Origin of the sequence: Nitratireductor sp. PBL-C9 (assembly GCF_050877045.1) — a bacterium.
Classification (GTDB): Bacteria; Pseudomonadota; Alphaproteobacteria; order Rhizobiales; family Rhizobiaceae; genus Nitratireductor; species Nitratireductor aquimarinus.
The window spans coordinates 56,460-114,130 of sequence record NZ_JBPAXW010000007.1 but is presented as its reverse complement, the minus strand read 5'-3'; the positions used below and the strand labels follow the sequence as shown (position 1 = coordinate 114,130).

At 63.1% G+C, this 57,671-nt stretch carries 50 protein-coding genes (2 of these 50 cut by a window edge); 28 read left to right on the top strand and 22 right to left on the bottom strand.

The genetic code is table 11. The features are described from left to right. The 6 genes from ACRTG1_RS15630 to ACRTG1_RS15605 all read right to left on the bottom strand — a co-directional run. Positions 1-133, bottom strand: partial view of a carbohydrate kinase family protein gene (locus ACRTG1_RS15630; RefSeq protein ID WP_432516540.1) — the start only. The gene continues 770 nt to the left of window position 1, outside the view; 133 of the gene's 903 nt are visible here — the first part of the coding sequence; its start codon is at positions 131-133; its stop codon lies beyond the left edge, outside the window. Next, positions 130-1,188 (bottom strand): ABC transporter ATP-binding protein, encoded by a 1,059-nt coding sequence (locus ACRTG1_RS15625; protein ID WP_113155079.1) that lies wholly within the window; start codon positions 1,186-1,188, stop codon positions 130-132. The genes ACRTG1_RS15630 and ACRTG1_RS15625 overlap by 4 nt, the downstream gene beginning before the upstream one ends. 4 nt (positions 1,189-1,192) lie before the next feature. After that, complete coding sequence (gene argH, locus ACRTG1_RS15620; RefSeq protein ID WP_432516539.1) at positions 1,193-2,680, bottom strand: argininosuccinate lyase; 1,488 nt, start codon at positions 2,678-2,680, stop codon at positions 1,193-1,195. A gap of 7 nt (positions 2,681-2,687) precedes the next feature. Beyond that, positions 2,688-3,491 carry a carbohydrate ABC transporter permease gene (locus tag ACRTG1_RS15615; protein WP_371685977.1) on the bottom strand — a complete coding sequence of 268 codons (804 nt, stop codon included), beginning with the start codon at positions 3,489-3,491 and terminating at the stop codon, positions 2,688-2,690. 79 nt (positions 3,492-3,570) lie between these two features. Beyond that, on the bottom strand, positions 3,571-4,464 hold the full coding sequence (locus tag ACRTG1_RS15610) for a carbohydrate ABC transporter permease (RefSeq protein ID WP_113155082.1): 894 nt from the start codon (positions 4,462-4,464) through the stop codon (positions 3,571-3,573). Positions 4,465-4,624: 160 nt separating this feature from the next. Further along, the gene (locus tag ACRTG1_RS15605; protein WP_432516538.1) at positions 4,625-5,884 is read right to left on the bottom strand and encodes an extracellular solute-binding protein; all 1,260 of its coding nucleotides are present in this window, start codon (positions 5,882-5,884) and stop codon (positions 4,625-4,627) included. 152 nt (positions 5,885-6,036) lie between these two features. Here ACRTG1_RS15605 and ACRTG1_RS15600 point away from each other — a divergent pair, with 152 nt between their 5' ends. Genes ACRTG1_RS15600 through ACRTG1_RS15590 form a run of 3 tightly spaced genes read left to right on the top strand, consistent with a single transcriptional unit; the run spans position 6,037 to position 10,495 of the window. Next, the gene (locus tag ACRTG1_RS15600) at positions 6,037-7,236 is read left to right on the top strand and encodes an ROK family transcriptional regulator (protein WP_113155083.1); all 1,200 of its coding nucleotides are present in this window, start codon (positions 6,037-6,039) and stop codon (positions 7,234-7,236) included. 20 nt (positions 7,237-7,256) lie between these two features. Continuing rightward, entirely contained in the window at positions 7,257-9,611 is a 2,355-nt protein-coding gene (locus ACRTG1_RS15595; protein WP_432516537.1) for a PIG-L family deacetylase, read from the top strand. Then, positions 9,608-10,495, top strand: a complete 888-nt coding sequence (locus tag ACRTG1_RS15590) for a DMT family transporter (protein ID WP_206547638.1) — start codon at positions 9,608-9,610, stop codon at positions 10,493-10,495. The genes ACRTG1_RS15595 and ACRTG1_RS15590 overlap by 4 nt, the downstream gene beginning before the upstream one ends. Before the next feature lie 16 nt (positions 10,496-10,511). Here the strand turns inward: ACRTG1_RS15590 and ACRTG1_RS15585 are convergent, their stop codons facing one another. The 3 genes from ACRTG1_RS15585 to ACRTG1_RS15575 all read right to left on the bottom strand — a co-directional run bounded on the left by ACRTG1_RS15585 (position 10,512) and on the right by ACRTG1_RS15575 (position 13,553). After that, entirely contained in the window at positions 10,512-12,047 is a 1,536-nt protein-coding gene (locus tag ACRTG1_RS15585; protein WP_206545396.1) for a tripartite tricarboxylate transporter permease, read from the bottom strand. A gap of 16 nt (positions 12,048-12,063) precedes the next feature. Continuing rightward, entirely contained in the window at positions 12,064-12,495 is a 432-nt protein-coding gene (locus ACRTG1_RS15580; protein WP_113155087.1) for a tripartite tricarboxylate transporter TctB family protein, read from the bottom strand. 83 nt (positions 12,496-12,578) lie between these two features. Continuing rightward, the gene (locus ACRTG1_RS15575) at positions 12,579-13,553 is read right to left on the bottom strand and encodes a Bug family tripartite tricarboxylate transporter substrate binding protein (RefSeq protein ID WP_206552652.1); all 975 of its coding nucleotides are present in this window, start codon (positions 13,551-13,553) and stop codon (positions 12,579-12,581) included. Between the two features lie 171 nt (positions 13,554-13,724). Between ACRTG1_RS15575 and ACRTG1_RS15570 the strand changes: the two genes are divergently transcribed. From ACRTG1_RS15570 to ACRTG1_RS15515, 12 genes are all read left to right on the top strand, one after another. Then, entirely contained in the window at positions 13,725-14,402 is a 678-nt protein-coding gene (locus ACRTG1_RS15570) for a response regulator transcription factor (protein ID WP_113155089.1), read from the top strand. Then, entirely contained in the window at positions 14,402-15,811 is a 1,410-nt protein-coding gene (locus tag ACRTG1_RS15565) for a sensor histidine kinase (protein WP_206552651.1), read from the top strand. Before ACRTG1_RS15570 ends, ACRTG1_RS15565 begins: the two co-directional genes overlap by 1 nt. Then, positions 15,808-16,890, top strand: coding sequence for an ABC transporter substrate-binding protein (locus ACRTG1_RS15560; protein WP_206547636.1), 1,083 nt, complete (start codon positions 15,808-15,810; stop codon positions 16,888-16,890). Before ACRTG1_RS15565 ends, ACRTG1_RS15560 begins: the two co-directional genes overlap by 4 nt. Before the next feature lie 73 nt (positions 16,891-16,963). Further along, the gene (locus ACRTG1_RS15555; protein ID WP_206545394.1) at positions 16,964-18,364 is read left to right on the top strand and encodes a sigma-54-dependent transcriptional regulator; all 1,401 of its coding nucleotides are present in this window, start codon (positions 16,964-16,966) and stop codon (positions 18,362-18,364) included. Next, entirely contained in the window at positions 18,357-20,375 is a 2,019-nt protein-coding gene (locus ACRTG1_RS15550; protein WP_432516536.1) for a sensor histidine kinase, read from the top strand. The genes ACRTG1_RS15555 and ACRTG1_RS15550 overlap by 8 nt, the downstream gene beginning before the upstream one ends. Before the next feature lie 282 nt (positions 20,376-20,657). Further along, positions 20,658-22,310 carry an OFA family MFS transporter gene (locus ACRTG1_RS15545; RefSeq protein WP_206545392.1) on the top strand — a complete coding sequence of 551 codons (1,653 nt, stop codon included), beginning with the start codon at positions 20,658-20,660 and terminating at the stop codon, positions 22,308-22,310. A gap of 330 nt (positions 22,311-22,640) precedes the next feature. Beyond that, positions 22,641-23,606, top strand: a complete 966-nt coding sequence (locus ACRTG1_RS15540) for an isoaspartyl peptidase/L-asparaginase family protein (RefSeq protein ID WP_206547633.1) — start codon at positions 22,641-22,643, stop codon at positions 23,604-23,606. 96 nt (positions 23,607-23,702) lie between these two features. Next, positions 23,703-24,929, top strand: a complete 1,227-nt coding sequence (locus ACRTG1_RS15535) for an NAD(P)/FAD-dependent oxidoreductase (protein ID WP_206547728.1) — start codon at positions 23,703-23,705, stop codon at positions 24,927-24,929. Positions 24,930-25,087: 158 nt separating this feature from the next. Continuing rightward, entirely contained in the window at positions 25,088-25,960 is an 873-nt protein-coding gene (locus ACRTG1_RS15530; protein ID WP_432516535.1) for a hypothetical protein, read from the top strand. Positions 25,961-25,974: 14 nt separating this feature from the next. Beyond that, positions 25,975-27,954 carry a vWA domain-containing protein gene (locus tag ACRTG1_RS15525; protein ID WP_432516534.1) on the top strand — a complete coding sequence of 660 codons (1,980 nt, stop codon included), beginning with the start codon at positions 25,975-25,977 and terminating at the stop codon, positions 27,952-27,954. Then, on the top strand, positions 27,951-28,844 hold the full coding sequence (locus ACRTG1_RS15520) for a hypothetical protein (protein ID WP_432516533.1): 894 nt from the start codon (positions 27,951-27,953) through the stop codon (positions 28,842-28,844). Before ACRTG1_RS15525 ends, ACRTG1_RS15520 begins: the two co-directional genes overlap by 4 nt. Positions 28,845-28,955: 111 nt before the next feature. After that, positions 28,956-29,369, top strand: coding sequence for a hypothetical protein (locus ACRTG1_RS15515; RefSeq protein WP_432516532.1), 414 nt, complete (start codon positions 28,956-28,958; stop codon positions 29,367-29,369). 15 nt (positions 29,370-29,384) lie between these two features. Here ACRTG1_RS15515 and ACRTG1_RS15510 read toward each other — a convergent pair whose 3' ends face one another. From ACRTG1_RS15510 to ACRTG1_RS15500, 3 genes are all read right to left on the bottom strand, one after another. Next, the gene (locus ACRTG1_RS15510) at positions 29,385-31,205 is read right to left on the bottom strand and encodes a serine aminopeptidase domain-containing protein (protein ID WP_432516531.1); all 1,821 of its coding nucleotides are present in this window, start codon (positions 31,203-31,205) and stop codon (positions 29,385-29,387) included. Between the two features lie 190 nt (positions 31,206-31,395). Then, a complete protein-coding gene (locus tag ACRTG1_RS15505; RefSeq protein ID WP_432516530.1) occupies positions 31,396-32,421 on the bottom strand; it encodes a hypothetical protein in 1,026 nt (341 codons plus the stop codon). After that, positions 32,418-32,993: a LemA family protein gene (locus tag ACRTG1_RS15500; RefSeq protein ID WP_162742308.1), complete on the bottom strand. Its 576-nt coding sequence runs from the start codon at positions 32,991-32,993 to the stop codon at positions 32,418-32,420. The genes ACRTG1_RS15505 and ACRTG1_RS15500 overlap by 4 nt, the downstream gene beginning before the upstream one ends. Before the next feature lie 221 nt (positions 32,994-33,214). Between ACRTG1_RS15500 and ACRTG1_RS15495 the strand changes: the two genes are divergently transcribed. The 3 genes from ACRTG1_RS15495 (at position 33,215) to ACRTG1_RS15485 (ending at position 36,576) form a co-directional block, all read left to right on the top strand. Next, the gene (locus ACRTG1_RS15495) at positions 33,215-34,510 is read left to right on the top strand and encodes a sodium:solute symporter family transporter (RefSeq protein WP_432516529.1); all 1,296 of its coding nucleotides are present in this window, start codon (positions 33,215-33,217) and stop codon (positions 34,508-34,510) included. A gap of 159 nt (positions 34,511-34,669) precedes the next feature. Continuing rightward, on the top strand, positions 34,670-35,662 hold the full coding sequence (gene dusA / locus ACRTG1_RS15490; RefSeq protein WP_432516528.1) for a tRNA dihydrouridine(20/20a) synthase DusA: 993 nt from the start codon (positions 34,670-34,672) through the stop codon (positions 35,660-35,662). Between the two features lie 92 nt (positions 35,663-35,754). Then, positions 35,755-36,576, top strand: coding sequence for a sulfite exporter TauE/SafE family protein (locus ACRTG1_RS15485; RefSeq protein ID WP_432516527.1), 822 nt, complete (start codon positions 35,755-35,757; stop codon positions 36,574-36,576). Positions 36,577-36,626: 50 nt separating this feature from the next. Here the strand turns inward: ACRTG1_RS15485 and ACRTG1_RS15480 are convergent, their stop codons facing one another. From ACRTG1_RS15480 to topA, 4 genes are all read right to left on the bottom strand, one after another. Further along, positions 36,627-37,367 carry an NUDIX hydrolase gene (locus tag ACRTG1_RS15480; RefSeq protein WP_206545509.1) on the bottom strand — a complete coding sequence of 247 codons (741 nt, stop codon included), beginning with the start codon at positions 37,365-37,367 and terminating at the stop codon, positions 36,627-36,629. A 67-nt stretch (positions 37,368-37,434) separates the two neighbouring features. Then, positions 37,435-37,896, bottom strand: coding sequence for a DUF983 domain-containing protein (locus tag ACRTG1_RS15475; RefSeq protein ID WP_432516526.1), 462 nt, complete (start codon positions 37,894-37,896; stop codon positions 37,435-37,437). Next, the gene (gene rnr / locus ACRTG1_RS15470) at positions 37,896-40,238 is read right to left on the bottom strand and encodes a ribonuclease R (protein WP_432516525.1); all 2,343 of its coding nucleotides are present in this window, start codon (positions 40,236-40,238) and stop codon (positions 37,896-37,898) included. Before rnr ends, ACRTG1_RS15475 begins: the two co-directional genes overlap by 1 nt. A gap of 4 nt (positions 40,239-40,242) precedes the next feature. Next, a complete protein-coding gene (gene topA, locus ACRTG1_RS15465) occupies positions 40,243-42,864 on the bottom strand; it encodes a type I DNA topoisomerase (RefSeq protein ID WP_206552635.1) in 2,622 nt (873 codons plus the stop codon). 311 nt (positions 42,865-43,175) lie between these two features. Here topA and ACRTG1_RS15460 point away from each other — a divergent pair, with 311 nt between their 5' ends. Continuing rightward, entirely contained in the window at positions 43,176-43,406 is a 231-nt protein-coding gene (locus ACRTG1_RS15460) for a hypothetical protein (RefSeq protein WP_317561239.1), read from the top strand. On the opposite strand, the gene dprA is transcribed toward ACRTG1_RS15460, so the two are convergent. The 4 genes from dprA to ACRTG1_RS15440 are packed head-to-tail and all read right to left on the bottom strand — an operon-like array spanning position 43,368 to position 47,388. Continuing rightward, positions 43,368-44,501 (bottom strand): DNA-processing protein DprA, encoded by a 1,134-nt coding sequence (gene dprA / locus ACRTG1_RS15455; RefSeq protein ID WP_432516524.1) that lies wholly within the window; start codon positions 44,499-44,501, stop codon positions 43,368-43,370. The genes ACRTG1_RS15460 and dprA overlap by 39 nt on opposite strands. Further along, a complete protein-coding gene (plsY, locus tag ACRTG1_RS15450; protein WP_113155112.1) occupies positions 44,498-45,112 on the bottom strand; it encodes a glycerol-3-phosphate 1-O-acyltransferase PlsY in 615 nt (204 codons plus the stop codon). The genes dprA and plsY overlap by 4 nt, the downstream gene beginning before the upstream one ends. A gap of 30 nt (positions 45,113-45,142) precedes the next feature. Then, positions 45,143-46,429, bottom strand: a complete 1,287-nt coding sequence (locus ACRTG1_RS15445; protein WP_432516523.1) for a dihydroorotase — start codon at positions 46,427-46,429, stop codon at positions 45,143-45,145. Continuing rightward, the gene (locus tag ACRTG1_RS15440; RefSeq protein ID WP_113155114.1) at positions 46,426-47,388 is read right to left on the bottom strand and encodes an aspartate carbamoyltransferase catalytic subunit; all 963 of its coding nucleotides are present in this window, start codon (positions 47,386-47,388) and stop codon (positions 46,426-46,428) included. The genes ACRTG1_RS15445 and ACRTG1_RS15440 overlap by 4 nt, the downstream gene beginning before the upstream one ends. 237 nt (positions 47,389-47,625) lie before the next feature. On the opposite strand from ACRTG1_RS15440, the gene ACRTG1_RS15435 reads away from it, so the two are divergent. Next, complete coding sequence (locus ACRTG1_RS15435) at positions 47,626-49,239, top strand: acyl-CoA dehydrogenase family protein (protein ID WP_204360903.1); 1,614 nt, start codon at positions 47,626-47,628, stop codon at positions 49,237-49,239. Here ACRTG1_RS15435 and ACRTG1_RS15430 read toward each other — a convergent pair. After that, positions 49,221-50,159, bottom strand: a complete 939-nt coding sequence (locus ACRTG1_RS15430; RefSeq protein WP_206545364.1) for an AEC family transporter — start codon at positions 50,157-50,159, stop codon at positions 49,221-49,223. The genes ACRTG1_RS15435 and ACRTG1_RS15430 overlap by 19 nt on opposite strands. Before the next feature lie 165 nt (positions 50,160-50,324). On the opposite strand from ACRTG1_RS15430, the gene ACRTG1_RS15425 reads away from it, so the two are divergent. Further along, complete coding sequence (locus ACRTG1_RS15425) at positions 50,325-50,909, top strand: hypothetical protein (RefSeq protein ID WP_432516522.1); 585 nt, start codon at positions 50,325-50,327, stop codon at positions 50,907-50,909. Further along, a complete protein-coding gene (locus ACRTG1_RS15420; RefSeq protein WP_113155118.1) occupies positions 50,909-51,241 on the top strand; it encodes a DUF6105 family protein in 333 nt (110 codons plus the stop codon). Before ACRTG1_RS15425 ends, ACRTG1_RS15420 begins: the two co-directional genes overlap by 1 nt. Here the strand turns inward: ACRTG1_RS15420 and ruvX are convergent. Then, positions 51,187-51,672: a Holliday junction resolvase RuvX gene (ruvX, locus tag ACRTG1_RS15415; RefSeq protein ID WP_113155119.1), complete on the bottom strand. Its 486-nt coding sequence runs from the start codon at positions 51,670-51,672 to the stop codon at positions 51,187-51,189. The genes ACRTG1_RS15420 and ruvX overlap by 55 nt on opposite strands. 222 nt (positions 51,673-51,894) lie before the next feature. Between ruvX and ACRTG1_RS15410 the strand changes: the two genes are divergently transcribed. From ACRTG1_RS15410 to ACRTG1_RS15385, 6 genes are all read left to right on the top strand, one after another. Continuing rightward, on the top strand, positions 51,895-52,602 hold the full coding sequence (locus ACRTG1_RS15410) for a metal-dependent hydrolase (protein ID WP_432516521.1): 708 nt from the start codon (positions 51,895-51,897) through the stop codon (positions 52,600-52,602). Positions 52,603-52,768: 166 nt separating this feature from the next. Then, a complete protein-coding gene (gatC, locus tag ACRTG1_RS15405; protein WP_432516520.1) occupies positions 52,769-53,056 on the top strand; it encodes an Asp-tRNA(Asn)/Glu-tRNA(Gln) amidotransferase subunit GatC in 288 nt (95 codons plus the stop codon). Between the two features lie 73 nt (positions 53,057-53,129). After that, a complete protein-coding gene (gene gatA / locus ACRTG1_RS15400) occupies positions 53,130-54,611 on the top strand; it encodes an Asp-tRNA(Asn)/Glu-tRNA(Gln) amidotransferase subunit GatA (RefSeq protein ID WP_432516519.1) in 1,482 nt (493 codons plus the stop codon). A 41-nt stretch (positions 54,612-54,652) separates the two neighbouring features. Next, positions 54,653-55,462, top strand: coding sequence for a YdcF family protein (locus ACRTG1_RS15395; RefSeq protein WP_432516518.1), 810 nt, complete (start codon positions 54,653-54,655; stop codon positions 55,460-55,462). Positions 55,463-56,051: 589 nt separating this feature from the next. After that, the gene (locus ACRTG1_RS15390; RefSeq protein ID WP_206993434.1) at positions 56,052-57,452 is read left to right on the top strand and encodes an L-serine ammonia-lyase; all 1,401 of its coding nucleotides are present in this window, start codon (positions 56,052-56,054) and stop codon (positions 57,450-57,452) included. Between the two features lie 71 nt (positions 57,453-57,523). Further along, positions 57,524-57,671: the start of a DUF1489 family protein gene (locus tag ACRTG1_RS15385; protein ID WP_432516517.1), read on the top strand. Its footprint extends 287 nt past the window's final position; only the first 148 of its 435 coding nucleotides appear in the window; it begins with the start codon at positions 57,524-57,526; its stop codon lies beyond the right edge, outside the window.

Genomic DNA, 57,671 nt, shown 5'->3' with positions numbered 1-57,671 from the left:
CGGGCTTGATCGACAGGCCGCCGGCGAACACCTCTTCGCCGAGTGTCGGCATCTTCGGCAGTTCGGTGAAGATAAGGTCGCAGTAAAGTCGGCCCACACTCAAAACGCGGCCCGAGCGTTTGGCTCGCGTCACGGCAGGGCCTCCCCGGATTTCGCGTCGAAGAGATGCATCTCGCCGGCGCTTGCCGTCAGGTTGACAGTCTCGCCGGGCTTCGGCGGCTCGCGACCGGACGCCTTGGCGATCACTTCGTAGCCATTCACGCCGACATAGACCAGCGTGTCCGCGCCAAGCGGCTCGACGATGTTGACCTTGCCGGAGAAGAGGCCCTTGTCGCCGGTCACGACCAGATCGTCCGGACGCACGCCGACCACCACGTCAGCGCCTTCGGTGGCCTTGCGGTGGGGCAGTTCGATGCCGAGACCGTCGCCGAGCTTCACGCCATTGCCGTTCCAGGTGCCCGGCAGCATGTTCATGGAGGGCGCGCCGATGAACTGGGCGACAAAGGTGTTTGCGGGCTTGTGGTAGACCTCCAGCGGTGTGCCGACCTGCTGGATATAGCCGTCCTTCATGATCACGATACGGTCAGCCATGGTCATGGCTTCAACCTGGTCGTGGGTCACGAAAATAATCGTGTTTCCAACGCGTTGATGCAGCTTCTTGATCTCAAGTCGCATCTGCGTGCGCAATTGCGCATCAAGGTTGGAGAGCGGTTCGTCAAACAGGAAGACGGCAGGATCGCGCACCATGGCGCGGCCAATGGCGACGCGCTGCCGCTGACCACCGGAGAGCTGGTTGGGGCGGCGCTCGAGAAGGTCGGTCATGCCGAGAATGGCGGCAACCTCGTCAATGCGCCTGTCCTTGTCCTCTTTCGAGAGTTTGGAGGTGCGCAGGCCGAAACCGATATTCTTGCGCACGGACATGTGCGGATAGATGGCGTAGTTCTGGAACACCATCGCGATATCGCGGTCCTTGGGCTCCAGATTGTTGACCAGGCGGTCGCCAATGTGGATCTCGCCGCCGGTAACCTCTTCGAGGCCGGCGATCATGCGCAGCGTCGTGGATTTGCCGCAGCCCGAAGGGCCGACGAAGACGACGAATTCGCCATCCGCCACATCGAGGTCGATGCCGTGCAGCACCTCGACCTTGCCATAGGTTTTGACGAGTTTGCGAAGGTTGAGTGTGGCCAAGGGTCTACTCCTGCAAGAGTGCGCCAAAGGCGGCGTCGAGCGCGGCCCCGGCATTGGCAGCGCGGGCAAGGGCCGCGGCCTGTTGTTCTGAAAGGCTGGCAAGCGTGGCGCGGTAGGTTTCAAGCGCCTCGTTCATGGCTTTGGGCGCGGGACCGCCGAAACGTTCGCGCACCGTCACGAAATGACGCGCGCTGACGGCTTCGCCATAGGCTGCGCGGTCGAGCGTGCTGTCGCGGCCGGTCAGGCCCGTAAAGGCTTCGGAGAACGCCTCGAAGCCTTCGCCGAGCGGCTTGCCGGCGGCAATGACGGCGCGGGCCGTGGCGGCTGCGATCTCATGCGCCTGCCGGAAGGACAGGTTCTCGCGGCGCACCAGCGTATCGGCGAGTTCCGTCACGGTGATGCAGGCGGCGTCGATGTTTCTGGCCACGCGCTCGCCATCGATGGAAACGGCGCTGATCAGGGCTGCCAGAAGGTCGAGCACGCGCGCGCCGCTGTGGAAAGCCGCATAGCCGGCCACCTGAACCTCGCCCTCACTGTCATTCATGTCGGTGAACGGCGTGTTGTGCATCGTGTTGACGACCGCATCGGCCCGACCGCAGGTCATGGAAGCGAGGTGGCGCAGGTGCTCGATGGGCACCGGATTGCGCTTCTGCGGCATGATCGAGGAGATCTGCACGAGGCTGCCGGGCACATGGAGCTGTCCCACCTCGAAGGCCGACCAGAACTGCATGTCCTGGATCAGGCGACCAAGATGCAGGAAGGTGAGCTTCATCGCGCTGTAGAGGCCGGTGACATAGTCGACCGAGGCGATGCAGCCATAGGAATTGCGCAGCGGCTCGGAGAAGCCCAGCAGATCGGCCATGCGGGCGCGATCAATGGGGAAGCCGCTGGTGGTGATTGCGGCTGCGCCCATCGGGCAATGGTCGATATTGGCGCGGGCCGCCTGAAGGCGCTCGATGTCGCGCAGAAGCACTTCGACGGCAGCCGACAGATAGTGACCGAAGGTCGAGGGCTGTGCCGGCTGGCCGTGCGTGTAGGCAACGATCAGCGTGTCGCGCTCGGCTTCAGCCTTGGCGATCAGGGCGGAGGCAAGGGCCTGCGCCTTCTCGATCAGCGTGTCGGCATGGGCCTTCAATGTGAGCTTGAAGACCGTATGGTCCATGTCGTTGCGCGAGCGGGCCGTGTGCAGCATGCCGGCGAGATCCGGTCCAAGCCGCTTCTTCAGCTCGGCCTCGACGAGGAAGAAATAGTCTTCCACCTCGCCGGTATAGGTGAGGGCGTCGACATCGACAGTCCCGTCGATGTCGATGAGCGCGCCGGCGATGCGGGCGGCGTCCTCACGCGTCAGGATGCCCGTTTCGGTGAGCATCACCAGATGCGCCCGGTTGATGGCGCGGAACGCACCCACATAATTGGCCTTCACGCCTTCAAAGAGGGGCGCAAGCACCGTGTCCTTGTAGACGGGATGGGGAAATTTCTCGTTGAGACTCATCGTTCACTTATCCCTTGAGGCCGGCCATGACGACGCCACGGATGATGAAGCGCTGGAAGATCAGGAAGACGACCAGCGTCGGCAGCGTGGAGATGGCGGCGCCCGTCATGATCAGTTCCCAGGCCACGTCCACCTCGTCGCCGAAGCTTGAGAGGCCGACCGGCAGCGTGTACATCTCGGCAGAGTTGGTGACGATCAGCGGCCAGATGAAGGCGGTCCAGTTGCCGAGGAAGACGAAAATCGCCAGGGCGGCAAGGGCGGGGCGCACGAGCGGCATGGCCACCTGCCACCAGATCTGGAATTCGTTCAGCCCGTCGATGCGCGCAGCCTCCAGGAAATCGTCGGGAACGGTCTCGAAGAACTGCTTCATGAGGAAGGTGCCGAAGGCGGTCATGACGCCCGGGAACATGATGCCCCAATAGGTGTCGAGCCAGCCAAAACTCTTGCTCATGAGATACCACGGGATGACCAGCATCTCGGTCGGGATCATCAGCGTCGACAGGATGGCGATGAAGACGAGATAGCGGCCGGGGAACTTGAACTTGCAGAGCGCGTAGCCAACCAGCGCGTCGAAGAAGACGGCCGACACGGTGGTGAGGATGGCAATGACCAGCGAGTTGATGAACCAGCCGTAGAAGCGTCCGTCTTCGAGAACATAGGTGTAGTTCTCGATTGTCGGCTCTTCGGGGATCAGGTTCAGATTGTAGACCTCGAAGGGAAATTTCAGCGAGGTCGAGATCATGAACACGATCGGCATGACCATGAGGATGCCGCCGCCGAACAAGAGCACCCAGCGGATGAACTGGCCCATATTGCGCCGTGAATTGCGCGAGGAGCCGGAGAAGAGCGCGTCCGTGGACGCTTTGACTGCAATGTCCTGACTGGCCATGTCAGCTATCCTTCAGGAGACGAAGCTGGATCAGGCTGACGACCAGCAGAATGGTGAAGAGAACAACGGTCTGCGCGGCTGCGTAGCCCATGTTGAAGCCGTTGAAAGCGGTGTCGTAGATCAGGAGCACCAGTGGCTTGGTGGAGTTCAGCGGACCGCCCGGATTGTTGGTGGTCATGTTGAACACCTGATCGAAGATCCGCAGGAAGCCGATCGAGGAGAAGACGACCAGGAACACGATGGTGGGCTTCAGGAGCGGAATGGTGATTTCCGTCAGCACCGTCCAGGTGGAGACGCCATCGATGCGGGCTGCCTCGTAATAGCTCTGTGGAATGGCGCGCAGGCCGGCCATGAAGATGATGACCTGAAAGCCCAGACCCGCCCATACGGCCGGTGCGAGCACCGAAGGCAGGGCGTTGGTGGTGGAGCTCAGGAATTCGATCTGTGCAAAGCCGAGGCTGGCCAGGAAATTGTTGAACACGCCGATGGGAACCGGCTGGTAGAACCAGCGCCAGACCCAGGCCATCGCCACCGCGCTTGTCATGAAGGGCAGGAAGTACAGTGCGCGGATCGTGCCGTGCATGAACCGCACCTTGTCGAGGTGATAGGCAATGATGAAGGACAGGACGAGGCTGATCGGTGTGCCGAGGATCAGATACATGAAGGTGTTCTTGAACACTTTCCAGAAGACCGGATCGCTGAACAGCTTTGTGTAATTTTCCAGTCCGACGTATTTGCGGTCGCCAAGCAGGTTCCATTCCTGGAAGGAAAGAACGAAGGCGTTGGCCGTCGGATAGAAACGGATGACGACGTAGAAGAGAACGGGGAGGGCGAGGAAAGCCCAGGCCCAGACGATCTGCTTCTGCGGTATGGATAGGTTTTTGTAAAAGCGCATGGCCCCGTCCCGGTCGGCGCCAGAGTGTCTTCGCCCGTGCCGAAGCCCGCGAAACCACCCTGTCTGTCTGTCGATGCGTCGATGCGAAGCCGGATGTGTTCACCCGGTAGCAGAAAACGCTGAAAGGGCGCCCGAACATGGTCCGGACGCCCGACAGGCCTTATTTGTTGTAATACTCGTCGAGGATTTTCTGCTCTTCCCCGGCGGCCTGGGAGACGCTCTCTTCAAGCGCCTGACCCTGCAGCTCGATGCGCTGCATCATGTCCACCATCGTCTGGCGCTGGGCGCTCTCATTGGCGAAGACCGTGGTCTTTGCGTATTCGAGACCCTTGATGAAGGGGCCGTAGACGGGGTGGTTGACATTCTCGTCGGTCATTGCGGCAGAGGGCTTGGCCGGAAGCTCGCCAACGGTCTCAAGCCAGATCTGCATGGCTTCGTCGGAGGTGAGGTATTCCATGAACTTGACCGCCGCATCGAACTTCTCGCCTTCCGCCTTGGAGGTGATGGCGTTCACCCAGTAGGAGGAATAGTTCGACTTGGTGCCGTCAGGACCGGCCGGCAGCTCCGCCACGCCCCATTTGAGGCCGCGCACGTTTTCCAGCGCGCCGATGCGGAAGGAACCGTCGATGTGCATGCCGGCGCGGCCCGCCTTGAAGGCTGCCTGCGGCTCGTCCATGAACGCGGCCTTGGTGACGCCGTGTTTGGCCTGCAGGTCGTTGTAGAAGCCGAAAGCCTTGAGACCGGCTTCGTTTTCGTAGTTCACCTTCTTGTAATCATCGAGATAGGGCTCGCCGCCGAACTGGCGGATGAGCACTTCACGGATCCAGTGATGGTCCTGCGCGGTCATGCCGGTGGTGATGCCGACGGCGGTAAGGTTTCCGGCGCCGTCCTTCTTGGTCAGCTTCTTTGCCGCCTCGACGAACTCGTCGAGATTGGTGGGCGGGTTCTCGATACCGGCCTCATCGAACATGCGCTCATTGTAGAAGAGCGCCAGCGAACGCACGGCCGTGGGCAGCGCCCAGTAGCTGTCGCCCATCCGCATCGCCTTGACCATGGGGAAGAACTCTTCCTCGATCTTCTCCGGCGGGAAGGTGTCGGCCGGCAGCGGCTGGATCAGCTCTGCCTCGACATAGTCGTTCAGCCAGCCATAGAACAGCTGCACAACGTCCGGACCCTGGCCGGCCGGAATCGCGGCGGCAACCTTGGTGCGATAGCTGTCATAGGGGAAATGCGTCATCTTGACGGTGATGTCGGGATTGGCCGCCTCGAAATTCTCGATCAGCTGGTCCATCGCCTTGACGCGGGCGTCGAAGAAGTACTGCCAGTATTCGATCTCGACAGCCGAAGCGCTGGTGGCCGCAGCCGTAAGCGCTGCCGTCGCAGCACCCAGGATGTAAGTCCGTAACCCGTGCAATTTCATTTTACTCGCTCCCTTTGACCGCCAGCCGCCTCTTTCCGGCTGGTTTCGGCATTCACCCTCAGATCGGCCATCCGGTAATGACAGCCGGCTCATTCGTTAACGATTAACTCAATCAAGTTGAATGTTCAAGTAAGTTGAATTAATAAGCCTGTATGAAGATTGTCCACCCACGCCGCATCGTCGGATCGAACGCTGAACGCACCCGTCTGCACAATCGACAGGTGGTGCTTGGGCATGTGCGTGAGCGCCAGCCCATCGGGCGCGCCGAGATCGCGCGCATTTCGGGACTTTCCACGCAGGCGGTGAGCAACATCATCGCGGAGCTGGAGGAGGACGGTTTCATCGTCGAGGCCGGTCGCCAGTCGGCGGGTCGGGGGCTTCCGGTCCTCCAATACCGGCTGAACGGTGATGGCGCGGCGGCGCTCGGCATCGAGGTGCGGCCGGATGCCATGTTCGGCGCGCTGGTGAACCTTGCCGGCGAGACGCTTTTCACGACGCGCGAAGCCCTGCCGAAGAACGATCCGAAGACGGTTGCAGATGTGGCCCGGCGCATCAGGACGGTGGCGCTCCATGGCCGGAATGCGGAAAAGCAGGACATTCTGGGCGCTGGTGTCGTCATGCCGGGCCCGTTCGGAAAGGTCGGCATTTCCGGCGCCGGTCAGACAGCCCTGCATGGCTGGGAGGAGACGGACCCCGTCGCGCTGTTTGAGGATGCGCTCGACATGGCGGTCGTGGTCGAGAACGACGCCACCGCCGCAGCCGTTGCCGAGCGCGTGCGCGGCGTTGCATCGGGGCTCAGGACTTTCTGCTTCATCTATTTCGGCGCGGGTCTCGGCCTTGGCGTCGTCAATGATGGCGAGGTGCAGCGCGGCGCATTCGGCAATGCGGGCGAGATCGGTCATGTGATCGTGACGCCGGGTGGACGCCAGTGCGCCTGCGGCAACAAGGGCTGTCTGGAAACCTATGCGAGCCGCATTTCCGTGCGCTCCAAACTGGCCTGTGCCGGCGTCGAGATCGACAGCGCGACCGACATCGAGAAGCTTTATGAAGCAGGCAATCCGCATCTGATGGAGTGGATCGGCGAGGCGGCCGGCCCGCTCTCGCAGGCCATCGGCATGATCGAGAACCTGTTCGATCCGGAAACCGTCATTCTCGGCGGGGCGATGCCCGACGAAGTGCTCGATCACCTGATCGGCGCGCTGCATCTGCCCGGCGGCTCGGTTGCGGCCCGTGAGGGGCGCGTTTCTCCGCGTGTGCAGCGCGGCGCATGCGGCCGCCTGACGGCCGCCCTTGGCGGGGCAGCCCTCGTCATCCACGACACCATTACCCCGCGCATTGCCGCGAAGACTTGATAATTTCCGGGAGGTTTGGAATGCCCTTGTCCGATCAGGAGCGTATTGACGCGCAGATGCGCAACCCGCGTATCGTCCAGCTGTGGCGCGCGCTGGCGCCGCTGAAATCCTGCGTCTCCTTCATGAATACGGGTGCGCATCCCGATGACGAGACATCCGAGATGCTGGCAGCGCTCGGGCTGCGGGACGGCGTGGCGCTGTCATTCGCCTGCGCCAATCGCGGCGAGGGCGGGCAGAACGCCATCGGCTCGGAAGTCACGCATGATCTGGGTGTGGTGCGCACTGCCGAGATGGAGCGCGCCGCCGATGTGCTGAACCTCAATCTCTACTGGCTTTCCGAAACGCCGGACGACGCCGTCTTCGATTTCGGTTTTTCCAAGAGCGGCAAGGAAACGCTGGGCAAATGGGGACGTGAACGCACGCTGAAGCGTTTCGTCGAGATCATACGCACCGAACGCCCGGACATCATCTGCCCGACTTTCCTCGACATTCCGGGCCAGCACGGCCATCACCGGGCGATGACGGAACTGGCGCATGCGGTGATGGACGCGGCGGCTGATCCGGCGTTTCCCGATGTGGATCTGCCGGTATGGCAGGTGAAGAAGCTCTATCTGCCGGCATGGTCCGGTGCGGGCGACGCCTATGATGACGATCTGCCGCCACCGAGCGCCACGCTGACGGTGAAAGGCGGCGGCGAAGACCCGGTGACGGGCTGGAGCTGGGCGCAGATCGGCGAGCAGTCACGCGTGTTCCATCGCACACAGGGCATGGGCCGCTGGGTCGCGCATGGCGCGCCGAACGACTGGCCGCTCCATCTGGTGCGCTCGGAGGTTTCCGGCCCGGATGACAGTGTGACGGACGGCCTGCCGGTCACGCTGATCGATTTGGCGGCGTTTGCCGGTGCTCCGGAAATCGCCGCGCAACTGGAAACCGCGCATGAGGCCTGCATGGCGGCCATTGCCGCTTTCCCGAACAGGGAGAGCGTGGCGCGAAAGGCAGCCTCGGCACTCAGGGCCGTTCGCGAGGCGCGCGATGCCTGCCCGGCGCACGCCCATGACGAGGTGCAGCACCGCCTTGCCGCCAAGGAAGTTCAGCTTTCGCACGTGATGCGGATCGCAAGCGGCGTGCAGGTGCGCGCTGCACTTGAGCGCGACATTCTGCGCCCCGGCGAGAGCGTGGCGCTGACCATCGAGAGCGCCGGACCCGTGGCGGAAGTGACGCCCGTCGTGCCGGAGGGCTGGCGCGCTGCCGATGGCCTCGTCCATGTGCCGGAGGATGCGCAACCCACCGACTGCTATCCCGCGCATTATCTGCCGGGCAGGGCGCGCCTGCCTGCGGTGCGTGTGGGCGTGACCATTGACGGGGTTTCGGCGGAAACGATGCTGCCGCTTGAGCGCGCGCCGGTGGTTCTGCCCGCGCGCTCGGCCACGCTTGCGCCTGACCGGGCGCTGATCAATGTTGCAGCCAGTGCGCGCACGATCGATCTGCGCGTTTCGGAACTCCATCCGGCACAGGCGGAAACCGCGCTGGAACTGCCGGACGGCTGGACTGCATCGTCGGTGACGGGGGGCTTGCGGGTTACAGCGCCTGAGGCTATCGCGCCGGGGCTTTATGAGCTGCCGCTGGAGATTGACGGTCAGACGGCCGAAACGGTTCACCGGTTCGATTATCCGCATATCGGCGCGCGGGCGCGCGCCTTTCCGGCCAAGCTCTCCGTGCGGGTGCTTGATGTGGCGCTGCCGGATGTGCGAACCGGCTATGTGGGCGGCGGCAATGACCGCGTCGGACTGTGGCTGCGCGCACTGGGGCTCGATGTCACCGACATGAGTGATGAGGCGCTGACGGCTGAGGGGCTGAAGGACATCGACACGCTGGTGGTGGGCATTTTCGCCATGCGCGCCCGTCCGGCGCTTAAAGAAGCGATGCCCGCGGTGAAAGCCTGGGTGGAGGATGGCGGCAATCTGGTCACGCTCTATCACCGCCCGTGGGATGCGTGGGATCCGGAGACGGTGCCGCCGCGCCGGCTGGAGATCGGCAAACCGTCGCTGCGCTGGCGGGTGACGGATGAGAATGCCGAGGTGACCCATCTCGCGCCCGGACATCCGCTGCTCAACACGCCGAACCGCATCACGGATGAGGACTGGAAGGACTGGCACAAGGAGCGCGGGCTTTATTTCGCCAAGAGCTGGGACGAGGCCTATGAGCCGCTTCTGTCCATGGCCGACCCGGAAGAGGACGCGCATCAGGGCGCGCTTCTCTCGGCGCAGATCGGCAAGGGGCGGCACACCCATGCGGCGCTGATCCTGCATCACCAGATGGAGAAACTGGTGCCCGGCGCGTTCCGCCTGATGGCGAACCTTCTGGCGCGACCGTGAGTGCGCCTGCCACGGCAAAGGACAATCTGCGCGCCGGGGCCTGGCTTCTGGCGGATATGGGGCTCAACATCTGGGCCATATCCATCGTCAAGGCGCTGGGCGCGGGCTATCCGCCGTGGCAACTCGTTTTTCTCAGGGCACTGGTCGGGTTCTGCTTGATCCTGCCGTGGCTGGCGCGTCAGCGGCAGGTTCTGTGGTCGATCGACCGCGTTCCGCTGCATCTGTTCCGGGTGTTCCTGTCGGCAGTGGCGCTGACGGGCGGCTTCTATGCCGTCGCGCATCTGCCGCTGGCGCTTTACATGACCATGAATTTCACGCGGCCCGTCGTGCTGGTGGCGCTTTCCGCGCTGATCCTGCGCGAGGCGGTGTCCGGTTCCCGCTGGCTTGCGGCGGGGCTGGGGCTCGTCGGCGCGTTCATCGCCGCAAGCCCCGGCAATGTGGAATGGACGCCGGCCCTGCTCGCGGCGCTGGCCGCCGTTCTGGCAGGCACGGGGGCGATCATCGTCACACGCCAGCTCAAGGGCACGCCGCCGGTGGTGATGATGCTGTTCTATACGGGCGGGCTGGCGCTGATCACCGCCTGGCCGGCCATTTCGGGCTGGCAGGACGTGGCGGCCGGTCACTGGCCGTTTCTGCTGGCCGTCGGCATCTTCTCGCAGGCCGCACAGTTCTGTTTTCTGCGGGCGCACTGGCTTGGCGATGCGGGGTTTCTGGGACCACTCGGCTATTCGAGCCTGATCCTGTCGGGCGTGGTGGGCTATGTCTTCTTCGGCGAGGTGCCCAGCCTCAACACGGTGATCGGCGCGGCCATCATCGTTTCGGCCACTGCCTTTCTCACATTGAGGACGGCGCGGCTGAGAAGCCACGCCGCCTCTGGCAGTTGAAGCCTGTAAGCGCCGATCAATCGGGATCGGCGCCTTCGGCAATCGCCTCGTCGGCGATCTTGGGCCGGAAGTAGCGACCGACGATCAGCGGCATGACGAAGCCGATGATGGCGAAGGACCAGAGCCCGATGGCGAGCCACGAGTTGAACAGCATCGTCCAGTCGCCGTCATGAATGGTCATCGCGCGGCGCAGGTTCTTTTCCATCTGGTCGCCCAGAAGAACGCCGAGGATGATCGGCACCAGCGGCACGTCGAGCTTGCGCAGAACCCAGCCCAGAACGCCGAAGGCGATCATCACCAGAAGGTCGAAGGTGGAGCCGGAAATGCCGTAGATGCCGACGAAGGAGATCATCGCCACGGCGGGCATCAGATAGCGGGTCGGGATCAGCAACACGCGCACGAACAGCGACACCAGCGGCAGGTTCATGGCCAGAAGCATGATGTTGCCGATGAAGAGCGCGGCGATCAGGCCCCAGACCACATCCGGGTTCTGCTGGAAGAGCAGGGGGCCGGGGGTGATGTTGAGCGCGAGCAGCATGGCGAGCAGGACGGCGGTGGTGCCGGAACCGGGAACGCCGAGCGCCAGCATGGGCACCAGCGCGCCGCCGGCGGCCGAGTTGTTGCCGGCCTCGGGCGCTGCCACGCCGCGCGGATCACCCTTGCCGAACGTGCCGTTGCGGTCGGAGATGCGCTTCTCGAACGTGTAGGAGATGAAGGAGCCGAGCGAAGCGCCGGCGCCCGGCAGAACACCGGCGATGAAGCCGAAGACCGTCGAACGGCCCATGGCGGGAATGGTTTCGCGCACCATCTTCCACGGCGGCACGATGCGGCCCACCTTGACCACCTTGTCGTCTGCGCCGCCGCCGGCACGGTGTTCGAGGAAGATGAACACTTCCGAAAGCGCGAACAGGCCGACAATGGCGACGAGGAAGTCGATGCCGTCATAAAGATGCACTTCGCCGAAGGAAAAGCGCGGAACGCCGGTCTGGCCATCGACGCCGATGGTGGCGATGCCAAGGCCCAGAACCGCGGCCAGCGCCGCCTTGGCCTGATTGCGGCTGGCGATGCCGCCAAGCGTGGCGAAGGCGAGCACGAACAGCGCGAAATATTCGGCCGGACCGAACAGGAGCGCGACCTTGACCAGCTGCGGCGCGAGGAAGACGAGCCCCCAGGTGGCGAAGAATGCGCCGACGAAGGATGCAAGACCGGAGATGGCGAGCGCTTCGCCGGCCTTGCCGGCCTTGGCCATGGGATGGCCGTCGAGCGTTGTCATGAGGGCCGGTTCATCGCCTGGAATGTTGAGCAGGATCGATGAGATGCGGCCGCCATACATCGCGCCATAATAGACGCTGGTCAGCAGGATGAGCGCCGGTGTGGCCGGCAGGCCGAGGGTGAAGGCGAGCGGAATGAGGATCGCAACGCCGTTTGAAGGGCCGAGCCCCGGCAGCGCGCCGATGATGGTGCCGAGAAAGCAGCCGATCAGCGCCAGCATGAGGTTCTGCCAGGTCAGTGCGACGGCAAAGCCGTCTGCCAAAGAGGCTAGTGTGTCCATGATAGGGCCTCCCGTCTCAGAAGCCCCAGGGGCCGCGTGCAAGCGACAGCCCCAGGACGAGATGGAAAATGACATAGATGCCGACGGCGATCACAACGCCGGCGATGATGGCGGAAACGGGGTGCGACCCCAGACGCCAGGAAAGGTAGCTCGCTGCGATGGCCGTGCAGAGCACGAAGCCATATTCCTTCAGGAACAGCGCATAGGCGATCATCACGGCGGTGGCGACGCCGATTTCAAACAGCCGCGCGAAGCCTGGCCATTCCGGCTCGGTGTCCGGCTTGAGAATAATGACCACGCTGGAAATCGCGAGCACGGTGCCGATCATGTAGGGAAAGGCCTTGGGGCCAAAGGGATCGGATATGAAGCTCAGTTCGATCTGCGTCGCCTGCCAGAGATAGAAGGCGGCGAGGAGGAAACCGAAAACGCCGAAGATGCGGTCGCTCATGACAGACGTGTTCCCCTGATTGTTCTTGATACAATTCGGGCCTGTGGGGTGTCCCGACAGGCCCGATTAGGTTCGCTCGTGCGTTACTTCACGATGCCGATCTGTTTGGACAGATCGGTGATGGAATCGATGGATTCCTTCACGAAGGCCTGGAATTCCGCGCCCTGCAGGTCGAGCGGTGCGAGACCATTGTTGGCCATGACCTCTTTCCACTCGTCAGAGGCATAGACCTTGCTGACGGCGTCGACCCAGTAGTCATAGGCTTCGTCCGACATGTTGCCGGGGGCATAGAAACCGCGCCAGTTCGCACCGATCACGTCGATGCCCTGTTCCTTCGCCGTGGGGAAGGAAGCGAAATCGCCTTCAAGACGCTCGGGCGCCATGACGGCAATGACCTTGATGTCGCCGGAATCGACGAAGCCCTTGGCTTCCGAGGCATCGCCCGTGAACGCCTGCACGGAGCCGGCGAGGAGCTGGGTAACGGCTTCGCCGCCACCGTCAAAGGCGACATATTTGACCTGACGGACATCCTCGATGCCGGACTTGGAGGCGGCGATCAGAACCTTCAGATGATCCCAGCCGCCCACGGCAGAACCGCCGGCCACGGAGACGGAGGACGGGTCCGCCTTGATCTTGTCCATCAGCTCGGGGAGCGTGTTGATGGGCGAATCCTTGGCGACGGCGATCACGCCGTAATCAGCGCCGACTGCGCCGACCCAGCGCACCTGATCCATCGTGTTGCCGGGGAACGCGCCCTGGGCGAGACGGGTGGCCGTTGCCGAGGAGGCGGCGACAATCAGATTGTTCTCGTCATTGCGCTTGCCGACGACTTCGGCAAAGGCCACACCACCGCCGCCGCCGGCGACATTGGCGACCTGCATGGTGCCGGGAACAAGCTTCAGGTCCTGAAGCGTCTTGCCAACCTGGCGGCAGGTGAAGTCCCAGCCGCCGCCCGGATTTGCAGGCGCGATGCACTCGGTGTTGTTGGGATCGAACGCGAACGCCGACAGGCTGGACGCAAGTGTGACCACGGCCGCAAGGCCAAGCAGCTTCTTCATGGAATTCCTCCTGTTAAGCAGTTCCGCCACATGGTGGACGGAACTCTCCTCAAACCTGTTTTTTAACCGCTGTCCTCCCGGAAACCGGAGCGGTGCGCCAATGAGATTGTTCTCATGACGATGGAGAGCCTATAGGGTGTCCCTGTCACAAAGCTGTCAAAGTCGGGAAAAATGCATTTCTTGATCGTCGAAGACACACGCGATGTCGCAGAAGCCATTGAAAGAAGGCTGGAAAAGGCCGGTCATGTGAGTGATCGTGCGGAGACGCTGGAAGACGCAAGGCACTTCGTGGCGATGGCGCATCACGACCTTGTCATTCTCGACATCAACCTGCCCGACGGGTCGGGCATTGCGTTTCTGAAAGCGCTGCGGGCTGCGGGAAACCGGGTTCCGGTGCTGGTTCTGACGGCGCGGCTTGCGGTCAACGACAAGATCGATGCGCTCGATCTCGGCGCGGACGACTACATGATCAAGCCGTTTGATCTCGGCGAGCTGGAAGCGCGCATCCGCGCCATCATCCGCCGGCGCAGCGGCGAGGCTGACCGGACGCTTTCGGTCGGAAAGCTGACCTTCGACATGGCGGCGCGGCGGGTTCTGATCGACGGGCAGCCCTGTGATCTGACCCGGCGCGAGCAGACGCTTCTGGAGATTTTCCTCACAAACCGGGATCGTGTTCTCGACAAGGAGGATTTGCTCCTGCGCCTGTTCGGCCATGATGATGAGCGCAATCCCAATGCGGTGGAGCTTTATGTCGGGCGGCTGCGGCGCAAGATCGAGGGTTCCGGACTGGAAATCCGCACCTTACGGGGGCTCGGCTATCAGGCGGTGACGATGGAGACGGGCGGCTGATGGCGCATCAGGGGCGCGAGGCTGCGCCCGACCGCAGCCTTTCGATTGCCTATCGACTGGCCATTTCTCTGACTCTGGTGCTCGGGCTCGCCGTGGCAGCGACGATTTATGCGGCCTATGGCTATGGCCGGCAGGCGGCCAACGAAGCTTTCGACCGGCTGCTTCAGGGCGCGGCGCTTCAGATTGCGGAGCGCATTTTCGTGATCGAAGGCGAGGTGCGCGTCGATATCCCCGTTTCGGCGTTCGAGCTTCTCTCGCTTGCCAAGGACGAACGCGTTTTCTACCGGGTCGCGCAGCCGGACGGCGCGACGCTGACGGGCTATGAAGACTTCCCGCTGCCCGAAACTGACGAGATCCCCGAGGGCGGTCTTGCCTATGAAGTGGATTTTGGCGGCGAGCGGGTGCGCGCGCTTGCAACCCTGCGCAGGCTGGCGGAACGGGCGGTGAGCGGCGATATCTACATCGTCGTGGCGCACACCACGGGAAGCCGCGAGCAGCTTGCCCGCAGCATGGCCACACAGGCCGTCGCCGTGATCGCCGGTGCGGGTGTCGCCATTCTGGTTCTGGCGCTTCTGGCCATGCGCTATGCGATGCGCCCGCTGGAGCGCATTCAAACGGCGATCCTTGAGCGTGACCCGCTCGACCTCTCGCCCTTTTCCATGCATGCGCCGGAGGAGGTGTCGGCGCTGGTCGCCTCCATCAACCGCTTCATGGGGCGGCTCGACCGGCGGGTGCGCGCCATGCAGGACTATGTGGCCGATTCCGCGCATCAGATACGCACCTCGATCACGGCTCTGCGGGCGCATAGCGAGCTGGCGCTGGACGAGGACGATCCCAAACGGCTGAAAGTGCTGCACCGACGCATCCGCAGCCGCGCCATAGGGCTGAACCGGCTGACCGACCAGTTGCTCAGCCATGCGCTGGTGACACACCGCGCCGACACCGCACCGCTGGAGCCGCTCGACCTGCGGCGCATCGCTGTCGACGCTGAACGCGAGTTCACGCAGCTTGCGGGTGGCGGCAGATCGCGCATCCGTCTCGACTTGCCGGAAGAACCGGTGATGGTGCGCGGCGATGCGTTCAGTCTGGGGGAAGCCGTGAAGAACCTTTTGAACAACGCGCACGCCCATGGAAAGCCGCCCATCGCGCTTGGCGTATCGAGCCATGGCGAACGGGCGCGGGTCACCGTCACGGATCGCGGCGGGGGGCTCTCCGTGCGTGATCCCGTCGAGATCGGCCAGCGCTATGCGATCAACCCCAACAAGCCGGAAAGTGCGGGGCTCGGGCTCGCGATCGTGCGTGAGGTGGCGGAGTTTCATCACGGGCATATCGCGCTTGATGGCGGGGAGGGCGCGTTCTCCATCAGCCTCGATCTGCCGCTTGCAACACCGGGAGACCAGCCGGCATGATACGCTTCATCCTGTGCGTTTCGGCGCTGTTCGCGCTCCTTCATGCGCTGCCGGCCCACGCCAATGACACGGTGTTCGATGCGCCGGACGGCAAGGCTGAAACGCTGGTTATCGGCAGCGTGACCGATCTCGAACACATCGAACCGCTCATTCGGGAGTTTCAGAGAACCAATCCGACAACAGAGGTTGTCTATCGCCAGATGACCAGCCTCGATCTTTATGGCGCTGCGGCGGAAGCCTGCGAGGAGCGGCGCTTCTTTGCCGATGCGGTGATTTCGTCCGCCATTCCCGAACAGGTGCGCCTTGTGAACGATGGCTGTTCGGAGCCGTTCCGCTTTGCGCTGCCACCTGATCTGCCGGACTGGGCCTCGTGGCGCAACGAGCTTGTGGGTCTCACCTTCGAGCCCGCGGTGATCGTCTACGACCGGGAAGGGCTGGAACCGGATGAGGTGCCGCGCAACCGTTTCGAGCTGGTCGACCTTCTGCGCCAGACGGAGCGTTTTCGCGGTCGCATCGGCACCTATGACATCGAAAGCTCCGGCGTCGGCTACATCTTTGCCTTCGAAGACGCCGCGCAGGCTTCCACCTGGGGGCGGCTTCTGGAGAGTCTTGGTCAGAACCGGGCGCAGCTTTTCTGTTGCAGTTCCGATGTGATCGACGGCGTGCGGACCGGCCGGCTGGTGCTCGGCTACAATGTTCTGGGGTCCTATGCGCTCGCCCGGCAGCAGGAAGATCCGCGCATCGGCATCATCTTTCCGTCCGATTACACGCTGGCGCTGTCGCGCGCGGCACTGGTCTCGCGCCATGCCCGCAACAAGCGCGCCGCCAATGCACTGATCGCCCTGGCGCTCAGCGACAAGGGGCAGGAGCTTTTTTCCGGCCCGTCGCGCCTGTTCTCCTCGATGAGCGGGCCTGAAATGCTGGGCAGGATCGATACGGGCGACGGACCGTCTGCCGAGGCGGCGGCCTTCCGGCCCATCGGGCTTTCACCGGCCCTTCTGGTCGGGCTCGATCAGGCAAAGCGCAAGGCGTTTCTCGACCAGTGGCGCAAATCCTTTCGCGCGGGCGGTGGAGAGTAGAAGGCGCGCTATTTGCTTTCCCGTCATCCTTGGCTAATCATGCCGCAAAAATCGGGGAGGGGTGCGGGAGGAAATGGCGAGCGGTCAGGCAGCAAAGGCGCAGCGCAACATGGCAGCGGATCCGGAATTCGGGCCGTGGCTTGCGCAGGCTTCGATTCTTGTCATCGATGATGAGCCGGGCATGCGCAACTTTCTCGTGCGCACGCTTGGTCCGCGCTGCAAGCGGCTCGATGAAGCCGCCGACACGGAAGAAGCCTCCCGAAAGCTCGACGCCAACCACTATGATGTGGTGATCCTAGACAACATCATGCCCGGCAAGAACGGCGTCGACTGGCTGGCGGAGCAGCGGGCCATCGGTTTTTTCTCCAACGCCATCCTGATGACGGCCTATGCGGACCTCGAAACCGCAATCCAGGCGCTGCGCGCGGGCGCGGTCGATTTCATCCTGAAGCCGTTTCGCTCCAACCAGCTTCTGAACGCGGTGGCCCGCTGTCTCGATCAGATGCGGCTCCAGCGTGAAAATTATGTGCTGCGCTATGAGCTGAAATCCACATCGGACCATGTGTTGCTGCGCGACAAGCTGATCGGCGGATCAAAGGCGATCAGTGATGTGCGCAACACGATCGCGCGCGTCGCGCCGCTGCCCACATCGGTGCTGCTGACCGGCCAGTCGGGCACGGGCAAGGAAGTGGCGGCGCGCTCGCTGCACTCGCTGTCGGACCGCGCGGACAAGCCCTTCGTGCCGGTCAATTGTGCGGCGATCCCGCCAGACATGATCGAGACCGAGCTGTTCGGCCATCTGAAAGGCGCGTTCACGGGGGCGGAAGGCGGTCGCGAAGGCCTCTTCATGCATGCCCAGGACGGCACGCTGTTTCTCGACGAGATCGGCGAACTGCCGCTTGCGACACAAAGCAAACTCCTGCGGGTACTCGAAGACCGGCGCATCCGCCCGGTCGGCTCGGAACGTGAAATCCCGGTCGATCTGCGTTTCGTCTTCGCCACCAATGCGGAGCTTGAGAAACAGGTGGAGGCCGGTCAATTTCGCGCCGATCTCTTCTTCCGCATCAATGTGATGCAGATCCACCTGCCGCCGCTCAAGGATCGCGATGACGATGTGCAGGAACTGGCGGATTTGTTCATGAGCAAACTCTCGCTGCAGCTCGGCACGCCGGATGTGCCCATCGGCGCGGATGTGCGGGCCGCACTTGCGGCCTATGCGTGGCCCGGAAACGTGCGCGAATTGCGCAATCTGATCGAACGCACGCTCATTCTGGGGCGTTTCCCGGACGACTTTGGCGGAAATGGCGCAATTGTTCCCGAAGCGACCGTCGGCGGCGAAAGCCTGGCCGACATCGAACGCCGGCATATTCTGGCCGTTCTGAAGCGCACCGGCGGTGACCGGGAAGCGGCGGCGCAGCAATTGGGCATTTCGCGCAAGACAATCGACCGCAAATGCGCGGCCTGGAATGTCTGAGCGATTAGCGACACGCCAGCAAAGGGGAAAGGGCGGTTCGGTCCGCTTTCGTCTTCTGGCGATCGCGCTCCTGCCGACACTGGTGATCCTGCCGCTGCTGCTTGGCATGGCGGTTTATCGCTGGAACGCCAAGTTCGACGCGGCGCTCATCTCCAAGGTGAATGGCGACCTGACCATTGCGCACCAGTATTTCGCGCGCCTGCTTGAGAACACCGGGGAACGCGTGACGGCGCTTGGCGCATCCGCGCGCTTTCGCGATACGCTTGACGCGGGCGGTGAGGGACTTTCAGCCCTTCTGGAAGAGCATCGCCGCAGGCTCGACCTCGATTTTCTCTATCTCCTGCCTGAAGACGGCGGGGTGCTTGCCTCCGCACCGCACCTTGCAGGCGCGCCCCGGCGTGACTGGCTGATCACCGAAAAGGCCTATGCCGGTGAGGCCATGACGGGCGTCGACATTTTTTCCCGTGAGGAGCTTGCCGATATATCGCCCGCCCTTGCCGACCGCGCCCGGCTGGAACTGGTGCCGACCGCCAATGCCGTTCCCACGGAGCGCGCAGCGGAGACGCGCGGCATGGTCGTGCATTCGGCAACGCCGGTAAGGCTTGCCGATGGAAGCGCGGCAGCACTTGTCGGCGGCAATCTGCTCAATCGGAACCTCGTCTTTATTGATACGATCAATGATCTGGTTTACCGCGAGGCGAGCCTGCCGGAGGGCAGTCAGGGAACGGCGACGCTGTTTCTGGACGATGTGCGCATCAGCACCAATGTGCGCCTTTTCGAGGGGCGCAGGGCGCTGGGCACCCGCGTTTCGAGCATTGTGCGATCGGCCGTGCTGGGACAGGGGCGCGTGTGGCTCGACAGCGCCTTTGTCGTGAATGACTGGTACATCTCCGCCTATGAGCCGATCACGGACACCTATGGCAAGCGCGTCGGCATGCTCTATGTCGGCTTTCTGGAAACGCCGTTCACCCAGGCGAAATACGCAACGCTATTGACGATCGCCATCGCCTTTCTGGCGATAACGGCGCTCAGCGTTCCGCTTTTCCTGCGCTGGGCGCGCTCCATCTTCAAGCCGCTGGAGCGGATGGCCGGCACGATTTCGGAAGTGGAAAGCGGCGATCTTGGCGCGCGGACGGGGATTCACGGCGTCGATGACGAGATTGGCCGCGTGGCGCAGCATCTCGACCTGCTTCTGGAACAGCTACAGGAGCGCGACCGGCAATTGCGCGCCTGGAACGAGGAGCTGAACGCGCGCGTTGAAGAGCGCACGCGGGAACTGCGCCTTGCCAACCGGCAGCTTGAAGCGACGACACGCCAGCTTATCGTCTCCGAAAAGCTCGCCGCCATCGGCGAGATCACTGCTGGCGTGGCGCATGAGATCAACAACCCGATTGCCGTGATGCAGGGCAATCTGGAGGTGGTGCGGCAGGTGATGGGCGAGCGGGCGGAAGAGGCGCGCACAGAGTTTCGCCTGCTGGACGAGCAGATCCACCGCATCAGCCAGATCGTCACCAAGCTGCTTCAGTTTGCAAGACCTGAGGAATATGCAGGGTTTCTGGAACGACACGCGCCGGCGGACGTGATTTCCGACACATTGCCGCTGGTGCAGCATCTTCTCAACAAGAGCGAGATCGTCGTTGAACGCGATGATCGGGCAAGCAGGCTGGTTCTGATGAACCGAACGGAACTGCAGCAGGTTCTGGTCAATCTGATCGTGAACGCCATCCACGCCATGTCGGATGGCGGCACGCTCTCGCTGCGCAGCCATGACAGCGATCTGGACGGCAAGCCGGGCGTCTTGATCGAGGTGGCCGATACGGGCGTTGGCATGTCGGCGAAAATGCTAAGCAAGGTGTTCGATCCCTTCTTCACGACCAAGCGGCAGGAAGGGACGGGGCTTGGCCTGTCGATCAGCCAGACGCTGATTTCGCGACAGGGCGGCAAGATCTCGGCTGAAAGCGAAGAGGGCGTGGGCACGCGCTTCACGATCTGGTTGCCCGAGGCCAGTTGAGGCCTTTGGACAAAATGTCCGGACATTTTGTCCGGGTCCCATGGACAATTTGTCCATAGAGAAACTCTTTCAATCGATAAGCAATTGAAATCGTTCAGCCGTGCCGACTGGCACGCTCATTGCTTGCCCAATGGGTAATGCAAGAGGAGGACGTTTTCAATCACCTGATCCCGCAGCGGGGACCGTGTCTGGTGCGCAGGGCGCCGGACCAGCGCAGGCGGGATTTTCGCACAAGTAACCAGCAGGACGGCTGCCGGGTTTCCGGCAGGAGGAGGAGACTTAATGTCCGCAGCAAGTGAAACACTAACCGGCGCACCCGCCGGTGGCTTTCTCGACAGGGAAAGAATCATCGCCCGGCCGGGCTTCAACCGCTGGCTCGTTCCGCCGGCAGCACTCGCCATCCATCTGTGCATCGGCATGGCCTACGGCTTCAGCGTGTTCTGGCTGCCGCTGACGCAGGCCATCGGCATTTCCGAGAGCGTCGTCTGTGAAGACATGACGCTGGTGGGCGCGCTGTTCACCACGAGCTGCGACTGGCGCGTTTCCGATCTCGGCTGGATCTACACGCTGTTCTTCGTGCTGCTCGGCTCCGCTGCCGCCATCTGGGGCGGCTGGCTGGAGCGCGCCGGCCCGCGTAAGGCCGGCGTGGTTGCAGCCTTCTGCTGGTGCGGCGGCATCGCCGTTGCAGCGCTCGGCGTCATGATGCACCAGCTCTGGCTGATGTGGCTGGGCGCTGGCGTGATCGGCGGCATTGGCCTCGGCCTCGGCTATATTTCGCCGGTTTCGACGCTGATTAAATGGTTCCCGGACCGTCGCGGCATGGCCACGGGCATGGCGATCATGGGCTTTGGCGGCGGCGCGATGATTGGCGCACCGCTGGCCGACATGCTGATGAACACGTTCAAGACGGCCGATTCCGTTGGCGTGTGGCAGACTTTCCTGGTCATGGCCGTGATCTATTTCGTGTTCATGATGGGTGGCGCTTTCGGCTACCGCATTCCGCCGGCTGGCTGGCGCCCCGAGGGCTGGACCCCGCCTGCCAAGAGCGCGAAATCCATGATCACCTCGCGCCATGTGCATCTGCGCGACGCCCACAAGACGAAGCAGTTCTGGCTGATCTGGGCGGTTCTGACGCTCAACGTTTCCGCCGGCATCGGCGTGATCGGCATGGCGTCGCCCATGCTTCAGGAGATCTTCGGCGGACGTCTGATCGGCCTTCCCGAACTCTCGTTCAATGAACTCGATGCATCGCAGAAGACCGCGATTGCAGCGATTGCGGCAGGCTTTGCCGGTCTTCTGTCGCTGTTCAACATTGGCGGACGCTTCTTCTGGGCCTCGCTTTCCGACAAGATCGGCCGCAAGAACACCTATTATGCCTTCTTCCTGATCGGCATCGTGCTCTACGCGCTCGTTCCTTCAGCGGCGCATATGGGCAGCCAGGTTCTGTTCGTGCTGATGTTCGGCATCATCCTGTCCATGTATGGCGGCGGCTTCGCCACCGTGCCGGCCTATCTGGCCGACATTTTCGGCACGCAGTTCGTGGGCGCGATCCATGGCCGCCTGCTGACGGCATGGGCAACGGCCGGCATCATCGGCCCCGTGGTGGTGAATTACATTCGTGAAGCGCAGCTCAATGCGGGCATTCCGCGCGAGCAGGTCTACGACTTCACCATGTACATTCTGGCCGGAATGCTTCTGCTCGGCCTGATCTGCAACATGCTGGTCAAGCCGCTTTCGGACAAATGGTACATGTCGGATGAGGAAGTGGCCAAGCTTCAGGCGAAGTCTGCCGCTGCGGATTCCGGCCCGACCGGTTCCTTCGGCATCGGCAAGGGCGGCTTCGACAGCAAGGCGCTCATGGCCTGGGCCATCGTTGGTATCCCGATCCTCTGGGGTGTCTGGATAACGCTGCAGAAGACCGCGGCCCTGTTCTAGGCAGGGTTGTTGCAGCGCTGCCCTCCGGCTCTCGAGCCCCGCCGGAGGGTGGTTTCCAAGGGCCGCGCGATGCGCTGTGTCAGGCTTTGCATCGCGCGGCCCTTTTTGTTTCGGCAACGGAAAAGCGCCTGTCGATCACGCCTACTTTCAGGGGCGACGGGCTTGTCAGCGGCATGGGGCTTGTCGAATAAGAAGCACGCCGTGCGTGACCTGCGCGGCGATGGATTTAGGGCAAATGCGCCTGTGGCTCGCGATGAAGCCAGGCCCGACGCATTTGCCAGACCCGGCGGCCGATTGCGGCGCGCGGGGCATGGTTTTGAAAGGGAGACAATGAAACCTGTTGCACTGGCTATTCATGGCGGTTGCGGCGTCATGGCGAAGAGCGATCTGCGTGAAGAGGAATGGGAGGCTGCGCGCGCAGACCTTGCCGCATCGCTTCGCGCCGGCTGGGCCGTGTTGAGCAAGGGCGGTTCGGCTCTCGATGCGGTGGAAGCCGCCGTTGTCGTGATGGAGGATTCGCCCCATTTCAACGCTGGCTACGGCGCAGCGCTCAACGAGAACGCGGAGCATGAGCTCGACGCCTCGATCATGAACGGCGCAGACCTCGATGCGGGTGCGGTTTCGGCGGCAAGCCGCATTCGCAATCCGGTCAAGGCGGCGCGGGCGGTGATGGAGAAAAGCGGCGCGGTGCTGCTCACCGGCGCTGCCGCAGATCGTTTTGCCGAGCGTTGCGGTCTTGAAATGGTCGCGCCCGACTATTTCACCACGAAGCGCAGGCAGGATGCGCTTGCCGCCATGAAAGAACACGCAAAGGCAGGAACGGCTGCGGCTGCATCGGAAGCCGAGAAGCACGGCACGGTGGGGGCCGTGGCGCTCGATGCAGACGGACATCTCGCAGCCGCAACTTCGACCGGCGGATACAACAACAAGCCGGAGGGACGCGTGGGCGATTCCCCGATCATCGGTGCGGGCACTTACGCACGCGATGGCGTCTGCGCGGTTTCCGGCACCGGGCAGGGCGAGTTCTTCATCCGTCACGTGGTTGGCCACGAGATCGCAAGCCGCATCGCCTATCGCGGTGAAACGCTGGAGATGGCGGCGAACGGCGTCATTCGCGAAGACCTGAAATCCTACGGGATCGGTGCCGGGGCCGTGGCGGTGGACGGGGCGGGCAATGTCTGCGCGCCCTACAACACCGCCGGCATGTTCCGTGGCTGGATTGCCAGTGACGGCGCGCTCTACGTGGCGTCCCATGACGAGGTGTTCTGCGTCGAGACGCTTGAGGCTTCCGTCTGAGGACTGGTGCAGGCGCGCTGCTCTTGCCGCGCCCGCCGGGCGTCTCTATGTCAGGCGGGCGTGGGCAGCGGCCCTGAGACGAGCGGAGACAGAGCGCTGGACGAGCACATCATCATCGTGGGAGCGGGGCATGGCGGCGTGCAGGCGGCGGCAAGCCTGCGCGAGGAAGGCTATGCCGGGAAGCTGACCCTGATTTCGGCAGATCCCGAACTTCCCTACCACAAGCCGCCGCTTTCCAAGGCCTTTCTGAAGGCGCTGGATGCCGAACCGCAGATCCTCAAGGCGCAGGCCTTTTATGATGCGCAGGGCATCGATCTGCGCCTCGGCGAAACGGTTACGGCCATTGATCCCGAAGCCCATACGCTGACGCTTTCAGACGGGAGCGTGCTTCACTGGAGCCGGCTTCTGCTTGCGACGGGCGCCCATGCGCGGCCTCTCTCGGTGCCGGGTGCGGACCTTGATGGCGTGTTCTACCTGCGCGACTGCGCCGATGCGCGGCAGCTGCGCGAGGCGGCGGAAACGGCGCAAAACGTCGTCGTCGTGGGGGGCGGCTTCATCGGCCTTGAGGCTGCCGCGACCATGGCAATGGCGGGAAAGCGGGTCCGGGTGGTGGAAGCCGCAGAGCGCCTTCTGGGCCGTGCGGTGAGTGCGCGGATTGCCGCGCATATGCTGGCCTATCACGAGAGCCTTGGCTGCGAAGTCATCACCGGCGCGGGCGTGGAGCGCCTGATTGGCGAGAATGGGCGGGTGCGGGCGCTTGTGACATCAGACGGGCAGGAGCTTGCAGCCGATCTTGTGCTGGTGGGCATCGGTGCGCTGCCGAACACCACGCTTGCCGAACAGGCAGGTCTTGTCTGCGACAATGGCATTCGCGTGGATGCGGCGTGCCGCACCAGCGCACCCGACATCTACGCCATCGGCGATTGCGTTTCGTTCCCGCATGTTGCGGCGGAGCGTTTCCTGCGGCTGGAATCGGTACAGAACGCGACCGATCAGGCGCGCTGCGCGGCGAAGGCCATGCTGGGGCAGGAGACCGCTTTCGATGCGGTTGCCTGGTTCTGGTCGGATCAGGGCGAACGCAAGCTGCAGATGGTTGGCCTGCCTTTCGGCGTGGATCGCGAGATCGTGGCGGGCGAGGCCGAGAGCGGCGCGTTCAGCGTCTATCTATTTTCAGGAGACCGGCTTGTTGCGGTCGAGACCGTGAACCGGCCCGGAGAGCACATGCTGGGCCGGCGCATGCTGGCCGCAGGATTCTCGCCAAGCGAGGCGCAGATACTGGAAGGACCGGCGGCGCTGAAGGCGGCGTTTATGGGGAAAGCCTGAGGCGAGAGGGGAGCTCCGCCTCTCCCATTTGAGGGAGTTCAGCACAAGCGTGAGCGACTACCAATCAATCTGATCGATTGATGGAGATTCGTTTCATGTCATGCGCAGCAGCCATCCCGCGCAATTCTTCGCTCGCGATCAGCAGCCCTCTCAGGGGGATGCTGAGATCTTCTTTTATTCTGGCGCTTCTTGCGGGCGTGGCGTTCGTGAATGCCGGGGCGGACGCCCGTGCCCAGACGCTGAGCAAGGAGGAGCAGGCGCGGCTTGCTGCCGCCGATGAAGGCGAGACGCCCGCAACCGCCATCGCCCTGCCTTTCGAGGACCGTTTCGAGGATGACGGGCTTGCCGCGCACTGGCAGGTTCTGAACGAGGACCGCGACCAGTATGTTGCCGAGCGGGGCATGCTGCTTGCCATCACCAGCGGCGGCAGGGACGGTTTCGACAATGCCGATGCGCGCAACATCTACCAGTTGAAGGGCGCCATGCCGGACGGCGATTTCGACATCTCGCTTGGCGGCCGCCTCGACGCCAAGACCGGCTTTGATGAAGTGTGGCTGGGACTGCGCGAGAGCGATGAGAATTTCGTCGCCGCGCATCTCTATGTTCATACCAAGGGCTGTGGACCGGCGCTCTATATCAGCACCGTCGCCAACCAGCCGCTCAACCCGGAAGAACCCGCCGTGCCTTCTGCGATGTCCGTCAACCTCTTTGACGGGCCGGCAGCCCGGAATATCTGCAACAAGACCGGGCGCGCCTACGGGGATCGGGTTCTGGCCGATCTTTATGAAAAAGGATTCGTTCTCACGCTTTCCAGGCGTGGATTGCGCTACCAGGCGAAGGTCACGCTCGATTTGCCCGCCGGTGAAGGCGAGGCGGTAGGCGGCGTGCAGGAATTTTCCGGCGGCCGGGTCGCGCGCATGGCCGGTTTCGGCAGCCCCGCCTTCATGGTCGGGCAGGGCAAGAAGGCCAAGGGCGGGGAAACACTCGCCGAGTTCGACCGGTTCAGCATCAAACGTCCGGGGCAGCAATGAGCAGGGTGAGCAGAATGATGGGCAAGACGTGTTTCGCGCAAGGGTTGCGGCGCGCCATGCTGGGCACGGCGCTGGCCATTTGCATTCCCATGGGGGCGCTGCAGGCGGAAGCGGCCGAGATTGATGACGCCGTGGAGGTGGTGCGCATGTTCTTTGCCGAACACAGCCGCCGCTTCAACAACAATGAAGAGCCGCTTCTCAATGATGGCAAGGCCTCGCGACGCTTTCTCGTGGACGGGCTTGCCCATGACGATCTGCAGGGCGCGCTGATGTTCGATCCGGTTTATGGCGGACAGGATGCGGACATAGCCAATCTGAACATCGCGCCGGATGCGGATGCGCCCATTCTGCGCGGTGCGGCGCAGATCCACGTGACATTCACGAATATGGGCGCGCCGCGCAACTTCATCTACACGCTGATCGAGGCCCCGGACGGGACGTGGCAGATCAACGACATCTATTCCGAGGATGACAACTGGTCGCTGTCGGAGCTGGCGCAGGGTCAGGGTTTTGAAATCCGCTCCGATCCGGCCATGGAGGCAACGCTTTCGGGCGGGGGGGCTTCCGGCGCCGGATCGGGCGGAGACCGCAGGCCGGAGGGTGCGGGCGCTGACGACCGGTCTTCCATCGTGCCGGGCATGGAAGAGGGAGACCTGCCGGGCAATGGTCTGGCCGAAGGCGGCAGTGATCTTCTGTTCGTTCTGGACGGTTCAGGCTCCATGTGGGGGCAGATCGACGGTGTGGCGAAGATCACCACGGCGCGACAGGTTCTGTCGGGTCTGATGGGCGATCTGGCAGCCAACACGAATGTGGGGCTGATGGCCTATGGCCACCGCCGCGAGGGCGACTGCGGCGATACGGAGATCATTTATCCGGTTGCCAATTATGAAAGCGGGCAGTTGAAGCCGGCGATTGAAGGCATCACGCCGCGCGGCAAGACGCCGATTGCCGACGCGCTCATGCGCGCTGCCGACGCAATGCCGCAATCGGGCCGTCCGGCCAATGTGCTCCTGATCTCGGATGGTCTGGAAACCTGCGGCGGGGACCCGTGCGCGGCGGCGGCAGCCCTTGCCGAGCGCGGCATCAACACGCGGGTGCATGTGGTCGGTTTCGATCTGAGCGATGAAGAAAACGCAGCCCTGCAATGCATCGCGGATAACGGGAACGGCAATTACTACTCTGCCAGCAATGCGGACGAATTTGCGCGCGCCGTTGGCGAGGTTGTCGCCGAGGCCGAGCGACAGATGCCCGAGCTGAAACCTGCGCCGCAGCCTGAACCGGTGGTTCAGGCCGTGTTCGAGGAGAATTTCGACGGGCCGGAACTGGATGCGGCCTGGCAGGTGGTAAACCCGGCTGAAAATCTCGCAGCCTTCACCGGCGATGGCATGCTTTTCACCTCGGTGCTGGGCCGCTATGCCAATCATGACGATGCGAAGGCTCAGAACCGCTATGTGCTCGATCATGCCCTGCCTGAGGGTGATTTCGACCTTGCGCTCGATTTCAGGATTCATGAGCAGACCGGATATGAAAATGTCTGGCTCAGTGTTCAGGACGATGCGGAAAACCAGATCGGTGCGATGGCATGGGTCTGGCGGAAGGGCTGCGGGGCCTATCTGAACCTGTCTCTGATCCGCGTGAGCGATGGCAAGGAGGAAGCCAGGTTCGATACGAACCTCTTTGACGGGCCGATTGTCGCCAGGCTCTGTCAGGACGGCGACCGCGCTTATGGCGACCGGGTTCTGGAAGCGCTCGGCACGCAGGGCGCGGAACTGCGGCTCAAGCGGCGCGGACGGCAGGTGACGGCGGCCATTGCGATGGAACTGCCCGAAGCCGACGGACGACCGGCCGACACGTTCCGCTTCGAGACAGAACCGATGACCGTTCTGCGTCTTTCCGGTCAGCCGGCCGTTCTGGCCGGGCACTGGCACAAGGCGCGTCCGGGCGAAAGTCATATCGCCTTTGATCGCTTCACGATTGAGGCCGGATCGGAATGATCGCGCTCCACACGGTCTGGCGGCATCTGGCAGGTGCAATGCTGCTCGCGGCCATGACGACCGTGACCCATGGGCAGGAACCGGATGCGCAGGTGCTTCGATGCGCAGCCGGGTTCGGTTGTCCCGCGGGCGGCGTGTCGCAGGAGGACGCGCTTGGCCTTGTGGATGTACGCTCGGCGCAGGAAGCGCGTGACCGCTATGCGCAGGATCATCCCGATCTTTATGTCGAGGATGCCTTCGAGGCGGCGAAGGAGACGGCTGCCGAGCCCGTGGAAACAGCGGATGCCGATCTTCTGCGCTGCGCATCGGGCTTTGGCTGTGAGGGTATGGCTGTTTCGCCAGACGATGCGCTGGTCCTTTCGGGCGAGAAAAGCAGGAGCGCTGCGCGTGACCGCTACGCAAGCGAATTTCCGGAAACCTATCTGGAAGACGCCTTTCCCTCGGAAGGCCAGCGCGACAATCCGGTTAAACTCGATGCCGACAGTGCGGATGAGACCTCCGGAGAGATCGAGCTTTTCGATGGCAGCGAAGAACCGTCCAGGGCAATTGATCTGTTTGAGGGAGAAGGCGGCCCGGACCGGAAGAAAAGCAGCACAGAGGGTTCTGATTTCGCGCAGCTTGAAGGCTATGCCGAAAAGCCCTGCGCAGGCGAGGTCTACCAAAACCCGGATTTCATGCATATGGCCGGGTACAAGGTTGCCCTCTGTCTCAGGATGGCAGGCAATGCGCTCAGTGATTGCGGTCTGCCTGCCGCCCGCGCTTTCTGCCTCACAAGGCAGCATGGCAATGCAGCCTGTTTTGGCGTGACGACGGCAGCTCAGGCGCTCAATGTCGGCGCTTATTGCCAGGGTGGTGGCTGTGCGGCGTTCAGCTTCATCGTATGCCGATAGGGCGATTGTTGCGCAGTACTGCGTTGCAAAACCACCCAAATGGGAGAGGCCACGCGCCGCATGATCGTGTCTCCTGCCTGCATTGAAGAACGCAGGGTGAAGGAGAACCAGATGCGAAGATTTGTGATTGGACTGGCTGCCATGCTGGGCCTTGCCATCGTCGGCCATGCGCCTGCCGCGATGGCCAAGACGATCTGTTCCATTCAGGCGGTTGAAGCGAGCAGCAAGGGACACCGCACCGGCAAGGGAGCCGTGGCGCGGGCCTGGGTCAACTGGCAGGGCAAGATGCGCAATGTGCACGGACGACGCTTCTCGGTGGCGCTTGCGCGTTCAACGCGCGGCTTTCCCAAGCGGCAGCGTAACGGCCGTTTCAATCATGCGGCCACGGTGCGCGCACAGGGTTGTTACGTCAAACGCGTCTCCTGCGTGACCGGCTCGGGCATCACGCCGGTCTGTGAATGCCAGCCGGACAGGCGGGCCGCGCTTCGGCAGGGCTGCGAGGTCTACGCGCCGGGACGACGTTAAAATCCGGGCGGCCCCTCATTTCAGCCAGCCCACCGGCCCGGACATGATCCGGGCCGTCAGCTCGGCCTGGCTGTGAACGCTCATCTTCTGAAACGCCTTCTTCAGGTGCCCGCGCGCGGTGCTGACAAGAATGCCCAGTTCGCCGGCGATCTCATCCAGTGACATCCCTTCGGCGATCAGGAGCGCGATTTCCGCTTCCTTGCCGGTCAGCCCATAGGCCAGCTCGGTGAGCACGCGGCGCGTGTTGTCGTCATCGTCGCGTTCCGTAGCCCGCAGGATGAGGATGCTTGCCGGGCCCTGGCGCTGAAGTCCGGTCTGCCGGAGCGCCTGCGGGTGAAAATGGAAGCCGACCGGCGCATTGTCGTGCAGCACGATCCGGTCATTGTTGACCTTCCCGGTGTCCTCGGCGGCTGCGCCTGAAACGAACAGTCGGCGGGTGGCAGCCGCGCTGAAGGCATCGCCATCGGCACCGGGTGAAGTTTTGGGAAAAATCCGTAAGAGCGTTTCCCTGTAGGTCGTATTGGCGTGCAAAAGCGCGCCATCGGCATCGAGGATCGCAATGCCGATTTGCAGCTTGTCGATGACCGCCTGAAGCAGGACGCCCAGCGTGGCATTCATCATCACCTGCCGGTTGAGGCTGAAGGCCCGCTCCCAGTGGGGCATCAGGCGTTCGATGCGCTCGGCCAGTTCGGCCTCCGTCATCTCGCCATCCTGCTCGGCCTCGTAGATGATCCGGTAAATCACCTCGGTCCAGCGCGTCTCGTCATCAATGGCGTTGTAGCAGAGCTCGACCAGTTCGTCGGGGCGCATGTCTGCGGGCGCGGCTCCGCCGCCGAGGCGGGCGATCACATCGCTCGCCAGCTGTGCGACGTCCACTTCGCTGTAGCGTGCGTCAGCGGTCGCTGCGCCATCCTGACCGACCCAGTCGAGAATGCGTTTTGAAATGCCGAAGCGCCTTTCTTCCAGAAACAGGCCGGAGCGTACGCCTTCGACACGTTCGGCGGCGACGTCCTCAACGCCGACTTCAGCCAGAAAGCGTTCGATGGGCGGCAGGAACCCGCCATCGCGCAGCATGGCGTCCTCACCGCCAAACATCACCAGAACGCGGGTGCCGGGCTTGAGGCGCGCATTGTTTGGCCATTTCCAGGCGGACAGCATGCCCGAGAAGATGTTCGACCAGTAGGCGGGGCTGGGAATGGGCCAGCCTTCCGGATCGGACACGATCTCGCGGATCAGGTCCCGGTCGGTGCTGATGACATCTGCCGGATGCTCCCGGTCGCGCAGATGCGCGCCGAGAAAGGCATAGAGATGATGCAGGATCTGTTCGTCCGGCTGGTCGGCGGCGCGAAGACGCATGCGGACCTTTGAAAAGGCTTTGCCGAACAGGGCAAGCGTTCTCTGGTTGGGAACCGGCGAGATGAGCACGATGTGGCGGGCAAGGTCGTGCCAGGTCTTCATCACTTCAAGCGTCATCAGCGCCGTGATGTTCGGCACCACGACGAGGCGGTCTTCCCACCCGACGCCATCAAAGCTGCGTTCCAGAAGATGGCGCATGTCGTCCACGGCCAGCGACCAGCCATCGCCGGTGTCCAGATGGCCGAGCGGCACCTGGGCGTCCGTGCTTTTGCCATGGCCGCGAATATCGCCGGAATGGGCATCCCAGCCGGCGGCGCGAAACCCTTCCGCCAGATCCGACAGCATGCCGGAATGGGTGGGCTGGCTGTGGCCGATGAACACGGCCCTGCGCGGGGCGGAAGTGCGCGGCTGCGATGCCGAGCGCCATTTCCGGTAGAACAGCGGCGGGCCGTTCACACGCGCTAAGTATTTGGCTTCCATGGGTTCCTCCTGCATGCCCTTCTGGCAGACGCCGGCTGAACCGACACTGAACGGGGCGTGCAGATTCCCCGAAACGGGGGAAACCTAGAGCATTTTGCAGTCAGGTGGAAACACCAGACATCCGCATGAATGCGCAGAGCGGGCCGGCATCAGCGATGCCAGCCGGAACAGGACACAGATGGCTACGCGCCTATTCGACGTAGCGCTTGATGGCGAATTTCGCTTCTTCGAAGTCTGCCGCGATGCCGGCCAGAAGTGTGTCGATCCGGTCGGGGTTGGCGTTCTTGCCCACCAGCCTGTCCTGCGCCATGAAGAACAGAACATCGTCATCCACCACGAAACCGACATTGTGGTAGCGCTGAATCAGGTCGAGCATGGTCGCCTGTGTCGCGGGGGTGAGAATGCGCAGAATGTCGTGCTCCACCGCGTTTTCATCACCGCTCTTTGCTGTTCCGGTGATGTTGAAGGCGGCGTTGAACTGCACGGATTCGGTCTTGATGTCCCGGTCGAGCGGCCCCCTGTTGACCAGGTTTTCCGGGCGGATGACGGCGCGAACGCCTGTCTTGCGGCCAATTCTGTAGGCCCCGAGCAATGAGAAGAAGACGCCGAAGCCGCCTTTGCCGCCATGCGCGTCTTCACGCAGCGACTTGTCTGCCGCAAGCCCGGCCTCCATCTGCATGGCGCCGATGGCCATCCAGAAAGGCAGGTCGTCTTTGGTGCTTTTGCCCCAGAATTCGCCGTCGAAGTCAGCGCCCATGAACGCGCCGACCTGAAGCTTCGTCAGTTCCGGAACAAGGGTCTCGACGGCTCTGGCGCGTTCCGATTTCACACGTTGTGCGCGCCGTTCCGCACCATCCGAGGACCAGGCCGTTTGATAGGCCATCACCCGCTCCATCAGCTTGCCGGTGTAGGTCCAGCCCTTCTGCCGTGCGAGCCTGACGCGCCGCAGGGTCTTTCGGCCATCTTCGTTCTCAAGCTCTGCGGCGAAGATGAATGCGCCGAAAAGAACCGTGGTGACGGCGACCGGAATGAAGGGGAACCCGTCAGTGAGAAAACCCTGCACGAAGGTCCACAACATGGCGGCAAGCGCGGCGATGGGAAGGAAACGCCGAACCGGAGCGGGCAGGGTGATGCCGGTCTTGATCTGCGAGATGTCGTCGGTTTCGACCGAGATGGTCCCCTGAACGGGATCCCAGTGGCCGCTGACGGCGTTCACGCCTGCGCTCCCGGCAGATCGATGGCCGGCACGGCCTCGACATGTTTGCGTTCGGCATCCGAGAGCGCGAAAAAGTCGGCCCGCTCGAAACGGAGCATGGCGGCGACCCAGCTTGAGGGGATCGCATCGAGCATGGTGTTGTAGCGCTCGACATTGCCATTGTAGAGCCGGCGCGCGGCGCTGATCTGGTCTTCGGTCTCCTCAAGCTGCTTCTGCAGCTCGAGTATGTTCCCCGTCGAGGTGATTTCCGGGTGATCTTCCGTATAGCCAAAGAAGCTGCGCAGGCTCGCCGTCAGTTCGGCCTCGGCCTCCTGAACCTCTTCCATCCTGCCATTGAGTGCGGCGACCGCCTTTTCACGCACGTCCAGAATGCTGTCGAACAGGCGGTTTTCCTGTGCGATGGCGCTGCGCGCCGCCGAGACGAGCGCGGGAACGAGATCGTGTCGTCGCTTGAGCTGCACCTGAACGCCGGAAAAGCCGTTCAGTACGGAATTGCGGGCCGATGCGAGGCGGTTCTGGAAGAAGACGAACCCGCCAAACAGGACGAGGACGATGATCAGTATGGTTGTCATGCCGGCTTTCACTTTCTGCAGAATGCTGCCGGCAATCGAGCAAATGGGGAAACCAAGCGCCTCTCCCATTTGAGGGAGTGAGCACCTTCAGATGGCCCTTGTGGCATCGAAACGGGGCCACACTGTCCGTTCAGACGGTGTCTCCGGTCTGGCGGCACGCCTAGTCTCCCGTCGCGCGAATCGGCGTTTCAGTGGGCGGGAAGCGGGACAGAAGACCGACGATGGACATCAATCTGCAATTGCCGCTGATCGGCGCGGTTCTGGCGCTGCCGGCGCTCTATGCGCTCTGGCGCGCGCCTTCGGGAACGCGCGACGATTTCATCTTCAATTCCGGCCGCACGGGGTTCTGGGGCACGCTTGCGGGCATTGTCTGCGGCAATATCGGAATCGGCACCTTCGTGGCGATCATGCTTTTTTCGGCGGCGAGCCCCGTGATCGGTGTTTCGCTGGCATTCGCCTACACGCTTGGCCTCGTGATCTGCGCAATCATCGCACCGAACGTGCATGCGCTTTCTGAACGGCACGGGGTGAGGGGGCTGATCGATCTGATCGTGGTCACCCACCGCATCCAGCAGCCCCTTCTGGTCTGGCTGCCCATTGCGTTCGTGTTTCTGCTGCGCGCGACCGTGCAATTGCTGGCGCTGGCGGCGATCCTGATGACGATCCTGCCCGTATCACAGCTGGCGGCGGTGGGGCTTGCGGCGCTCTGCGCCGGCGCATACACGGCCATCGGCGGCTATCGCGTGGCGACGGAAACGGATGTCGTGCAGTCGCTCATCATCGTTGCCGGCATTGCGCTTTTGACATTCGCCAATCTGGGTGCGGTTCCGCAGACCGGGCCATTCTTCGATCTGGGCCCTTATCGGCTGCCGCTCCTCATCGGTGTCTGGCTCTTCATCCCGGTCAGCGCGGTGCTGGCGGTGGACAACTGGCAGCGCATGGCGACGGCGCGCGATCCGCAGGTGGCGCGCAGGGCATTTCTCGCCGGCGCTCCGCTTTGCCTCCTGTGCTATCTCGGCATCGTCTGGCTTGGGCTCGGCGGCGCAGTGGAGGGCGCGATAACGAGCGGCCTGCACGGTCTTGTGCCGGCGGGCCATGGCTGGATCGTCGACCTGATGCTGATCGCCGTGGTCATGTCGACCATGGATACATTCGTCATGCCGCTGATGACCGGGCTTGAGCGCACGACGCTGCCGCTCAGGCAGTTACAGCTGATGGTGGTCGCCGTTTTCGCAGGCATGGCCCTGATCGGCGCGCTGTTCGGTGACCTCCTGTCTTCCATCATCGCCGCCTTTTCATCGCTCGCCGTGTTCCTGCCGACCGTGCTTGCAGCGGTCCTGGGCCACCGGGTCAGTGCGCCTGCCGCCATCCTGTCGCTGAACGCGGGCGTGATCGTGACGCTTCTTCTGCTCACCGTGGATCAGAATTCGGCGGCGCTGGTGGGCTGCGCATTCGCGGCCATGATCTACGCTCTCACCGCCTATCTGACAGGCAGTCGCCGGGCCATCGCCGGTTAGGGGGCGATTGAAAAACGGGTCTAAAACCGGTTTCCATGGTGCGGTCCGGTGCTCCAGCGCATGTTACGCTTTGAAAAATGCCGCGCGATGGGGCACATATCTGCGCAGAGAGGCGCGTGACTGCGCTGCATCATGAAACACTGCAGACAGAGCCCGTAAATGGCTGAGTACAATCAAAAATTCGCCGTAGCGCCCATGATCGACTGGACGGACCGGCATTGCCGCTACTTCCATCGCCGGCTGACGGAGCGCGCGCTGCTCTATACGGAGATGGTTGTTGCGGATGCTGCGATCCATGGCGACCGGTCGCGCCTCCTGGGCTTTGACGAGAGCGAACACCCCGTGGCGCTGCAGCTTGGCGGCTCCGATCCGCAGAAGCTGGCTCAGGCCGCGGAAATCGGCGCGGCGTTCGGCTATGACGAAATCAACCTCAATGTCGGTTGCCCCTCCGACCGGGTGCAGTCGGGCACGTTCGGCGCATGCCTGATGAAGACGCCGGAGATTGTCGGTGCGTGTGTCGCCGCAATGAAGGAGCGTGTGTCGGTTCCCGTCACGGTCAAATGCCGGATCGGCGTGGATGAGCAGGACACGCAGACAGCGCTTGATGCGCTGGCGGAGGCTTCCTGGTCGGCTGGTGCGGATGCGCTTTGGGTGCATGCGCGCAAGGCCTGGCTTCAGGGGCTCAGCCCCAAGGAAAACCGCGAAATCCCGCCGCTCGATTATGACCGTGTCTATCGCCTGAAGGCGGCGCATCCAGACCGCTTCATCGGCATCAATGGCGGAATTGCAACCCTTGAGGACGCTGCCGCGCATCTTGCGCATGTGGATGGCGTCATGATGGGGCGCGCGGCCTATCAGAACCCGGTGGTTCTGGCCGGCGTCGATGCGCTCCTTGCCGGAAACACGCCGCAGAAGGTTGATTTCGAAGCGCTGATCGACACCATGGCGGCCTATGCCGGGCGGCACATTGAAGCAGGCGGACGCCTGTCGCATGTGACGCGGCACATGATCGGTCTGTTCCACGGCTATGACGGCGCGCGCCGCTACCGGCAGATCCTGTCGAGCGAGGCGACGCGGGCGGGTGCGGGGCCGGAGGTGCTGCGCGCGGCGTTTGCCGCCGTTGATCTCAGCACGCAGCGCGACGCGGCCTGAAGCGTGTTCAATCATCACGCATAATCTGCAACAAGCCATGGGGTGTTTCAGCCGAGCGGATCGGTCGAACCGGGGCGGGAGAGGGAACTGACATGAACCTACCGATTGGCGAGATCGCCATGTTTGCCGCTGCCCTTGCGGCTGCGGGCGTCGTGGCGGGCGTTCTGGCCGGGCTGTTTGGCATTGGCGGCGGGGCGATCCTCGTGCCGGTGTTCTATCAGGTCTTCGGGCTGGTCGGTGTGGACGAGGCGGTGCGCATGCATCTTTCCGTCGGCACCTCGCTGGCGATCATCGTGCCCACCTCGCTGCGCTCGTTCCGCGCGCATTATCTGCGCGGGGCGGTGGATATGGACCTTCTGAAGAGTTTCGTCATCGCGGTGCCGGTGGGCGTGGTGCTTGCCTCGCTCGTTGCGGCCTATGTGTCGAGCGGCGGTCTGCGCGCCATCTTTGCGGTGATCGCGCTTCTTGTCGGTGTGCGGCTGCTTTTGAACCGCGAGGGCTGGCGGCTCGGCACGGAGCTTCCGGGCAATCCCGTGCGCTCGATGGTCGGTGTTCTGATCGGCTTCCTGTCGACGCTGATGGGCATTGGCGGCGGCGTGCTGAACAACACCTTCATGACGCTGTTCAACCGTCCCATGCATCAGGCTGTGGCGACCTCGTCCGGCGTCGGCGTTCTGATCTCAATACCGGGCCTGTTTGGCTATGTGTGGGCCGGGTGGGGCGAACCGCTTCTGCCGGTCGCCTCGACCGGCTATGTGAACTGGATTGCGGTGTTCCTGATCATCCCGATCACGCTTCTGGTTGCGCCGCTCGGTGTGCGGATCGCCCATGCGCTCGACAAGCGAAAGCTCGAAACGGCGTTCGGCATCTTCATGATCATCGTTGCGGCCCGCTTCGGCTGGAGCCTGATCTGATTCCGCTCAGAAAAATGCTCTAGAGCGTTTCCGCTTTTCCTGGAATTGCTCTAGATAAGCGTCCGCTCGAAGCGGTTGCGGCGCATTGCGTAGAAAGGAACGGGTGCGCCGGGGGCAAGGTCGGGATCGACCTTGAGACGCGCCTCGAGATCATCGAGGATCGTGCAGGTGATCAGCGGAACCTCGGTTTCCTTGGCTTCTGGAATGGGAAGCCAGACCAGCTCTTCCAGTTCGTGGGTCGGCCCGCCATCGGGCAGTTCGACGGCCACGTCATCGCGCCAGGCGGCGAGAAAGCGTGTGTCGAAGCGGCGCACGCGGCGCGGCGGCGTCACGGCGCGGGCAATGTAGCGAAGGCCCGAAAGCGACGGGCAGACGCCGTGCTCGACAAAGCCCTGCCAGTCCTTTGCAGCAGTCGAAAACGCACCCTTTTCACCGATCAGAAGCCCTGCTTCCTCATAGGTTTCGCGGATTGCGGACATGGCGACGGCGCGGGCGCGCGCGGCCGTGGCGCGCGATCCGGTGCCGATGAGACGACGCTCTTCATCCGGGTGGAGACCGGAGGCGACGGGAATGCGGCTGTCGGCGGGGTCCGTGCGTCCACCGGGAAAGACGAAGCGGCCGGGCATGAAAGCGTGTTTGTGGTGGCGGCGTCCCATCAGAACGCGCACCTGATCGCCGCTGCGGTCGAGCAGGATGAGCGTTGCCGCGTCGCGCGGGCGCATCGGCTTTCCGCCAAGCGAAAAGTCCTTTGCCTCGGCGCGGTCCACCGCCGCCTTGTCGAGACCGTCCATACGGTTTGGCCGATCACTCATCGCTGTCTCCTGAAAGCTCGCATCGCTGTGCCGCATCGATGCGGCGTCAGCGCATCTCGTCTGAGGCGGAAGCATCAAGCTCCGGGTGGGTTTCAATGGTATCTTCCTCGCCACCGAAACCGTGCATGTAATAGGCCCATTGCAGCCCCACGACTGCGCCCTTCATCGGTTCGATGAGCAGCAGAGACATGATGATCGTGAGCGGCACCCAGATGGCCAGATGAACCCAGCCGGCCCAGTCGGTCACGGCTTCCAGTCCCATGAACGCGCCGACCACGATATGGCCGACGACGAAGATCACCAGATAGGCAGGCAGATCGTCGGCGCGGTGATGATGGAAGGCCTCGCCGCACTCGGAGCATTCGTCGGCGGTCTTGAGATAGGTGCGGAACAGCTTGCCACGGCCGCAATTGGGGCAGCGCCCCAGAAAACCGCGCTTCATCGCCTCGCCAAGCGGGCGTGTCGGCTTCTGCCCGGCTGCTGCGCCGCCGTAAACCTTCTGTTCCATTACCGTCTCCTGCTCTGGCTGGCGCGGCGGCTTTTGCCCTGGCTGCTTCCACGGCGGCCCTTGGCCTTGTGGAAGGATTTCATCGAGCCGGGAAGCTTGTCGGGCTTGCTCAGCATCTCGAAGCGCATCGCGCCGGCCATCGGTGCAATCTCAACGAGGCGGACCGAAACGGAATCGCCAAGCTGGAAGCCACGGCCGCTGCGCTCGCCCACCATGGCGTGGCGCGCTTCGTCATAGATATAGTATTCGTCGCCCAAAGTGGAAACGGGAACGAAACCGTCCGCGCCGTAATCCGGCAGCTGAACGAAGAGGCCGGCCTTGGCGACACCGGAGATGCGGGCATCGAATTCCTCGCCGACACGGCTGGAGAGGTGTTCTGCGACCAGCCGGTCGACCGTGTCGCGTTCGGCGGCCATGGCGCGGCGCTCGGTGGCGGAGATCAGGGCGGCGGTCTCTTCAAGCCGCGCCTCTTCCTCGGGCTTCAGACCATCATCGCCCAGACCGAGTGCGGAGATCAGCGCGCGGTGAACGATCAGGTCCGCGTAGCGGCGGATCGGTGAGGTGAAGTGTGCGTAGCGGCGGAGGTTCAGACCGAAATGGCCGAGATTTTCCGGCGCGTAGACGGCCTGACTCTGGGAGCGCAGGACCACCTCGTTGACAAGCTGTTCGTGCTCGGTGTCGCGCACGCGGGAGAGAATGGTGTTGAACTGCGAGGGTTTCAGCTGCGCGCCGCGCGCCAGCGAAATCTCAAAGCTCTGCAGGAATTCGCGCAGCGCCTCCTGCTTGGCGAGCGAGGGCGCATCATGCACGCGGTAGACAAGCGCCTGACGCTTGGCTTCCAGCGTTTCAGCAGCGGCCACATTGGCCTGCACCATGAATTCTTCGATGAGCTTGTGCGCATCGAGGCGCGGCGGCACGACAACGCGGTCGACCGTGCCATCTTCTTTCAGAAGGATCTTGCGCTCCGGCAGATCGAGTTCGAGCGGCTGGCGCTCCTCGCGGCCGCGCCTGAGCGCGCCATAGGCGTCCCACAGCGGCTGGAGGATCGTTTCCAGAAGCGGACCCGTCTTGTCGTCGGGATTGCCGTCTATGGCGCTCTGAGCCTGCTGGTAGGAGAGTTTTGCCGCAGACCGCATGATGACGCGGTGGAACGAATGGCCGATCTTGCGGCCCGTCGCGGTAAAGCGCATGCGCACGGCCATGGCCGGGCGGGCTTCGCCCTCACGGAGCGAGCACAGATCGTTTGAGATGCGCTCGGGCAGCATCGGCACCACCCGGTCGGGGAAATAGACCGAATTGCCGCGCTTGAGCGCTTCGCGGTCGAGCGCAGATCCCTGGCGCACATAATGCGCCACATCGGCAATGGCCACGGTGGCGATGAAGCCGCCACGGTTCTTCTCGTCGGGGTCGGGTTCGGCCATGACCGCGTCGTCATGGTCCTTGGCGTCAGCCGGGTCGATGGTGATGAGGAGGCGGTCGCGCCAGTCTTCACGGCCCGAAAGCGTGATCGGTTCTGCGGCCTCGGCCTCCGCGATCACCTGATCGGGGAAGACATGGGGGATTTCATGGGCGTGAATGGCGATCATGGAGACCGCCTTTTCGCTCGACAGCGACCCGATGACCGAGGTGACCTTGCCGCGAGAGGGGCCGTAGCGCCCGCCGGAGACCGGTTCGACCTCGACCAGATCGCCGTCCTGCGCATCGTTGAGATAATCCGCGTCGATCACCAGTTCGCGCTGCGTGCGCTCCACCGGTTCGATGCGGAAGCCGCCATCCTTCGATTTGCGCACGACGCCGAGCACATTCTGCCGGCGCTTCTCGAAGACCTTCATGACACGGCCCGTATAGGCCGGACCATCCTTGCTTTCGGTCGGGAAGACGCGGGCCAGAACGCGGTCGCCAATGCCGGCGGCCTTGCCGCCCTTCTGGGTGCGGATTTCAACCAGGGGCAGGGGGCCTTCGCCCTCGTCCTGATCGTCTTTCTCTGCGGGGCGCGCGAGCAATGCGCCCGATGCGTCACGCGAGAAGATGTCGAGCACCACCACATGCGGCAGCGCGCCGGGGCGCAGCAGGCGCTTGCGGGTTTTCTTCAAAAGCCCCTCATCCTGCAGGTCGCGCAGGATATCTTTCAGCCAGATGCGGTCGCCGCCCTTGAGGCCGAACGCCTTGGCAATGTCGCGCTTCGCCGTGCGGTCTGGGTTGTCGGTGATGAAGCGCAGCACCTCGTCGCGGCTGGGCAGTCGCGTATCGGAAGGCCCTTTTGCGCCAGATGCCCCTTTCGCGCCGGATGATTTTGCCGAACGGGGCTTGGATCTGGACTTGCCGGAGATGCTGCGCGCCAAGGCGTTATTCCTCTTTCTTGGCTGCGGTCTTCTTTTTGGCCGCGGTGGTTTTCTTTGCCGTCGTTGTCTTCTTCGCAGCAGGCTTTTTCTTGGCGGCCGGCTTCTTTTTTCCGCCCTTGGCCGCTTTTGCCGCGATCAGCTCCACGGCTTCCTCGAGCGTCACTTCCATCGGGTCCTTGCCCTTGGGAAGCGTGGCGTTGACCTTGCCATGGTTGACATAGGGGCCGTAACGGCCGTCGCGCACGGTGATCTTGCCGCCCTCGTCGGGATGATCGCCAAGCTCCTTGAGCGCCGATGGCGTGGAGCGGCCGCGACCGCCCTTGGCCTTCTTCTCGGCAATGACGGTCACCGCGCGGTTGAGGCCGACGGTGAACACATCTTCGACGCTTTCCAGATTGGCGTAAGCGCCGTCATGAAGCAGGAAGGGGCCATAGCGACCGATGCCGGCGGAGATCATCTTGCCGGTTTCGGGATGCTCGCCCACCTCGCGCGGCAGGGCGAGAAGCGAGAGCGCCTTTTCCAGATCCATCTCGGCCGGAGACCAGCCCTTGGGCAGACCGGCGCGCTTGGCTTCCTTGCCTTCGCCACGCTGCACATAGGGGCCGAAGCGGCCCGAGCGCAGGGTGATGTCCTCGTCGGTCTGCGGATCCTTGCCGAGCACCTTGTCGCCGTCGACGCCGTTCTCGCCATTCTCGCCGTTTCCAGCCTCGCCGAACTGGCGGGTGAAGCCGCATTCGGGATAGTTGGAGCAGCCGACGAATGCGCCGTGCCGGCCAAGTTTTAGCGAAAGCTGGCCGGTGCCGCAGCGCGGGCAGGCGCGCGGATCGGTGCCGTCTTCCTTTGCCGGGAAGGCGAGCGGAGCAAGTTCCTCGTTCAGCGCATCGAGAACATTGGTGACGCGCAGTTCCTTGATCTCGTCCACATGGCCGGAGAAGTCCTGCCAGAAATCGCGCAGCACATCCTTCCAGGAGAGCTGGCCGTCGGAGATCTTGTCGAGCTTCTCTTCAAGGCTGGCCGTGAAGTCGTATTCCACGTAGCGCTCGAAGAAGCTCTCCAGAAACGCCGTGACGAGACGGCCCTTGGCCTGCGGCATGAGCCGGCGCTTCTCGATGATCACGTAATCGCGATCCTCAAGCGTCTTCAGCGTCGCAGCATAGGTGGACGGGCGGCCGATGCCGAGCTCTTCCATCTTCTTGATGAGCGAGGCTTCGGAATAGCGCGGCGGCGGCTCGGTCGTGTGCTTGGTGACGTCGATGGTCTCGCGGGTCTGCTCCTCGCCCTCGCGGATCTCGGGCAGGCGGCGGCTTTCCTCGTCGTCGGCGTTCTCGTCCTTGTCGATTGCATAGGCGGCAAGGAAGCCTTCAAAGCGGATCACCGAGCCAACGGCGCGCAGGCCCGCATTGCGGCCAGCGTTCTCGGCAAGGATCTCGACCGTGGTGCGCTCAATCTCTGCCGGCTGCATCTGGCTGGCGATGGCGCGCTTCCAGATCATCTCGTAGAGACGGGCCTGATCCGGATCGAGATAGCGGCGCATCTGGTCGGGCGTGCGGGAGAAATCCGTCGGGCGGATCGCTTCGTGCGCTTCCTGGGCGTTCTTGGCCTTGACCGAATAGAAGCGCGGCTTCTCGGGCAGGTAGCGCTCGCCGAAATTGTCGCCGATCGCCTTGCGGGCCTGATCGAGCGCCTCGGGCGCCATCTGCACGCCGTCGGTACGCATATAGGTGATGAGACCGGCGGTCTCGCCGCCAATATCGATGCCCTCATAAAGGCGCTGCGCGACCTGCATGGTGCGCGATGCCCCGAAGCCGAGGCGCGACGAGGCGGCCTGCTGCATGGTCGAGGTGGTGAAGGGCGGTGCGGGGTTGCGCCGCGTCGGCTTGGCCTCGACGGACAGCGTGCGGAAGGTCGCGCCCTCCAGCATGGCCTTGATGTCGTCGGCCTGCTCCTGGCTCTTGATGTCGAGCTTCTGGAGCTTCTTGCCTTCAAGCGTCGTCAGGCGCGCCTCGAAGCTCTCCTGGCGGGGCGTGGCGAGCTTTGCCGCGATCTGCCAGTAGTCTTCGCGGATGAAGCGCTCGATCTCGGCTTCGCGGTCGCAGACGAGCCTGAGGGCCACGGACTGGACGCGGCCGGCCGAGCGTGCGCCCGGCAGCTTGCGCCACAGAACCGGCGACAGGGTGAAGCCCACCAGATAATCGAGTGCGCGGCGGGCGAGATAGGCATCCACCAGCGGCGTGTCGAGGTCGCGCGGATTGGCGAGCGCATCGAGAACCGATTTCTTGGTGATGGCGTTGAAGACGACGCGGCGAACCGGCTTGTCCTTCAGCGCCTTCTTCTGTTTCAGAACCTCAAGCACATGCCAGGAAATCGCTTCACCTTCGCGATCCGGGTCAGTGGCGAGGATAAGGGTGTCAGCCTCCTTCACGGCCTTGGTGATATCACTCAGGCGTTTGGCGGAAGGGCTGTCGACACTCCACGACATGGCGAAGTCTTCGTCCGGGCGAACGGACCCGTCCTTGGCCGGCAGATCGCGCACATGGCCGAAGGAGGCGAGAACCTTGTAGTTCGAGCCCAGATATTTGTTGATGGTTTTCGCCTTGGCAGGCGACTCGACGATAACGAGATCCATAAGCTTTCAGATTTCCCCGCAGGCTTCCGGCTTTGTCGCCGCGCCCCGCATTTTGAACGAATCCAGCCCCGTCACATGGCCGTGCTTTACCCCGCGGTCAAGGGCCAATGGGAATTTCGTCCGCTGGCGAAGGGCTGTGGATGGCGGTGCGTTTATCGTAAATTTATCGTTTATTTGTTTATAACGGCATGTATACTCCATCTGGGTCCTTAATGGAGAAGTACCGGGGAAACAGGCAACACTGGGGCTGCACAACAGGAGCATCGGGGCTGTGAAGAGGGGTGCCGCGCGCTGGAAGGGAGTGTCGGCGAATGGGCGAACAGTATGGAAGGAGACGTACCGAGACGCTTGATTACGTTCAGGCGATGCTTGGGCAATTGCGGACGATGGCGCTTTCCGAACGGTGCGACATGCTCGCCTACCTGATCGAGATGGCCTATCTTGAGGCCAGCGACATCATTCGTGGCGAACGACCGCATCGGGTCGGGGAATGTCGTCTTGAGCTAGATGTCGGTGGGAACAAGCGAGACCGCGCTTCCTGAGTGCCGTTCGAGCCGGCCCGCCAGATCAAGCTCAAGCAATATTGTCATGACCTGTGCCGGGTGTAGCCCGGTATGGCGAATGAGATCATCGACAAGCACGGGCGTCGGTCCCATCGCGTTGACGATGTGGTCGCGCTCGCTTTCGCTTGGGGGCGGAGCGGAGGTCAGGGGCTCCGGCTCTTCAAAGCTTTCCGTTCTCACGGGCGGCGTGTCCAGAAGCGGCAGGATCTGCGACACCACGTCATCCATCTCGGTCACGAGGATCGCGCCATCCTTCAAAAGCGCGTTCGCGCCGCCCGCCCTTGGATCGAACGGCGAACCGGGCACCGCGAAAACCAGCCGTCCCATCTCTCCTGCCAGTCTGGCGCTGATCAGAGAACCGGACCGCTTGGCGGCTTCCACCACCACGAGACCGAAGGCAATGCCGGCAACGAGGCGGTTGCGGCGCGGGAAATCGCGCGCGCGGGGCGTCCAGCCGAACGGCATTTCGCTGATTACCACGCCGCGCTCGGCGATCTCTCCATAGAGCCTGTCGTTCTCGGGCGGATAGGGCTTGTCGAGCCCGCCGGCCAGCGCGGCGACGGTGCCTGTCTCCAGACTGCCCTTGTGGGCGGCAGCGTCGATGCCGCGCGCGAGGCCCGAAGCAATCGTGAAGCCGGCGCTGCCAAGGTCCGAGGCCAGGCGCTGGGCCATCTTGATGCCGGTGACGGAGGCGTTGCGGGCACCGACCATGGCGATGGTGGGGCGCTGCGCGATTGCGAGATCGCCTTTCATGGCGAGAAGCGGCGGGGGCTGGTCCATGCGGCGCATCAGGGGCGGGTATTCCTGCTCGCCCACAGCGACGAAGCGCGCGCCGAAACGGCGGGCCTGTTCCATTTCGCGTTCGGCGTCCTCGCGCGTCGCGATCACGATGCGCCGATTGGCGCCACCGCGCTGCGCAAGTTCGGGAATCATCTCAAGGGCGTTCGTTGCAGAGCCGAAATGATTGACGAGCTGGCGAAAGGTCGCCGGCCCGACATTCTCGCTGCGCAGGAGCTGCAGCCAGTCGAGGCGCTGTCGGTCACTGAGCCGCACACCGCCCCGGGGCGCGTTCACCCCTTGCCCCCGATGCGCGTTTCCGTGCCGGATAGAAGGCGCGCAATGTTTGCGCGGTGCTTGATGAAGACGATCAGGCTCATCAGAACGAACAGTTCCGCCGCTTGCACATATCCAAGCAGATAAAGCCCGATGGGCACCGCGACGGCGGCGACAAGCGCCGACAGTGAAGAGTAGCGGGTGAGGAAGGCGACGGAGAGCCACACCACGGCGAAGATCAGCGCGCCGGGCCAGGCGATGGCGACGAGCACGCCGAGATAGGTTGCCACGCCCTTGCCGCCGCGAAAGCCGAGCCAGACGGGAAAGAGGTGGCCGAGAAACGCGCCAAGCCCGGCTGCGACCGCCTGATCAGGCCCGTAGAGCCCGGCCAGGAGAACGGCCACCGTGCCCTTGAGCGCATCGCCCAGAAGGGTGAGGGCAGCGAGCTTCTTGCTGCCGGTGCGCAGCACATTGGTTGCGCCGATATTGCCTGAGCCGATCTTGCGCACATCGCCCTTGCCCGCAAGCCGCGTGATGATGAGGCCGAACGGGATGGAGCCGAGCAGATATCCGAAGACAAGCGCGGCAATGAGATAGGGCAAGGCTACTTGCCAACTGATGGGATCTGGCATCCGACTCTCTCCCCCGGTGTTTCGGAGTGCTCAGGCGCTGAACACTGTGCGGCCTGCAACCATTGTTTGCAAGACCCGGCCCTGCATGCGGGCGCCTTCAAAGCAGGTGTTCTTGGACAGCGAGCGAATGTCTGCCTCGCGCACGATCCACGGCGCATCAATGTCGACAAGCACCAGATCGGCAGGCGCGCCGGTCTTCAGCGTGCCGCCGGGCAGGCCGAAAAGCCGCGCCGGCGCGGTCGACAGGCACTCGATCAGGCGCAGCAGCGGCAGGTCGCCATTGTGATAGAGACGAAGTGCAGCAGCCAGAACGGTTTCGAGGCCGATGGCCCCGGCTTCGGCTTCGGCAAAGGGCAGGCGCTTCGTGTCGACATCCTGCGGGTCGTGCGAGGAGACAATCACGTCGATCGCGCCCGATTTCAGCGCTTCCACCATGGCAAGCCGGTCGTCTTCGGTGCGCAGTGGCGGCGAAAGCCGGAAGAAGGTGCGGTAATCGCCGATGTCGTTTTCGTTGAGCGTCAGGTGATTGATCGAAATGCCGGCGCTCACCTGCGCGCCTTCGTCCTTGGCGCGGGCGATGGCAGCCGCTGACATGGCGGTCGAAATCTTCGCCGCATGATAGCGCCCGCCCGTCAGGCCTGCGAGCATCAGGTCACGGGTGAGCGGAATGGTCTCCGCCTCGCGGGGGATGCCCGGAAGGCCAAGCCAGCTAGCAAAAAGCCCCTCATTCATCACGCCGGAGGAGGCGAGATGCGGATCCTGCGTCTCATGGGCGATGGTGATGCCCAGATCGCGCGCATAGGTGAGGGCGCGCCGCATCACCAGCGCATTGGCAATTGTTGCACGACCTTCGGTGAGCATCACCGCGCCTGCCTCGCTGAGCAGGCCGAACTCGGAAAGCTCCTTGCCGGCAAAGCCTTTGGTGACGGCGGCGGAGGGAAACACGTTGACCACGGCCGTCTCGCGCGCCGTGCGCTTGACGAATTCCACCAGCGCCACATCGTCGATGACGGGCTTGGTGTCGGGCATCATGATCAGCGATGTCACGCCGCCGGCGGCTGCCGCGCGGCTGGCTGAAGCGATGGTCTCGCGATGCTCGGCGCCCGGTTCGCCGATGAAGACGCGCGAATCCACGAGGCCCGGCATGACGGCATGGCCCTGGCAGTCGACAATCGTTGCATTGTCGGGCGCACCCTGGTTCAGCGCGTCAGCGCCTGCGGCGGCAATCGCGCCGTCGATGACGATCACCGCGCCGCGCTCATCAATGCCGCGCGACGGGTCGATCACGCGGGCGTTCTGGAAAACCGTCGCGCTCATGCTGCGCCTCCTTCCGCGTTGCGTCGCGGATCGAGCAGCGCATCCATCACGGCCATGCGCACGGCAACGCCCATTTCAACCTGCTCCTGAATGAGGCTCTGCGGCCCGTCGGCGATTTCCGAGGCGATTTCGACGCCGCGGTTCATGGGGCCGGGATGCATGACGAGGACGTCATCTTTCGCGGCTTTCAGCTTTTCTGCATCAAGCCCGAAATGACGGAAATATTCGCGAACGGACGGAACCAGAGAGCCGGCCATGCGCTCGCGCTGCAGGCGCAGCATCATCACGATGTCCGCGCCCTTGAGGCCTTCGTCCATGCGGGTGAACGGCTCGACGCCCATCTGGTCGATGCCGGAAGGCAGAAGCGTGGAGGGGGCGACCACCCGAACCCGCGCACCCAGCGCGTTGAGCAAAACGATGTTCGAGCGCGCCACGCGCGAATGCAGAACGTCGCCGCAGATCGCAACCGTCAGCCCACCGATCCGGCCCTTGGCGCGGCGGATGGTCAGCGCGTCGAGCAGGGCCTGGGTCGGATGTTCGTGCGCGCCATCGCCGGCATTCACGACCGAGCAGGAGACCTTTTGGGCAAGAAGCGCAGCCGCGCCCGCCGCCGCATGGCGGATTATCAGAATGTCCGGGCGCATCGCGTTCAGCGTGATGGCCGTGTCCAGCAGCGTCTCGCCCTTCTTGGTCGAGGAACTGGCGACGGACATGTTCATCACGTCAGCGCCCAGCCGCTTGCCAGCCAGCTCGAACGAGGACTGCGTGCGCGTCGAGGCTTCGTAGAACAGGTTTATCTGGGTGCGGCCGCGCAGCGTGGCGGTTTTCTTTTCCTGCTGTCGTGAAATGGCAACAGCGGCGTCGGCCCGGTCGAGAAGCATCTCGATATCCAGCGGCGACAGGCCCTTGATGCCAAGCAGGTGGCGGTGCGGATAGAGCGGGAAAGAAGTGTTTGTCATCTCAAGAGTTTGCTATAGGCCCCGCCCGGCAAGCCTGCAAGCGTGCATCACGCGCGCACTTGATTAATCCGGCAAAAGTAACAGGTTTCTGTTTTCATGGATTGGCCCCGTTTTCATGGGTTGGCCCCGTTTTCATGGATTGGCAAGGTGTGGTTGCCATCATGCATCGTTAAAAGTGCGTTGATTCCCGACGCGCCGCCGCAGTTCTGATAGAGTGAAACCGTGACGCACGAAGTAATGAACCAGTCGCCTCCGATCGCCGGCACGAACGCCTGGCGCAGCGACCCGCTGCTGATGCAGGCGGCGGAGAATTTTTCCGAACCCGTGCGCAAGGATCTCGACACGCTTGGCCGTTTCGTGCGCAATCAGGAAGCGCTTGATCTGGCGCGGCTTGCAAATTCCGAAATTCCCCAGCTTCGCACCCATGACCGTTACGGAAACAGGCTTGATCTGGTGGAGTATCACCCGGCCTATCACGCGCTCATGCGGCGTTCTGCGGCGAACGGCCTGCATTCTTCCATCTGGGAGAAAACGGCATCCGAATCCGGCATGCGGCACCAGATTCGCGCGGCCCGCTTTTTCATGACGGCGCAGCTCGAGAGCGGGCATCTGTGCCCGCTGACCATGACCAATGCGTCACTGGCCGCGCTGATGGCCGATACATCGCTCTTCCGGCGCTGGGCGCCGCGCGTGGCGGTGCGCAAATACGATCACACCAGCAAGCCGCTTGCGCAAAAGGCCGGCATCACCATCGGCATGGGAATGACGGAAAAGCAGGGCGGAACGGATGTGCGGGCGAACACGTCGCGCGCCGAGCCGCTGGAAGGCAAGATTTACCGTCTGTCGGGCCACAAATGGTTCCTGTCCGCCCCCATGTCGGATGCGTTTCTCATGCTCGCACAGACGGACCGGGGGCTGTCATGCTTCCTCGTTCCGCGTCTTCTGGAAGACAACGCCGGCAACGGGCTGCGTCTTCAGCGCCTGAAGGACAAGCTTGGCAATCGCTCCAATGCGTCCGCCGAAGTGGAGTTCGACGGCACGATGGGCGAACTCGTGGGCGAGCCGGGGGCCGGTGTGCGCACCATCATGGACATGGTCACGCTGACGCGGCTCGATTGCGCGCTCGGATCGGCCGGTATCATGCGGGCGAGCCTCGCAGAGGCGGTTCATCATGCGCGTCATCGTTCCGCCTTCGGAAAAACGCTGATCGAGCAGCCGCTCATGCTGCGCGTTCTGGCCGACATGGCGCTGGATGTCGCAGCGGCGACGGCGCTTTCCATGCGCCTTGCGCGCGCTTTCGACGAGGCTGCGGATCATCGCGGCGAGGCGGCCTTTGCCCGCGTGATGACGCCGGTCGTGAAATACTGGGTCTGCAAGCTTGCGCCTGCCGTCACTTATGAGGCGATGGAGTGTCTTGGCGGCAATGGCTATGTGGAGGAAGCGCCGCTTGCGCGCCATTACCGCGAAGCCCCGGTCAACGCGATCTGGGAAGGTTCTGGCAATGTGATGGGCCTTGATGTGCTGCGCGTGCTGGATCGCAATGCCGGGCTCTTCGACGATGTGCTGGGCATGATCGGCAATGATCTCGGCGAAAAGGGCGGCGCAACGCTTGAGGTGCTGGCGGCTGCGGCCCGCGTGTGCCAGACGGATGAAGGCTCTGCGCGCATCCTGACCGAGCAGCTGGCGCTCGCGGCAGCGGCTGCCGAACTGCGGCGCATGGGCGGCGGCCGGGTCGCCGACGCCTTCATCGAGACGCGCCTCGCAGGCCAGTGGCGCAGCACCTACGGCATGCTGGACGCGCGCCATGACGCGGCGTCCATTCTCGATGTGCTCTATCCGGAAACGAACTGAGAAACGAGCGTCAGAACGAGCGGGATCGTGAAGAAGGCGAGGGCGGTCTGTACCGTCGTGATGCTGGCGTAAAGCGGCGCGTCGCCGCCAAGCTGACGCGCCAGCAGAAACCCGTTCATGGCGGTGGGGACTGCGGCGCACAGGGCCAGATAGCTGAGTGCCGGCCCGGACACCCCGAAGCCGAGCGCCACGGCAATCATCAAGACCGGGAAGAACAAAAGCTTCAGGAAGGATGAAATCCAGAGCGACGCGCCTGCGGCGCGGAAATCGTCCGTCTGCAGGCTGGCCCCGATGGTCAGCAGCCCCATGCCAAGCGCTGCCCGTCCGACCAGATCGAGCGTCTGGTTGAGCGGCGGGTAGAGATCAAAGGGCATGAAGCGCAGCAGGACTGCCGTCGCTGCCGCCAGGATCATCGGGTTGCGCGCGACATCCAGCATCACTTTGGAGAGCGAAGCGGTGCTGTCGGCAAAGCGCGTCACCACAAAGACAGAGGCGATGTTGATCGGGATGATGATCGTCGCCATCACCAGCGCCACAACGGCCGCCCCCTCCGGCGGAAAGAGTTTTTGGGCCACCGCGAGCGCCATGAAACCGTTCCAGCGCACCGCCGTCTGAAAAACCGAGGAATATTGTGCGTGGCGCACGAGGCCGGTTGCGCGCAGCGCAGGCCAGAGCGCCAGAACGAGCGCAATGAAAGAGAGAACGGAGACCATCAGCGCGCCGAGCATCGCGTCCAGCCGAAGCTCGGAAAAGTCTGCGTTCGCGATGGTTATGAAGAGAAGCGACGGGTAGAGGAACCAGTAGCAGAGCTGTTCGAGGCCGGGCCATGTTTCATCATTGATCAGCGGCGTGCGGCGCAGCGCGTTGCCGGCGATGATCAGCAGGAAGATTGGCAGAATACTTTCAAAGATCGCGAACATGGAGAATCCGGCAGGCGAGAGGAAGCCTCATTAGCTAGTGGCCGGGGCTGCGCCTGTAAAGCGAGGGCGCGATTGCGATGCTGTGAAAATTAACCTTAACAATTGGTAAGCGTTGCGGCGGATTTTCCCGCAGTTCACTGTGGTTCGCATTCGAGAATGAGAGCCATGAATCGCACATTCGCAACCCTTCTGACGGTCTTCTGGACCATCACTTTCGCAGCCTCTGCCTGGGCGGCAGCGCTTGCTGACGGCGTTTTGATGCCCGTCGGTGCGTCGGCTGCCGAGGGGGCGTTGCAGCTTTCACATCTCCTTGGCCAGCTGGGCGTGGTGCTTGGAAACGCACTCGTTGCGGTGCTGTTCCTGTGGACCTTCGTGGTGTCCGTGCTGGAAAAGGGGGAGACGCGGGAGACCGCGACCGTGGCGCAGCTTGCCTGCGCCGGCGCGCTTCTCATGCTGATCGTGGATGCGGTTCAGGCCGGCTTCGTCGCGGATGCGACGGCTCTGACGCCGACGGGAGGGGGGACGGTGAAATTCTTCGCCATCCTGGCAACCCATCTGGTGCTGCGTCGCCAAGAGCTTGCGGACAATGGCGCGGAGCAACAGCTTCAGCCGGCTCCGGTGACCCGATTCTCGGCGATGCGCCTTGTCGATGCCGCGCACGAAACCATGACCGCGCGCCTTGCTTCCCGGCTTGTCGCCCGCCGGGGCTTCCACTTTTCCCCACCCGCCAATGACGACAGGAGCCACTGATGCGTCTGCTGCTTATCTTATGGGCATTACCCATGGGCCTGTTCTGGGGATGGTACGGTCTGTCGTACAACGATCTGAACTTCGGCTTCACATTCCTGAGCCGGGACATGAATGATCTGCTGTTCAGGATTTATGGCAATATTCTCGGCATCGATCCGCAGGTGATTCCCGGCATGGTCGCGCGGGCCTGCGTGGTCGACTCGTTCATCCTTGCCGGCATCGTCGCGTTTCGTCGCCGGCGCGCAATCAAGGCGTGGTATCAGGACAAGCGCGCCGCCTACCGGGCCGGTGAAGCGGCCCCGGAAGCACGCAGTCTGTCCAGCGCGCCCTGAAGGATGAAGGCGGCGGCGGCCGAATCGATCCGCTCCGCCCGTTTCTTGCGTGATACATCCATCTCCAGAAGCGCCCGCTCTGCGGCAACCGTCGACATGCGTTCGTCCCAGAAGGCGACGGGAAGGTCCGTCAGCCGCTCAAGATTGCGGATGAAGGCGCGCGTCGACTGCGCGCGCGGGCCTTCCGTACCATCCATGTTGACCGGAAGGCCGATGACGATGCCGCCGACATTGTCGCGCTTGAACGCGGCAAGCAGCGCTTCGGCGTCCTGCGTGAATTTCTTGCGCATCACCACCTGACGCGGCGTCGCCAGCGACAGTCCGCGGTCGGAGACCGAAAGGCCGATGGTCTTGGTGCCGAGGTCGAGCCCGGCCAGCGTCTGGCCCGCAGTGAGAAAAGCGGGGAGTTCCTGCAGGTCGACCACTGACAAAACTGTACACTCCAATTACGACTGTGGGATGGTTCTAGAGCAATTCCAGGGAAAGTGGAAACCGGTTTCCCGTCCGGAACTGCCTGAAAACAATGACTTGGCGACTTTGCCGATTCCGCGGGACGACAAAGTGGTCTAATGACGCTGCAGCGGTTACACGAAAAGAAGCCACTGCGCGACAGGCGTCGTTGAACGCGCCACATTCAGCAAGGAGTATTTCCCATGGACCTGACCTGGTACGGCCATTCCGCGTTTCGCGTGGATGCAGGCGATGCGCGCATCCTGATCGATCCGTTCCTCAGCGGAAACCCTTCCTGGAACGATGGATGGGAAGGCCCGGCGGAGGGCGTGACGCATGTGCTGCTCACCCACGGCCATGACGATCATATCGGCGATGCGGTCGAAATCCTGAAGAAGACCGGCGCGATGCTGGTCGCCAATTTCGAAATCTGCATGTTCCTTGTCGGCAAGGGCGTCGACCAGAACCGTATCAACCCCGGCAATCACGGCGGTACCGTCGATTGCGGCGGCTTCACCACCACATTCGTGAACGCGCTGCATTCCTCGTCGTCTGCAGGCGAGGGCGGGGCAAACACCTATCTGGGCAATCCTGCCGGTCTCGTCCTTCACTTCCCCGAGGACAAGACGCTCTATCATATGGGCGATACCGACATTTTCGGCGACATGGCGCTGATCCACGAACTTCATCAGCCCGAAATCGGTCTTGTGCCGGTCGGTGACCGGTTCACGATGGGCGGTGCCGTTGCGGCACTCGCCTGCCGCCGCTACTTCAAGTTCGATACCGTGCTGCCCTGCCATTTCGGGACATTCCCGATCATCGATCAGACGGCGCAGAAATTCATCGACGGCATGGAAGGCTCCGGCGTTAATGTGCCGGTGCTGAAGGTGGGCGAGACGATTTCGCTTTAGGGACCGCGATGCATCGCGCATTGATGCACCGCGTATTCTGGAAATCGTTTCCGATTTTCGGGCCTTTCCTATAGCAATTCCGGTGCGCCGGAGCGCGTTGGCGGTTGCACGCCGCCCGCGCGCCGATTATAGCCGTGGCGCAGCCAATAAGCGCCTGGAGAGAACCATGTCCGTGGACATCGATACCGTGAAGCGTGTTGCGCGCCTTTCCCGCATTGCCGTTGACGATGCGGACGCCGAGCGCATGACAGGCGAACTGAACGCCATTCTCGGTTTCGTCGAGCAACTGAACGAAGTGAATGTCGAGGGCATCGAGCCCATGACGTCTGTCATCCCGATGGCGATGAAGAAGCGTCAGGACGGCGTGACCGACGGCAACAAGGCCGACGACATTGTCGCCAATGCACCGGTTTCGGAGGACAATTTCTTCGTTGTCCCGAAAGTGGTCGAATAGAAGCCAGCATAAGCTTCCAAACCCATTTGCCCTGACCGGCCCCCGGATTCTCACGGATTTTCACGGATTCTCCATGACAGAGCTCACCAAACTCACCATTGCCGAGGCGCGCGAAAAGCTGGCCGCCAAGGCGTTCACCGCCACGGAGCTGACCGAGGCCTATCTTTCGGCCATCGGCACGGCCAATGAAAAGCTCAACGCCTATGTCGCCGTCACCCACGACAAGGCGCGCGCCATGGCAAAGGCAAGCGATGAGCGGATCGCGAAGGGCGAGGCGGGCGCGCTGGAAGGCATTCCGCTCGGCATCAAGGACCTGTTCGCGACCGAAGACGTTCACACCCAGGCCTCCAGCCACATCCTCGACGGGTTCAAGCCGAAATACGAATCCACCGTGACGGCCAATCTGTGGGCCGATGGCGCGGTGATGCTCGGCAAGCTCAACATGGATGAGTTCGCCATGGGCTCGTCCAACGAGACCTCCTTTTACGGTCCGGTCATCAACCCGTGGCGCGCCGAAGGCTCCAATGCCGATCTGGTGCCGGGCGGCTCTTCCGGCGGTTCGGCGGCAGCCGTTTCCGCCCTTCTGTGCGCCGGCGCAACTGCAACGGACACCGGCGGCTCCATCCGCCAGCCCGCAGCCTTCACCGGCACGGTCGGCATCAAGCCGACCTATGGCCGCTGCTCGCGCTGGGGCACGGTGGCTTTCGCTTCCTCACTCGATCAGGCAGGCCCGATTGCGCGCGATGTGCGCGATGCCGCGATCCTTCTGAAATCCATGGCTTCGGTTGACGACAAGGACACCACCTCCGTCGATCTTCCGGTGCCGGATTACGAGGCCGCCATCGGCCAGTCGATCAAGGGCATGAAGATCGGCATTCCGCGCGAGTACCGTCTCGACGGCATGCCGGAGGAAATCGAGGCGCTGTGGAAGCAGGGCATCGACTGGATGCGCGATGCGGGCGCGGAGATCGTCGACATCTCGCTGCCGCACACGAAATACGCGCTGCCGGCCTATTACATCGTTGCGCCTGCCGAAGCCTCTTCCAACCTCGCGCGTTATGACGGCGTGCGTTATGGCCTGCGCGTGCCCGGCAAGGACATTGCCGACATGTATGAGCAGACCCGCGCCGCCGGTTTCGGTCGCGAGGTCAAGCGCCGCATCATGATCGGCACCTATGTGCTGTCGGCCGGCTATTACGACGCCTATTACCTCAAGGCGCAGAAGGTTCGCACGCTCATCAAGCGCGACTTCGAGCAGGTCTTCGATCAGGGCGTCGACGCGATCCTGACGCCGGCAACGCCGTCGGCCGCTTTCGGCATCGCCGATCAGGAAATGGCGTCCGATCCGGTCAAGATGTATCTGAACGACATCTTCACCGTCACGGTGAACATGGCGGGCCTGCCCGGCATCGCCGTGCCCGCCGGTCTTGACGCGAAGGGCCTGCCGCTCGGCCTGCAGCTGATCGGAAAGCCGTTTGAAGAAGAAACGCTGTTCCGCACAGCACATGTGATCGAACAGGCCGCAGGGCGTTTCGCACCGAACAAGTGGTGGTGATGCCCATGGCGCGGCTCGCTTCCTGAGAGAAAGGCCGCGTCATGTTCCATTTCGTCTCCGCAATTGGCTGGCTGTTCCTGCAGCCGCTCGGCCTTGCCGCGATCCTGATTGCGGTTTCGGTGGTCACCGCCTTTTTTGGCTGGCGCCGCCTGTCCATGACGGCAGGCGGCCTTTCTTTTATCGTTCTCTTTCTGTCGGCCTGGACGACGCTCGGCGCGCTTCTTCTCGGACCGCTCGAAGACCGCTTCCAGAAGCCCGACCCCGTGCCTGAGACGGTTCACGGCATCGTCGTTCTGGGCGGCGGGCTGGAAGGCTCCATCAACAGTGCGCGCGGCGGCCACGAACTGAATGCCAGCGGCGACCGTTTCGTTGAGACCGCCATTCTGGCGCGCCGTTTCCCGCAGGCGAAAATCCTGATTTCTGGCGGACAGGGAGCCGTTTTCCTGGCCGGTGAGGGCGACGCGGATACGGCGCCGCGTCTGCTGACGGCGCTTGGCGTCGATCCGGAACGCATGATTCTGGAGAACCGCTCACGCGATACCTATGAGAATGCGCGCTTCTCCAGCGAGATGGTGCAACCGGCCGAAGGCGAGACATGGCTGCTCGTCACGTCCGCGTTTCACATGCCGCGCGCGGTGGGCGTGTTCCGCAAGGCGGGGTTCCCGGTGACGCCGTGGCCGGTCGACTACAAGACCGCCGGCAATGAGAAGCCCGGCCTTGCCGAGGACAATGCGCTCGATTCCCTGCGCAATCTCACAGTGGGCATAAGGGAATGGCTGGGGCTCGCCGCCTACTGGTTCGCAGGCAGAACGGACGTGTTTTTGCCGGCTTCCGATACACGCACAGACTGAGTTTCGGACCGGCTTTCCCTGTCTGATGGTGCAGTGCAGCAATGTTGTCCTTTTTTGGTCGCATGTATTGAAAATTCCTTTATGCGCGCAAGTGCCTGATTAGACACGGAAAGCCCCGTTTTCTGCGGGTTTTTAACAGTTCAAATGCCGTCATTTTGCCGTTTTTGGACTTGCGGAAGCATGTGCTTAGGAGTATCTCCCGCCGTCACGGATCGGCGGTCGGGATCATCCCGGTCGGAGATCGGATAACAAACGGGATATGCATGGACGATAGCGTTGAGAGATCCTGCTGGGGCGTAACCGCCAAGGCAGTGATCGGGCTTGCGGGAATCATCTTTCTGGCATGGCTCTTGATTGGCGCCGAGACGGCAGCGGTCGTAGCAACGGCAGGCTGAACAACCAGCAAAACCGCACAACATCGGTTCACAGAAGTTGAAGGGCGCAGCGCAATCGCTGCGCCCTTTGCTTGTTCAGGGAAATCGCCTACATCTTTCCTGTCGCGTTCACGCCAGCCCGTGCCGCGCGATAGCCCGCCACGGCAACTGATCGCTGGAATGCTTCCAGCGGTGAAATCCCGGAGCCTTCGCCCATGTTTCTTTCCGTTTTCGACCTGTTCAAGATCGGCATCGGACCGTCGAGTTCGCACACAATGGGGCCGATGACGGCGGCAGAGCGCTTTCTGGCGGAGATTGCAGGCGATGACTGGCCGCGCCCGGCAGGCAGCGAAGTGGACCGTCTGTCGGTCAGCCTGCATGGTTCGCTTGCATTCACGGGCATCGGGCACGGCACCGACCGCGCCGTGATCCTCGGTCTTGCGGGCTTCAACCCGCTGACGGTCGATCCGGATCGCATGGACGGGCAACTGGCCACCATCGCCGAGGAAAAGATGGTGCGGCCACAGGGCCATCCGGCCTATCGTTTCGATCCGCAAAGCGATCTTGTGCTCGACAAGAAGCAGCCGCTTCCCGGTCACGCCAATGGCATGGCCTTCAACGCCTATGATGCAGACGACCGCCTTCTTCTGCGGCGCATCTATTATTCGGTCGGTGGCGGCTTCGTCGTTTCCGAAGAGGAGCTTCAGACCCTCAAGGCCGAGAAGGCCGGGCCCGAGGGCAGCACTGTGCCATATCCGTTTGCCAACGGGCGCGAGATGCTGGCGATGGCGGCTGAGAGCGGGCTTTCCATTGCCGAGATGAAGCGCGCCAATGAGGAAGTGAAGATGGATCGCGCCGCGCTCGACGCGGGGCTCGACGAGATCTGGCAGGCGATGGATTCGTGCATCGAGCGCGGGCTTTCCCAGGACGGCATCATGCCCGGCGGGCTCAATGTGCGCCGCCGTGCGCGCCAGCTTCACGACCGGCTTGACGAGGACTGGCGCCAGAACCGGCCCAACCCGCTTGCCGCAAACGACTGGCTGGCGGTTTTCGCCATGGCGGTGAACGAGGAGAACGCCAGCGGTGGCCGTGTGGTCACCGCGCCGACCAATGGTGCGGCGGGCGTCGTACCGGCAGTCATGCGCTACTGGCAGAAATTCCACGTGGATGCGGACAAGAACGGCATCCGCGACTTCCTGCTGACGGCGGCGGCGATTGGCGGCATCGTCAAGCACAATGCCTCGATCTCCGGCGCAGAGGTGGGCTGCCAGGGCGAGGTGGGGTCTGCTTCGGCCATGGCGGCGGCCGGACTGGCAGCGGTTCTGGGCGGTACGCCGGAACAGGTGGAGAATGCAGCCGAGATCGCGCTGGAGCATCATCTGGGGATGACCTGCGATCCCGTGGCCGGGCTCGTTCAGGTGCCGTGCATCGAGCGCAATGCGCTGGGCTCGGTAAAGGCCGTGACCGCAGCATCGCTTGCGGTGAAGGGTGACGGAAAGCACTTCGTCTCGCTTGATGCCGCAGTCGAAACCATGCGCCAGACCGGCGTCGACATGAATGAACGCTACAAGGAGACCAGTCTTGGCGGTCTGGCGGTCAATGTGGTGGAGTGCTGAGCGACATTTCGCGCTGTGGAGAGCCGGCTATCGTGCTTGACCTTGGTGGAGCTGCGCCCGACATTTAGAGCATGGCACTTAATCTCATAAAACTGTGCGTTGGCTGCGAAAGCGTCGAGCAATTGCAGGACTGGATCAAGCTGCGTACGCAGGAACAGCGGGCGCTGGGCGAACCGGCGGAACAGTTTCACACGACCCGCATGGTGCCCAAGCGCGTTG

Coding starts and splice junctions, on each gene's coding strand:
- ACRTG1_RS15435 (WP_204360903.1), top strand. CDS start 47,626: ATGAACCAGTCGCCTCCGATCGCCGGCACGAACGCCTGGCGCAGCGAC.
- ACRTG1_RS15475 (WP_432516526.1), bottom strand. CDS start 37,896: ATGGAACAGAAGGTTTACGGCGGCGCAGCAGCCGGGCAGAAGCCGACA.
- ACRTG1_RS15575 (WP_206552652.1), bottom strand. CDS start 13,553: ATGAAGAAGCTGCTTGGCCTTGCGGCCGTGGTCACACTTGCGTCCAGC.
- ACRTG1_RS15570 (WP_113155089.1), top strand. CDS start 13,725: ATGCATTTCTTGATCGTCGAAGACACACGCGATGTCGCAGAAGCCATT.
- ACRTG1_RS15500 (WP_162742308.1), bottom strand. CDS start 32,993: ATGACAACCATACTGATCATCGTCCTCGTCCTGTTTGGCGGGTTCGTC.
- ACRTG1_RS15565 (WP_206552651.1), top strand. CDS start 14,402: ATGGCGCATCAGGGGCGCGAGGCTGCGCCCGACCGCAGCCTTTCGATT.
- ACRTG1_RS15445 (WP_432516523.1), bottom strand. CDS start 46,429: ATGAGCGCGACGGTTTTCCAGAACGCCCGCGTGATCGACCCGTCGCGC.
- argH (WP_432516539.1), bottom strand. CDS start 2,680: ATGAGTCTCAACGAGAAATTTCCCCATCCCGTCTACAAGGACACGGTG.
- ACRTG1_RS15420 (WP_113155118.1), top strand. CDS start 50,909: ATGCGTCTGCTGCTTATCTTATGGGCATTACCCATGGGCCTGTTCTGG.
- ACRTG1_RS15580 (WP_113155087.1), bottom strand. CDS start 12,495: ATGAGCGACCGCATCTTCGGCGTTTTCGGTTTCCTCCTCGCCGCCTTC.
- ACRTG1_RS15560 (WP_206547636.1), top strand. CDS start 15,808: ATGATACGCTTCATCCTGTGCGTTTCGGCGCTGTTCGCGCTCCTTCAT.
- ACRTG1_RS15610 (WP_113155082.1), bottom strand. CDS start 4,464: ATGCGCTTTTACAAAAACCTATCCATACCGCAGAAGCAGATCGTCTGG.
- ACRTG1_RS15395 (WP_432516518.1), top strand. CDS start 54,653: ATGTTCCATTTCGTCTCCGCAATTGGCTGGCTGTTCCTGCAGCCGCTC.
- ACRTG1_RS15600 (WP_113155083.1), top strand. CDS start 6,037: ATGAAGATTGTCCACCCACGCCGCATCGTCGGATCGAACGCTGAACGC.
- ACRTG1_RS15615 (WP_371685977.1), bottom strand. CDS start 3,491: ATGGGCCAGTTCATCCGCTGGGTGCTCTTGTTCGGCGGCGGCATCCTC.
- ACRTG1_RS15410 (WP_432516521.1), top strand. CDS start 51,895: ATGGACCTGACCTGGTACGGCCATTCCGCGTTTCGCGTGGATGCAGGC.
- plsY (WP_113155112.1), bottom strand. CDS start 45,112: ATGCCAGATCCCATCAGTTGGCAAGTAGCCTTGCCCTATCTCATTGCC.
- gatA (WP_432516519.1), top strand. CDS start 53,130: ATGACAGAGCTCACCAAACTCACCATTGCCGAGGCGCGCGAAAAGCTG.
- ACRTG1_RS15520 (WP_432516533.1), top strand. CDS start 27,951: ATGATCGCGCTCCACACGGTCTGGCGGCATCTGGCAGGTGCAATGCTG.
- ACRTG1_RS15390 (WP_206993434.1), top strand. CDS start 56,052: ATGTTTCTTTCCGTTTTCGACCTGTTCAAGATCGGCATCGGACCGTCG.
- ACRTG1_RS15540 (WP_206547633.1), top strand. CDS start 22,641: ATGAAACCTGTTGCACTGGCTATTCATGGCGGTTGCGGCGTCATGGCG.
- ACRTG1_RS15530 (WP_432516535.1), top strand. CDS start 25,088: ATGCTGAGATCTTCTTTTATTCTGGCGCTTCTTGCGGGCGTGGCGTTC.
- ACRTG1_RS15555 (WP_206545394.1), top strand. CDS start 16,964: ATGGCGAGCGGTCAGGCAGCAAAGGCGCAGCGCAACATGGCAGCGGAT.
- ACRTG1_RS15460 (WP_317561239.1), top strand. CDS start 43,176: ATGGGCGAACAGTATGGAAGGAGACGTACCGAGACGCTTGATTACGTT.
- ACRTG1_RS15585 (WP_206545396.1), bottom strand. CDS start 12,047: ATGGACACACTAGCCTCTTTGGCAGACGGCTTTGCCGTCGCACTGACC.
- ACRTG1_RS15605 (WP_432516538.1), bottom strand. CDS start 5,884: ATGAAATTGCACGGGTTACGGACTTACATCCTGGGTGCTGCGACGGCA.
- ACRTG1_RS15425 (WP_432516522.1), top strand. CDS start 50,325: ATGAATCGCACATTCGCAACCCTTCTGACGGTCTTCTGGACCATCACT.
- ACRTG1_RS15525 (WP_432516534.1), top strand. CDS start 25,975: ATGATGGGCAAGACGTGTTTCGCGCAAGGGTTGCGGCGCGCCATGCTG.
- ACRTG1_RS15510 (WP_432516531.1), bottom strand. CDS start 31,205: ATGGAAGCCAAATACTTAGCGCGTGTGAACGGCCCGCCGCTGTTCTAC.
- ACRTG1_RS15430 (WP_206545364.1), bottom strand. CDS start 50,159: ATGTTCGCGATCTTTGAAAGTATTCTGCCAATCTTCCTGCTGATCATC.
- topA (WP_206552635.1), bottom strand. CDS start 42,864: ATGGATCTCGTTATCGTCGAGTCGCCTGCCAAGGCGAAAACCATCAAC.
- ACRTG1_RS15440 (WP_113155114.1), bottom strand. CDS start 47,388: ATGACAAACACTTCTTTCCCGCTCTATCCGCACCGCCACCTGCTTGGC.
- gatC (WP_432516520.1), top strand. CDS start 52,769: ATGTCCGTGGACATCGATACCGTGAAGCGTGTTGCGCGCCTTTCCCGC.
- ACRTG1_RS15495 (WP_432516529.1), top strand. CDS start 33,215: ATGGACATCAATCTGCAATTGCCGCTGATCGGCGCGGTTCTGGCGCTG.
- dusA (WP_432516528.1), top strand. CDS start 34,670: ATGGCTGAGTACAATCAAAAATTCGCCGTAGCGCCCATGATCGACTGG.
- ACRTG1_RS15595 (WP_432516537.1), top strand. CDS start 7,257: ATGCCCTTGTCCGATCAGGAGCGTATTGACGCGCAGATGCGCAACCCG.
- ACRTG1_RS15480 (WP_206545509.1), bottom strand. CDS start 37,367: ATGGACGGTCTCGACAAGGCGGCGGTGGACCGCGCCGAGGCAAAGGAC.
- ACRTG1_RS15550 (WP_432516536.1), top strand. CDS start 18,357: ATGTCTGAGCGATTAGCGACACGCCAGCAAAGGGGAAAGGGCGGTTCG.
- ACRTG1_RS15515 (WP_432516532.1), top strand. CDS start 28,956: ATGCGAAGATTTGTGATTGGACTGGCTGCCATGCTGGGCCTTGCCATC.
- ACRTG1_RS15485 (WP_432516527.1), top strand. CDS start 35,755: ATGAACCTACCGATTGGCGAGATCGCCATGTTTGCCGCTGCCCTTGCG.
- ACRTG1_RS15545 (WP_206545392.1), top strand. CDS start 20,658: ATGTCCGCAGCAAGTGAAACACTAACCGGCGCACCCGCCGGTGGCTTT.